The 57,671-nt window shown below is 44.7% G+C and carries 45 protein-coding genes (1 of these 45 running past the window's edge); 32 read left to right on the top strand and 13 right to left on the bottom strand.

Annotated elements, in window-relative coordinates:
• Nucleotides 1-2,476, top strand: partial view of a pullulanase gene (locus MHH50_RS08760; RefSeq protein WP_340034200.1) — the final stretch only. The gene continues 5,303 nt to the left of window position 1, outside the view; the window shows 2,476 of its 7,779 coding nt (coding positions 5,304-7,779); its start codon lies off the left edge, out of view; it ends in the stop codon at nucleotides 2,474-2,476.
• Nucleotides 2,477-2,639: 163 nt separating this feature from the next.
• Here the strand turns inward: MHH50_RS08760 and MHH50_RS08765 are convergent, their stop codons facing one another.
• Complete coding sequence (locus MHH50_RS08765) at nucleotides 2,640-4,385, bottom strand: alpha-glycosidase (RefSeq protein WP_340012170.1); 1,746 nt, start codon at nucleotides 4,383-4,385, stop codon at nucleotides 2,640-2,642.
• A gap of 879 nt (nucleotides 4,386-5,264) precedes the next feature.
• On the opposite strand from MHH50_RS08765, the gene MHH50_RS08770 reads away from it, so the two are divergent.
• The 6 genes from MHH50_RS08770 (at nucleotide 5,265) to MHH50_RS08795 (ending at nucleotide 13,717) form a co-directional block, all read left to right on the top strand.
• Complete coding sequence (locus MHH50_RS08770) at nucleotides 5,265-6,596, top strand: maltose ABC transporter substrate-binding protein (protein ID WP_076126469.1); 1,332 nt, start codon at nucleotides 5,265-5,267, stop codon at nucleotides 6,594-6,596.
• Between the two features lie 107 nt (nucleotides 6,597-6,703).
• Nucleotides 6,704-8,017, top strand: coding sequence for a sugar ABC transporter permease (locus tag MHH50_RS08775; protein ID WP_036684375.1), 1,314 nt, complete (start codon nucleotides 6,704-6,706; stop codon nucleotides 8,015-8,017).
• Nucleotides 8,014-8,856, top strand: coding sequence for a sugar ABC transporter permease (locus MHH50_RS08780; RefSeq protein WP_036684372.1), 843 nt, complete (start codon nucleotides 8,014-8,016; stop codon nucleotides 8,854-8,856). The genes MHH50_RS08775 and MHH50_RS08780 overlap by 4 nt, the downstream gene beginning before the upstream one ends.
• A gap of 97 nt (nucleotides 8,857-8,953) precedes the next feature.
• The gene (locus tag MHH50_RS08785) at nucleotides 8,954-11,008 is read left to right on the top strand and encodes a methyl-accepting chemotaxis protein (protein WP_340034201.1); all 2,055 of its coding nucleotides are present in this window, start codon (nucleotides 8,954-8,956) and stop codon (nucleotides 11,006-11,008) included.
• A gap of 167 nt (nucleotides 11,009-11,175) precedes the next feature.
• Nucleotides 11,176-12,093, top strand: a complete 918-nt coding sequence (locus MHH50_RS08790) for an AraC family transcriptional regulator (RefSeq protein WP_076279416.1) — start codon at nucleotides 11,176-11,178, stop codon at nucleotides 12,091-12,093.
• Between the two features lie 118 nt (nucleotides 12,094-12,211).
• Nucleotides 12,212-13,717, top strand: a complete 1,506-nt coding sequence (locus MHH50_RS08795; RefSeq protein WP_076309167.1) for an alpha-glucosidase/alpha-galactosidase — start codon at nucleotides 12,212-12,214, stop codon at nucleotides 13,715-13,717.
• 1,604 nt (nucleotides 13,718-15,321) lie between these two features.
• Here the strand turns inward: MHH50_RS08795 and yhbH are convergent.
• The 4 genes from yhbH to MHH50_RS08815 form a co-directional block, all read right to left on the bottom strand.
• The gene (gene yhbH / locus MHH50_RS08800; protein WP_036684553.1) at nucleotides 15,322-16,485 is read right to left on the bottom strand and encodes a sporulation protein YhbH; all 1,164 of its coding nucleotides are present in this window, start codon (nucleotides 16,483-16,485) and stop codon (nucleotides 15,322-15,324) included.
• Nucleotides 16,486-16,659: 174 nt separating this feature from the next.
• Entirely contained in the window at nucleotides 16,660-18,345 is a 1,686-nt protein-coding gene (locus MHH50_RS08805) for a DUF11 domain-containing protein (protein ID WP_076279391.1), read from the bottom strand.
• Nucleotides 18,342-25,079 (bottom strand): hypothetical protein, encoded by a 6,738-nt coding sequence (locus MHH50_RS08810; protein ID WP_340034202.1) that lies wholly within the window; start codon nucleotides 25,077-25,079, stop codon nucleotides 18,342-18,344. The genes MHH50_RS08805 and MHH50_RS08810 overlap by 4 nt, the downstream gene beginning before the upstream one ends.
• A 118-nt stretch (nucleotides 25,080-25,197) precedes the next feature.
• On the bottom strand, nucleotides 25,198-25,842 hold the full coding sequence (locus tag MHH50_RS08815; RefSeq protein WP_076126477.1) for a methyltransferase domain-containing protein: 645 nt from the start codon (nucleotides 25,840-25,842) through the stop codon (nucleotides 25,198-25,200).
• Between the two features lie 200 nt (nucleotides 25,843-26,042).
• Between MHH50_RS08815 and MHH50_RS08820 the strand changes: the two genes are divergently transcribed.
• Nucleotides 26,043-26,531, top strand: a complete 489-nt coding sequence (locus MHH50_RS08820; RefSeq protein WP_036684361.1) for a hypothetical protein — start codon at nucleotides 26,043-26,045, stop codon at nucleotides 26,529-26,531.
• Between the two features lie 1,085 nt (nucleotides 26,532-27,616).
• Here MHH50_RS08820 and MHH50_RS08825 read toward each other — a convergent pair.
• A complete protein-coding gene (locus MHH50_RS08825; RefSeq protein ID WP_076301339.1) occupies nucleotides 27,617-28,078 on the bottom strand; it encodes a hypothetical protein in 462 nt (153 codons plus the stop codon).
• Nucleotides 28,079-28,248: 170 nt separating this feature from the next.
• Here MHH50_RS08825 and MHH50_RS08830 point away from each other — a divergent pair, with 170 nt between their 5' ends.
• Nucleotides 28,249-28,632 (top strand): DUF423 domain-containing protein, encoded by a 384-nt coding sequence (locus tag MHH50_RS08830; RefSeq protein WP_076305977.1) that lies wholly within the window; start codon nucleotides 28,249-28,251, stop codon nucleotides 28,630-28,632.
• Nucleotides 28,633-28,709: 77 nt separating this feature from the next.
• Here the strand turns inward: MHH50_RS08830 and MHH50_RS08835 are convergent, their stop codons facing one another.
• Nucleotides 28,710-29,237 (bottom strand): hypothetical protein, encoded by a 528-nt coding sequence (locus MHH50_RS08835; protein ID WP_036684355.1) that lies wholly within the window; start codon nucleotides 29,235-29,237, stop codon nucleotides 28,710-28,712.
• Nucleotides 29,238-29,451: 214 nt separating this feature from the next.
• Here MHH50_RS08835 and MHH50_RS08840 point away from each other — a divergent pair, with 214 nt between their 5' ends.
• The 7 genes from MHH50_RS08840 to sufB all read left to right on the top strand — a co-directional run bounded on the left by MHH50_RS08840 (nucleotide 29,452) and on the right by sufB (nucleotide 35,908).
• On the top strand, nucleotides 29,452-29,754 hold the full coding sequence (locus tag MHH50_RS08840; RefSeq protein ID WP_036684352.1) for a DUF1805 domain-containing protein: 303 nt from the start codon (nucleotides 29,452-29,454) through the stop codon (nucleotides 29,752-29,754).
• 239 nt (nucleotides 29,755-29,993) lie between these two features.
• Complete coding sequence (locus tag MHH50_RS08845; protein WP_036684350.1) at nucleotides 29,994-30,455, top strand: Dps family protein; 462 nt, start codon at nucleotides 29,994-29,996, stop codon at nucleotides 30,453-30,455.
• 279 nt (nucleotides 30,456-30,734) lie between these two features.
• Nucleotides 30,735-31,517, top strand: a complete 783-nt coding sequence (sufC, locus tag MHH50_RS08850) for a Fe-S cluster assembly ATPase SufC (protein ID WP_036684347.1) — start codon at nucleotides 30,735-30,737, stop codon at nucleotides 31,515-31,517.
• A 26-nt stretch (nucleotides 31,518-31,543) separates the two neighbouring features.
• Nucleotides 31,544-32,845 carry a Fe-S cluster assembly protein SufD gene (gene sufD / locus MHH50_RS08855; protein ID WP_036684344.1) on the top strand — a complete coding sequence of 434 codons (1,302 nt, stop codon included), beginning with the start codon at nucleotides 31,544-31,546 and terminating at the stop codon, nucleotides 32,843-32,845.
• Nucleotides 32,842-34,068 (top strand): cysteine desulfurase, encoded by a 1,227-nt coding sequence (locus tag MHH50_RS08860; RefSeq protein WP_076219340.1) that lies wholly within the window; start codon nucleotides 32,842-32,844, stop codon nucleotides 34,066-34,068. Before sufD ends, MHH50_RS08860 begins: the two co-directional genes overlap by 4 nt.
• Nucleotides 34,055-34,486, top strand: a complete 432-nt coding sequence (sufU, locus tag MHH50_RS08865) for a Fe-S cluster assembly sulfur transfer protein SufU (RefSeq protein ID WP_036684339.1) — start codon at nucleotides 34,055-34,057, stop codon at nucleotides 34,484-34,486. The genes MHH50_RS08860 and sufU overlap by 14 nt, the downstream gene beginning before the upstream one ends.
• A 24-nt stretch (nucleotides 34,487-34,510) precedes the next feature.
• On the top strand, nucleotides 34,511-35,908 hold the full coding sequence (sufB, locus tag MHH50_RS08870; protein WP_036684335.1) for a Fe-S cluster assembly protein SufB: 1,398 nt from the start codon (nucleotides 34,511-34,513) through the stop codon (nucleotides 35,906-35,908).
• 147 nt (nucleotides 35,909-36,055) lie between these two features.
• Here sufB and MHH50_RS08875 read toward each other — a convergent pair whose 3' ends face one another.
• Nucleotides 36,056-36,496: a hypothetical protein gene (locus MHH50_RS08875; protein WP_340034203.1), complete on the bottom strand. Its 441-nt coding sequence runs from the start codon at nucleotides 36,494-36,496 to the stop codon at nucleotides 36,056-36,058.
• A 98-nt stretch (nucleotides 36,497-36,594) separates the two neighbouring features.
• Nucleotides 36,595-37,140 (bottom strand): hypothetical protein, encoded by a 546-nt coding sequence (locus MHH50_RS08880; protein ID WP_340034204.1) that lies wholly within the window; start codon nucleotides 37,138-37,140, stop codon nucleotides 36,595-36,597.
• A 452-nt stretch (nucleotides 37,141-37,592) separates the two neighbouring features.
• Here MHH50_RS08880 and MHH50_RS08885 point away from each other — a divergent pair, with 452 nt between their 5' ends.
• The 3 genes from MHH50_RS08885 to MHH50_RS08895 all read left to right on the top strand — a co-directional run bounded on the left by MHH50_RS08885 (nucleotide 37,593) and on the right by MHH50_RS08895 (nucleotide 41,699).
• A complete protein-coding gene (locus tag MHH50_RS08885; RefSeq protein ID WP_036684103.1) occupies nucleotides 37,593-39,353 on the top strand; it encodes an ABC transporter ATP-binding protein in 1,761 nt (586 codons plus the stop codon).
• Nucleotides 39,354-39,379: 26 nt separating this feature from the next.
• Complete coding sequence (locus tag MHH50_RS08890) at nucleotides 39,380-41,218, top strand: ABC transporter ATP-binding protein (protein WP_172628886.1); 1,839 nt, start codon at nucleotides 39,380-39,382, stop codon at nucleotides 41,216-41,218.
• A gap of 178 nt (nucleotides 41,219-41,396) precedes the next feature.
• Nucleotides 41,397-41,699, top strand: a complete 303-nt coding sequence (locus tag MHH50_RS08895; RefSeq protein ID WP_340034205.1) for a hypothetical protein — start codon at nucleotides 41,397-41,399, stop codon at nucleotides 41,697-41,699.
• Nucleotides 41,700-41,728: 29 nt separating this feature from the next.
• Here MHH50_RS08895 and MHH50_RS08900 read toward each other — a convergent pair whose 3' ends face one another.
• From MHH50_RS08900 to MHH50_RS08910, 3 genes are all read right to left on the bottom strand, one after another.
• On the bottom strand, nucleotides 41,729-41,977 hold the full coding sequence (locus MHH50_RS08900; RefSeq protein ID WP_076124783.1) for a hypothetical protein: 249 nt from the start codon (nucleotides 41,975-41,977) through the stop codon (nucleotides 41,729-41,731).
• Nucleotides 41,978-42,617: 640 nt separating this feature from the next.
• Entirely contained in the window at nucleotides 42,618-43,658 is a 1,041-nt protein-coding gene (locus MHH50_RS08905) for an HD-GYP domain-containing protein (RefSeq protein WP_076219643.1), read from the bottom strand.
• A gap of 77 nt (nucleotides 43,659-43,735) precedes the next feature.
• The gene (locus MHH50_RS08910; protein WP_340034206.1) at nucleotides 43,736-44,449 is read right to left on the bottom strand and encodes a molybdenum cofactor biosynthesis protein MoaE; all 714 of its coding nucleotides are present in this window, start codon (nucleotides 44,447-44,449) and stop codon (nucleotides 43,736-43,738) included.
• A 137-nt stretch (nucleotides 44,450-44,586) separates the two neighbouring features.
• Between MHH50_RS08910 and MHH50_RS08915 the strand changes: the two genes are divergently transcribed.
• The 13 genes from MHH50_RS08915 (at nucleotide 44,587) to MHH50_RS08975 (ending at nucleotide 56,976) form a co-directional block, all read left to right on the top strand.
• Nucleotides 44,587-46,026 carry a bifunctional UDP-sugar hydrolase/5'-nucleotidase gene (locus tag MHH50_RS08915; RefSeq protein WP_340034207.1) on the top strand — a complete coding sequence of 480 codons (1,440 nt, stop codon included), beginning with the start codon at nucleotides 44,587-44,589 and terminating at the stop codon, nucleotides 46,024-46,026.
• Between the two features lie 73 nt (nucleotides 46,027-46,099).
• Nucleotides 46,100-46,927 carry an undecaprenyl-diphosphate phosphatase gene (locus MHH50_RS08920; protein WP_076124791.1) on the top strand — a complete coding sequence of 276 codons (828 nt, stop codon included), beginning with the start codon at nucleotides 46,100-46,102 and terminating at the stop codon, nucleotides 46,925-46,927.
• A 144-nt stretch (nucleotides 46,928-47,071) separates the two neighbouring features.
• A complete protein-coding gene (locus MHH50_RS08925) occupies nucleotides 47,072-48,184 on the top strand; it encodes an HD-GYP domain-containing protein (protein ID WP_076187093.1) in 1,113 nt (370 codons plus the stop codon).
• A gap of 221 nt (nucleotides 48,185-48,405) precedes the next feature.
• The gene (gene yfkAB / locus MHH50_RS08930; protein WP_036684078.1) at nucleotides 48,406-49,542 is read left to right on the top strand and encodes a radical SAM/CxCxxxxC motif protein YfkAB; all 1,137 of its coding nucleotides are present in this window, start codon (nucleotides 48,406-48,408) and stop codon (nucleotides 49,540-49,542) included.
• Between the two features lie 20 nt (nucleotides 49,543-49,562).
• On the top strand, nucleotides 49,563-50,921 hold the full coding sequence (locus MHH50_RS08935) for a hemolysin family protein (protein ID WP_076187132.1): 1,359 nt from the start codon (nucleotides 49,563-49,565) through the stop codon (nucleotides 50,919-50,921).
• A 164-nt stretch (nucleotides 50,922-51,085) separates the two neighbouring features.
• Entirely contained in the window at nucleotides 51,086-51,766 is a 681-nt protein-coding gene (locus MHH50_RS08940) for a response regulator transcription factor (RefSeq protein WP_076191082.1), read from the top strand.
• Entirely contained in the window at nucleotides 51,763-53,517 is a 1,755-nt protein-coding gene (locus MHH50_RS08945; RefSeq protein WP_076124801.1) for a HAMP domain-containing sensor histidine kinase, read from the top strand. Before MHH50_RS08940 ends, MHH50_RS08945 begins: the two co-directional genes overlap by 4 nt.
• 42 nt (nucleotides 53,518-53,559) lie before the next feature.
• A complete protein-coding gene (gene pssA / locus MHH50_RS08950) occupies nucleotides 53,560-54,084 on the top strand; it encodes a CDP-diacylglycerol--serine O-phosphatidyltransferase (protein WP_036684073.1) in 525 nt (174 codons plus the stop codon).
• A 7-nt stretch (nucleotides 54,085-54,091) separates the two neighbouring features.
• Complete coding sequence (locus tag MHH50_RS08955; protein WP_076100017.1) at nucleotides 54,092-54,586, top strand: DedA family protein; 495 nt, start codon at nucleotides 54,092-54,094, stop codon at nucleotides 54,584-54,586.
• A gap of 47 nt (nucleotides 54,587-54,633) precedes the next feature.
• On the top strand, nucleotides 54,634-55,659 hold the full coding sequence (locus MHH50_RS08960) for an AI-2E family transporter (RefSeq protein WP_340034208.1): 1,026 nt from the start codon (nucleotides 54,634-54,636) through the stop codon (nucleotides 55,657-55,659).
• Nucleotides 55,660-55,867: 208 nt separating this feature from the next.
• A complete protein-coding gene (locus tag MHH50_RS08965; RefSeq protein ID WP_036684070.1) occupies nucleotides 55,868-56,086 on the top strand; it encodes a spore coat associated protein CotJA in 219 nt (72 codons plus the stop codon).
• A gap of 3 nt (nucleotides 56,087-56,089) precedes the next feature.
• A complete protein-coding gene (locus MHH50_RS08970) occupies nucleotides 56,090-56,356 on the top strand; it encodes a spore coat protein CotJB (protein ID WP_036684069.1) in 267 nt (88 codons plus the stop codon).
• 50 nt (nucleotides 56,357-56,406) lie between these two features.
• Complete coding sequence (locus MHH50_RS08975) at nucleotides 56,407-56,976, top strand: manganese catalase family protein (protein ID WP_340034209.1); 570 nt, start codon at nucleotides 56,407-56,409, stop codon at nucleotides 56,974-56,976.
• A gap of 61 nt (nucleotides 56,977-57,037) precedes the next feature.
• On the opposite strand, the gene MHH50_RS08980 is transcribed toward MHH50_RS08975, so the two are convergent.
• Nucleotides 57,038-57,667 (bottom strand): LysE family transporter, encoded by a 630-nt coding sequence (locus tag MHH50_RS08980; protein ID WP_340034210.1) that lies wholly within the window; start codon nucleotides 57,665-57,667, stop codon nucleotides 57,038-57,040.
• Nucleotides 57,668-57,671 lie beyond the last annotated feature (4 nt).

The raw sequence follows: 57,671 nt of genomic DNA on the forward strand, positions 1-57,671 counted from the left end.
TACGGGTTACGGTCTGAAAGCTGAGGATACCTATCCGACAATTACAGCTGAGGATAAAGCACGTTTCGAAGGGATGCTGCGCACGGATGGTGTATCCGCAGATACAGATCCAATTAAGGGTGAGCTTGCTTTCCTGCCAGATTTCAAGACGGAAGATCCAGCCGTTCGTGAAAAAATTATCGCTTGGCAAACAGGCTGGTTAGACAACGCACGTACGGAACGTGGAGACACGATTGATTATTTCCGTGTGGATACAGTCAAGCACGTGGACGATACGACTTGGAAAGCCTTTAAAAATGCACTGACAGCGATTGATCCAAACTTCAAAATGACCGGCGAATACTTCGGTGGAACCATTGATAACAATGGTGGAATGCTCGAAACTAGCCAGATGGATGGTCTGCTTGATTTTGGATTTAAAGATGCAGCCAGAGATTTTGCAAATGGTAAGGTAAACAGTGTGGATGCTTATCTGCAGGAACGTGAATTAAAGATCGATAATACGAAGATGATGGCTCAATTCCTGAGCAGTCACGATGAGAATGGTTTCTTGTCTGATTATGTGGGAGGCGATAAAGGCAAGCTGAAGATTGCTGCAGCTCTGCAAATTACCGCCAAAGGACAGCCGGTAATATACTACGGAGAAGAACTGGGGAATTCCGGAAGCAATGCTGGAAATATGTCTGAAGGTCAATTCAGTGAGAACCGTAAGGATATGCCTTGGGATCAATTGACGGCAGAGAAGCCACTACATGACCATTATCAAAAGCTGTTGAATATCCGTGCGAAGTACTCCAAAGTGTATTCCAAAGGTGCGCGCACGAAGCTCGCAGGTTCAGATGATTCAGGTTATTTAGCTTTCAACAAATCTTATGAAGATGAGAACGTAGTGACGGTAATCAATACTAAAACTAGTGGGAATTCTGTAACGATTCCAGTACCGTTTGCTGCCAATTCATCGGTAACCGATGAATACAGCGGTAAAACATACATGGTTTCCGAAGATCAAAAGGTAAATATTGATCTGCCAGGCAGAGATGATGGAGGCACGGTTATTTTGGCGGAGGTATCGGATGTTATACCGACACCAACGCCGACGCCGACACCAACGCCGACGCCGACACCAACGCCGACGCCAACGCCGACGCCGACACCAACGCCGACGCCGACACCAACGCCGACGCCAACGCCGACGCCGACGCCGACACCAACGCCGACGCCAACACCAACATCGACGCCGACGCCGACACCAACATCGACGCCAACGCCGACACCAGAAGTGACACCGTCGCCTGAGGTGACACCAACGCCAGAAGCCACAGCGGCACCAACCTCTGGAGTTGTTGTTAACCCTAGCCCTACGCCGCCAGCGGATACTCAGGTTGTGAATGAGGATAGCTTGAAGAATGGTAAAGACGGCAAGGTGCAAATTGATGTTGCTGCCGGTAAGACAGCGGTACGCTTACCTTTACAAGCTGCACAAATACTAGGAACTAATGATCTTGTGTTTAAAATGGGAGATCTGTTAGTTACTATCCCTAGCCAGCTTTTAAGTACAATGCCAAGTTTAGCTTCAGGTATTGATGGGGTAGGTGCTCAAATCTTGCTTGAACTGAACCCACTGGCGCAGTCTGCTGCGAAAGCCATAGTAGACGGTATAAACAAAGATAGTGCTCATATTAGCTCTCTTTCCGATGTATTTGAATTCAGACTTAGCGTGCTGATGAAAGACGGTACTCGGATTGTAATTAAGCAGTTCGATGAGCCGATTACGATCTCATTCAAGATTAAAGGGCAATTCAACAAGGACTTAATCGGAATCTATTATTTAAGTGATAATGGCGGGTTAGAGTACGTGGGAGGACAGCTGAATGGAGAGGTGATCACGGCACAAGTCACACATTTCAGTAAGTATGCTGTGCTTGAAATCGATAAGTCGTTCAAAGATGTTCCTGCAACCTATTGGGCATTTAAGGCGATTCAATCACTTGCCGCCAAACAAATTGTGTCAGGGGTCACTACCTCTGAGTTTGATCCAAAAAGTAATGTTAGCCGTGCGGAATTTACAGCACTACTAGTACGTGCACTTGGCTTAAAAGCGGAAGGGCAGGTCCTGTTTACTGACATCAGGTCAGATGCATGGTATGCCTCATATGTAGCCACAGCTACTAAGCTGGGTATTGTTAGTGGACGGAGTAATAATAGTTTTGCGCCGAATGCATCAATTACCCGTGAGGAAATGGCTGTTATGGCGATCCGCGCACTTGAAGTGAAGTCTGGTAAGAAGCTTGAACCTGTACCAGCCTCTACGGCATTTACTGACGCTTCAAGTATTAGCAAGTGGGCGGAAGCCTATGTGAAGACTGCAGCAGACTTAGGACTCCTGCAAGGCCGAGAGAACAATCGATTCGCTCCAAAAGCATGGATGACCCGCGCAGAAAGCGCACAGGTTATTTATACGCTGCTGAGCAAGTAGGCTAAACTAAGGTGTGCTGAATTCTGGCACCCCTTAGTTTGAGCAGCGGTTAGCATTTTAGTATGCTCCAAAAGAAAACAGGGTATCCCGAAGCGATTATCGCTTGCGAGATACCCTGTTTTGTTATGCTGTATGGCTGGGCAGTGGGAAGAAAAGAAATCTTTTAGATGATTGCCTTTAGGATAGCGAATCCATAGGCTGGCATTTTCACGATCAGCTTGCTTCGTTCTGTGCGCATTGTTTCGCCTGTAAACAAGTTCTCCCAATCCCGCTCGTCTACGTCAATACGGAAGGTCTGAGCGGTCTCTTCACTGTTGATTAGTACCACAATCGTCTGTAGATCCAGCCGGCGCTCATAGGCTAGCTTGCTGCCTTGTTGTCCTGCCTCAAGGAAGGTAAATGTACCTGTGCGGAGAGCAGGGTGGTCATTGCGTATTTTAATAAGCTGACGATAGAACTCGAAGAGCTCTCGATCCTGCTTTTCAGGGTTCCACTCCATGCATTTGCGGCAACCAGGGTCACCTTCACCGTCCATGCCGATCTCGTCACCGTAATAGATGCAGGGAGTGCCCATAAAGGTGAATTGGAACAGTGCCGCTAATCGCATCTTGTTTTTGTCTCCAGCAGCCAGCGTAAGCAGTCGTGGAGTATCGTGGCTGTCCAGCAGATTAAAAGCAACTTCACTAGCCTGCAGCGGGTAGCGTGATAACTGTTTACCAATGGAATTGGCGAATCCTTCAGCATCAAGAGTGCCATTCACAAAGAAGTCAAGGACGGCGTCAGTGAAAGGATAGTTCATAACGGCATCAAATTTATCGCCTTCTAGCCAAGGTGCAGATTCATGCCAGATTTCCCCCAATATGTAGGCCTCAGGATTAGCACGTTTAACCACCTTGCGGAATTCCCGCCAGAAATCGTGATCCACTTCATTGGCAACGTCCAGACGCCAGCCATCGATCCCGACTTCTTTGATCCAGTATTCTGCGACTTTCAGTAAGTATTGTTTAACTTCAGGGTGTTCTGTGTTTAGCTTTGGCATTAGCGGTTCAAAAGCAAAGGTGTCATAAGTAGGGACACCGTTTTCAATCTGAAGCGGAAACTTACGAATATGGAACCAATCTTTAAAGGCGGAAGCCTCTCCTTTTTCTTGAACATCTACAAAAGGAGCAAAGGTTTTGCCAGAATGATTGAATACGGCATCTAGCAGGACACGAATCCCACGTTTATGGCAGCTATCGACGAGCTTTTTTAAAGTCTCAATATCTCCAAAATGCGGATCGACTTTCATATAGTCTTCTGTATCGTATTTGTGATTAGTAGTTGCATCAAAGATAGGTGTGAAATAAATAGCAGTGATCCCAAGCTCGTTAAGATGATCTAAATGATCAATAACCCCTTGCAGGTCGCCGCCAAAAAAATTGGTTGGTGTTGGTTCGGAGCCCCATGGCTGAACATTTTCCGGATCAAGGCTTGGGTCGCCATTTGCAAAGCGTTCTGGGAAGATCTGATAAAAAACAGCGTCCTTTACCCAGGCAGGCGGAGCAAATACATCAACGCGGTTAATGAAGGGGAATTCGAACAGCTTGTTTGGGTTTTCCGGCCGCACCGTTTGAAAGTCACTTTCGGTCATCCAAATTCGTTCGTTATCTTTTTGAAGTAAGAAGCCGTATTTCAAGCGGCGGTAGAGAGGTACTGAAGCACATTCCCAATAGTCAAACATAGCATCGGAGGTGAAGAGGGTCATGGGAATTAGCTCTTTTGTGGTATCCCAAGCATATTTATCTCCAGCAAAGGCGAACACTTCGGTTAAATCCCCTTTTTTAGCGCGTAGACGCAGGTGAATCGTACTTTCATTATAGGCATAAGACCAATTTAACCGCGGACGATGATACACTGCTTCCAGTAACATGATAAATCCTCCTAAAGTTTTGTTAGCGTTACTTCCTCGGATACTTCGGCAAAACCACATCGAAAGCATAGGCTAAGTTTTGTTAGCGTTACTTCCTCGAACACTTCGGCAAAACCACATCGAAAGCATAGGCTAAGTTTTGTTAGCGCTACTTTCTCGAAAGCATAAACTATTCCCGGACGATACTCCACAGAGCGCGTGGAATGTAGAATGTCGCTATTGTTATTGGTTGCACAGTTTTTTATGCAACATGCACTAAATCAGTAGCAGAGTAGCACATAACAAAGAGGCACAACCACCGCGAAGTAGCTTGCCCGAGGTTGTACCTTTGATAAGTAACATTGCCTTTTAATTATATAGAACAGGAGGCAGACAAGGGATGTTGTGCTTCATGCTGGACAGCCTCTTAACGTTTTGGATTATAGCATGGAATAAAAGGGCTTTCAATACTCTTGTTCAAACCATTGCACTAAATTTCACTAAAGTAAACGAGCATTGTGAAGGGCAATTTATGAGAAATCTCTTGAAATAGAGAAAATGTGGCATATTAGGGGCAAATAAAATAGATATTCCAATAATAAACACATGAATTATCGACTAATTAAAAGATATCATGTGAAAAATGGAGATATATGCCTATAATGTATATCAAATAATGGAAAATGACCCAATACAGTATATGCAAACGTTTTTAAAAACAATCGTTACTGTTGTATGATGTACTCATGAATGAAGCGCTTTCTTACCTGTGAAATGCAGATACAGAAGGAGCAAGCTAAAAGAAGAACTTTTTTTTTAGCCTTTCTGAAATCGTTTGCGCAGATTGCAGCACTACTATTTTCCATCTTACGTTTTTAAAAATTGGGAGGGGTTAAAGTAATGAAATTGAAAAAAATGATGGTTATCACCGCAGCTTTCTCAATGGCTCTGTCCGTTACAGCATGCGGTTCGAACAACAACAGTACGAATAACGGGGGCAACAACGCAGCAAAAGCAACTAATAATGCTACTACAGAGACTGCAGCGCCAGAGAGCACAGATGCAGCAGCAACAGATGAAATTGTACCTGAAGATGGCGCAACTCTAGTGGTATGGGAAAGTAAAGAAGAAAGACCTTTTGCAGATGAGATTGCTAAACAGTTCACAGCAAAATATAACGTTCCAGTCAAGGTTGAAGAATTGGCACCACCAGATCAAGTAACTAAACTTACTCAAGATGGTCCTTCAGGATTAGCGGCAGACGTTATTCTTATCCCTCACGATAACTTAGGTAAAGCGGCAAGCGCGAGCTTGGTTCTTCCTAACGATGTCTTCGGTGAAGAAACAAAAGCTAACAATACTGAAGCTTCGATTATCGGATCTTCGTACGAAGGCGAATTGTATGGTTACCCAAGAGCAGCAGAAACTTATGCATTGTTCTACAATAAATCGCTTGTTAAAGAAGCACCTAAATCATTTGATGATGTTCTTGCATTCAGCAAAACATTCACGGATAAATCGAAAAATAGATATGGGATTATGTGGGAAGTAGGAAACTTGTACTTCAACTACATGTTTATCGCTTCCGATGGCGGATACCTCTTCGGTAAGGATGGTACGGATAAAGATGATATCGGTCTTGCTAACGATGGCGCAATTGCAGGACTTAAAGAATTTGTGAAACTGAAGGAAGCATTGCCAATTAAGAGTGGTGATATCAACAGTGATATCAAACGCAGCTTGTTCAACTCTGGTGATGTAGCTATGGATATCACAGGTCCATGGGAGCTTGGAGGATACAAAGAAGCTCTTGGTGACAACCTTGGTATTGCTCCAATCCCTACAGTGAATGGCAAAACAGCAATTACATTCTCTGGTATTAAAATTTTCGCAGTTAACTCGTTTACTCAATATCCGAATGCTGCTAAATTGTATGCGAATTTTGCTTCAAGCAAAGACGCTCAGCTGTTACTGAACAAAACGATTGGTTCGGTTCCTACAAACAACGAGGCGCTTCTTGATCCACAGATCTCTAGCGATCCATATGTCTCTGTTTTTGCAGAACAAGCTAAGAACTCCCAACCGATGCCTTCTATTCCTGAAATGGGTAACGTATGGAGCCCAGTGAATGCTGCCCTTCCAGAAATTTGGGATAAAAATGGGGATCCAAAAGCAGCAATGGACAAAGCTGTACAACAAATCAAAGATTTGAATAACAGTGCATCCCAATAAGGATCATAATTCACTGTCTTAACAGCATACAGTGAATCAAGCTGCCCGCCGCATGTTTAGCGGCTGGCAGCTTCTTATTTTCACTCGGAGAGGAGAACGGAAGCGAAATGCAACGACATCGCACGAGGGCCGCAATACTGTCGACGATTTTTATGGGATTGGGACAAATATATAACCGCCAATTCGTTAAAGGAATATTATATTTAGCCGTAGAAGCTGTAGCCGTTTTTTATTTTATTGAGAACCTTGCCAACTCTTTATGGGGCATCGTAACACTAGGAGAGAATCCGAGTCGTCTGGTTAAAGTGAAGGGGATCGCCAAGATGGTTACCGGTGATCACTCGATTTATATCATGATCCAAAGCTTGATCACCATCCTTATTCTTATTCTATTGATTATCGCCTGGTATTTGAATATCAGAGATGCTTACAAGATTGGAGAAAAACGTGATAACGGTCTTCAGGCAAACACTTTTAAACAAAGTGTTCGTTATATCCTGGATTACAAGTTTGCTCAAGCGTTTCTAGTCTTGCCGGGCATTGGTGTTCTATTCTTTACGATTATGCCAATAATCTTCATGATCCTGTTGGCCTTTACGAACTATTCCGCACCTGATCATCTTCCACCCGCCAAATTGGTGGACTGGGTTGGATTTCAGACCTTTCGTAATTTATTGGTCCTTAAAACATGGAGCCACACTTTTTATGGTGTATTAACATGGACAATTATATGGGCAGTTCTTTCAACCATTACTACATACTTCGGAGGACTGTTGGTCGCTTTGCTGGTGAGTCAGAAGGGCATTCGCTTCAAAGGAATGTGGAGGGTAATTCTGATTGTGCCTTACGCGGTGCCACAGTTAATCTCGCTTCTGCTCATGCGCAACTTATTTAACGGTCAATTCGGGCCTATCAATCAATACATGGGGTATTTTGGATTGGATGGATTACCGTGGCTGACTGACCCATTCTGGGCTAAGGTTACCGTAATTATCGTTAATATGTGGGTAGGTATTCCTGTTTCTATGCTGCTTATCATGGGCGTTCTGACTACTATCCCACGGGATATGTATGAAGCTGCTGAGGTGGATGGAGCCTCGGGTTATCAGAAGTTCCGTATCGTAACGTTGCCGATGGTATTGTTCTCTACAGCACCAACCTTGATCACGCAGTTTGCAGGTAACATCAACAACTTTAACGCGATCTTCCTATTAACTGGTGGTAGTCCGGTAAATGGTGACTATCAATATGCCGGTTCTACGGACTTGCTAGTAACCTGGTTATACAAATTAACGCTAGATCAGAATAAAAACAACATGGCTTCGGCAATAGGGATTATTATCTTTATCATTGTCGCTTCATTCTCCCTGTACAATTACCGCCGGACAAAGTCATTTAAAGAGGAGGATATGATCCAATGAGCAGAAAAGTCGCGAACATTATTCGCTTAGCAGGTAGTTATATTATCTTGATTGCTTTGTCGATAGCTGCACTCTATCCTGCCCTTTGGATTCTTTTAGCTTCTTTCCGACCTGGTAAATCATTGTACAGCAAAACGTTTATTCCCGAGCAATTCACTTTATCACATTACAGAGAATTGTTCACATCACCCAGCTATATGTTTGGGACTTGGTATGCCAATACCTTGAAAATAGCTGTGTTCTCGATGCTTATCGGGGTAGTTCTTACTTTGTTAACCAGTTATGCCGTATCCAGATTCCGGTTTAAAGCGCGTAAAACAGCGTTATCCACCGTATTGATTCTTGGTATGTTCCCTGGTTTTATGAGTATGATCGCTATTTATATGCTGCTTAAAGAGTTTAATTTGCTGGATACACATATTGCGTTAATTATCGTTTATGCGGCCGGGGCGCCGCTGGGGGGAACCTTTATCGCCAAAGGGTTCCTCGATACGATTCCTCGTTCCTTGGATGAGGCCGCTCGTATTGACGGGGCGAGCAATTTCGGAATATTTATGCGAATCATCTTACCTTTGTCACGTCCTATGATCACATATATGGCGCTGACTCAATTTGTTGGACCATGGGTGGACTTCATTTTTGCGAGACTCATTCTGCGGACTAAGGAGAACTGGACAGTCGCAGTGGGGATGTGGGATATGGTTAACACCAATCAAAACACTAACTTTACCTTGTTCTCTGCGGGTGCGGTTTTGATCTCCATTCCAATTATGATTTTGTTTGTATTCTTGCAACGTCTGCTAGTAGATGGCTTGACAGCAGGAGCTAGTAAGGGGTAAACCCATTCGCTCGCTTCATGCTAATAAATGATCAGGGTACAGCCTTTATACAGAAATGGAGGGCTGTACCCTTATTTCGTCATGGGGAGTGAACTTAATGAAAAAGTCCTGGACTCTATATTTTAAATCTGTTGGAGTTAAACTGTTCGTTATTTTATTTAGTTCTATAGTTCTCTTATCCTCCGTGCTAGGATTGACTTCCTATTTTGCCGCTAAAAATATCATTACGAATGAGGTTGCTGCAGCCTCCACACAATCTGTAGTTCAGGCAGCGGACAAGCTGGATTTTGTGCTGTCAGAGTATGAGGCACTATCAAGGCAGTTTGCACTCGACTCTGTGTTAAAGGGTGATTTAGAAAAAATAAATAGTGGCGAGCTTACAACTGTGGCCAAAGCGGGGGCTGAAGATCGGATTCGCAGAAAGCTGGACTTGGTAAAAGGGTCTGATGAGCGGATGTATGGCGTCAGGCTGGTATCCAAGAGCTTGGTAGACTCAGAATCTTATAAGTCTGCTGGTATAAGTGGGATTCGTAGTGATGAAGGCATTTCCGCAAGATTAGAGCAAATTGCCGCAGCTAAAGGAGAGCCAGTCTGGTTTCCCGTTCGTGAGAAAGGCTTTTTTGATGCTTATACTGAGCCCTCCTTAACTATGGGGAGATTGCTACGTAATCTTTTAAATCCCGAAGCGGAGTATTACATGCTAATCGAAGTGAAAGGGAAGGCCATGACTGAAATGCTGTCTAACCTTCAGATTGGGATGACCGGTGAAATTCGTATCTTGAGTGCGGATGGCAGCATTGTGTATGGTGCAGATCATGCCAAGCTGGGTCAACCCTCTTACATAAAAGTTTCAGAAGAACAAGGGAAAGAGCAAAATCATTCATTTACAGCGGAGGATGAGAACGGAAGTTCTCAGCTTGTTGTATACCAGCCCCTGGCGACTGCCAAGTGGATGCTTATGGGGTATGCTCCTGTCAGTGATTTTACTAAGTCTGCGGACAAGCTTTTATATATCACATTTTCTGTGGTGCTGGCGGCAGCCTTAATAGCACTACTAATTGGTTATATTCTTGTTCGATTGGTAGGGCGCCCGCTGGGTAAGCTGGCAATCTTGATGGAGGAAGGAGAGCGTGGGAACCTGCAGGTACGAACCAATTTCAAGGGCAAAGATGAGATTGGCCGCTTGGGTCAAAGCTTCAACAAAATGATGGAGCAGATCTCCTTACTTGCAAGGCAGAGCGGGAATTCGGCAGATGAGGTCCTCCTTACTTCGGAACAATTAGTACAAGCATCAAGTACAATCTCCCTCCATGCCAGAGAGGTTGCGACCGCTACCGGTGAGATTGCAGCGGGGTCAGCCAGCCTCGCTGTTGAAGCCGAACGCAGTTATCACAATGTTGAGATTATCGGCAACAAAATGAGTGAAGTGACGGAAATAAATACAGTGATGGACCATTCAGCAGAACGGGTCATTGAGGTTAGCAATCAAGGTACAGAGCTGATGAAACTGCTGGTAGAGCAGAGTGAGTCTACGGTAGAGATGATCAATCGAATTCAAGATAATTCTACTAAGCTCAGAGAAAGCACTCATTTAATTCGCAGTATACTCAGCCCTATGATTGCTGTGAATAAGCAGACCAATATTTTGGCACTAAATGCTACCATAGAAGCAGTTAGAGCAGGTGCGGCAGGTAGAGGGTTCATAGTGATTGCTGATGAAATCAGGCAGCTCGCTAACCAGTCGAATGAATCGATTCAATCGGTCTCCAAGATCACGGAAGAGATTGGTCTACATATCGAGAACACCGTTAAGGATATCAATGAAGCCGCTCCTAAGTTCCGTGAACAAATCTCTTCTGTAAGAGAGTCGTCAACGATATTCGCGAGTGTCAAAGAGGAAATGGAACATTTCATGAGACATATTAGTGAATCTTCTGCTTCTGTCCTCGAACTGATTGAGTTCCAGCGTCAACTCGGTGAATCCATGGCCAGCGTAAGCTCCATCGTCCAGCAAACCACTGCTTCGACGGAGGAGGTGGCTTCTATGTCATCTCAGCAATTCACGGTTAGTGAGGAATTGGTTGCCCTATCGGAAAAGCTGGAGGGCTTGGCAGCCGATCTTAAGCACTCTTTGGTTTCTTTTCAAGTATGACAATATTATTCTAATAGAGACGGGCAATTTTCCAATATAATGGAGAGTTGCTCGTTTTTGTTGATTTGATTGCTATCGGACGTTATCTTGTCTTCGAAGTGGCTAAAGAGATACACTTATATTAAGTAATAAATGAAGAAAGTAGTGATCCATTGACGAACTTAAATCTGAGCCCCAGCGGGAGTCTTTTTCAGCAGGTTTTAATCGAGGGAGATTATAGTCCTCATTTTTTTGCTTACTATTATAAACAGTGGAATAACTACAATATGTCTTACCATCAGCATAATTCAACGGAAATCATGTATTTGATCTCAGGAAGTTGTATCGTGGATGTCCGTCCAAGCTCAGGAGGAGAAGAGAGAGTTCGGCTGAAGCGGGGAGAATTGATCATCCTAGACGCGAATGTTCCGCATAGGCTGATTGTTGAAGAGGGGGCACCTTGTCGGATGCTAAATGTGGAATTTGGCTTCATGGAATATAGAGGAGTTGCACCCTCTGTCGGCAAGCTAGCCCGTGAAGAAACGGCGCTCGCAGAAATGCTGCAGCTTCCTTTTTCCAGTTTAGTAATGCCTGATCCGGAGGAAATCTATCATGTTCTAAAGGGACTTGTGTTAGAGCTTGATCAGAGCGGCGGAAAGGGTGGAAGTATGGTTGATTTATTATTTTGTGAGCTTCTGTTGCGGTTATCCAGACTTCGGCAAGAGCAGCTTCATACCAGCCAACAGCCCTCGCAGCTTTATGTGCGCCGGAGCATTGAATTCCTGCATCAGAACTATGACCAGAACATTCAGGTTAAGGACATCGCTGCCGCAGTTAATCTGCATCCCGGATATTTGCATCGAATTTTTAAGAGCCATACGGGTCGGACGCTCAGCGATTACTTGAATATGCTGCGAATGGAGAAAGCGAAGATGCTGCTTGGGCAGAGCGACATCCCGATTGCTGAAATTGCAGATTACGTAGGAATTAGCAGCAGGCAATATTTTCACCTTCTTTTTAAAAAATACGCCGATTGCACGCCTGTAGAATTCCGCAATTCCATTGAGCGTCACGCCTGGAGTTATGAAGAGCATGATTTTCAGTAGATAGGTTAGGATTTTTGACACCTTCTTTCAAAAGAGGTCATGATATTGGTTACGCTTTCCTAAGGTCCCTTGCTACAATGGACAGGAACAACCAATTCATTACCGGAGGATGATAACCATGTCATTTAAAGTGTCTTTTATAGGGGCAGGCAGCATTGGATTTACCCGTGGATTGTTGCGGGACTTACTAACTGTACCGGAATTTAAAAATATCGAAGTCTCATTTATGGATATTAACAGCCACAATCTGGAGATGGTCACGGAGCTATGCCAGCGTGATATTAAGGAGAATGGTTTAAATATACAAATTCAGGCGACAACGGATCGCAGAGAAGCACTGAAGGATGCCAAGTACGTATTTTGTACTATTCGGATGGGTGGGCTTGAAGCCTTTGCTACGGATGTGGACATTCCCTTAAAATACGGAGTGGATCAGTGTGTGGGAGATACTCTGTGTGCGGGTGGCATCATGTACGGGCAACGCGGAATTGCGGAGATGCTGAATATTTGCCGTGATATTAGGGAGATGGCAGCACCGGATGTACTTTTGCTTAACTATTCGAATCCGATGGCTATGCTGACCTGGGCCTGCAATAAATATGGTGGTGTTCGGACCATCGGTCTATGTCATGGTGTACAGCATGGGCACCAACAAATTGCGGATGTGTATGGTCTTAAGAAATCCGAAGTTGATATTATCTGTGCGGGCATCAATCACCAGACCTGGTATATTTCAGCAAGTCATGAGGGGAAGGATCTGACCGAAGGTCTTTTAGAGGCTTTTGAGAAACATCCGGAATTCAGCCGTACGGAAAAAGTGCGCATCGATATGCTTCGTCGCTTTGGCTACTATAGTACAGAATCCAATGGACACTTAAGTGAGTACGTGCCATGGTACCGTAAACGCAGTGATGAAATTATGGATTGGATCGATCTGGGGAGCTGGATTAACGGAGAAACAGGCGGTTATCTGCGTGTCTGCACGGAAGGTCGGAATTGGTTCGAGACCGATTTTCCAAACTGGATGAAAGACCCGGCATTGGAGTATACGAAGGAGAATCGCGGGGAAGAGCACGGCTCTTATATTATAGAAGGATTGGAAACGGGACGAGTGTACCGGGGGCACTTTAATACAGTGAACAATGGCGTAATCTCTAATTTACCAGAGGACGCCATTATCGAAGCACCGGGATATGTAGACCGGAACGGGATCTCCATGCCATTGGTAGGTGAATTGCCGCTTGGGCCTGCCGCCGTATGTAACGTGAGCATTTCAGTGCAACGTCTGGCGGTTGAAGCAGCTGTACACGGCGATGATAAGCTGTTACGTCAGGCATTTATGATGGATCCACTCGTTGGTGCTGTATGTAATCCAAAAGAAATCTGGCAGATGGTCGATGAGATGCTCGTCGCAGGGGAACAGTGGTTGCCTCAATACAGCGAAGCTATTGCTAGGGCCAAGGAACGTTTGGCTTCAGGAGAGCTTATCCCAACGAATGCTAACAACGAAGGCGCTGCTCGCCTGAAGGTGAAGTCGGTGGATGAGATGATGCAGGACCGGGAAGCAGCGAACAAAAATGCTGGTGAGTCTGATAAAGGCAAGGATAGAGAGAAGGTTCAATAAGGTGTAGCATTGAAAGCTTTTTAACTATAAATAACCTCCACATTCCAGAGTTTGGGATTGGAGGTTTTTTTAGGATGTAAATCTAAGCGGGGGATAAACAAAACAGCAGTCATAGCTTACGAAAATAAGCTGACATGGGTGGGGAGTACAAGTTTATCGGTACCGATCCAAATTGTGAAATTAGGTTTATAATAGGAGTTATTATGTAACTGAAAAAAGAAAGTTAGTTTAATTTCACTGGCTTATTTTTTAATCTATACCGTAGCGCCAAGCGCTACAGTAATCCCAAAGTTGCCCTACATACTATTCTGACGCATCCCCTGATCTTACGGACCCAGATGACCCTATTCGTCCATCCCTCGATCTTACGGACCCAGATGACGCTATTCGTCTATTCCACGATACTTGCGGACCCAGATGACGCTATTTGCCCATCCCCCGATACTTGCGGACCCTGATGACGCTATTTAGCAATTTATCACCTTTGGAGCGTATTATCGGACTCCAGTGCAGCTATTGCTCAGAATGAGGATCGTTTTTGGTGTTTTTCATGCCTATAGCGGCTATGGGGTCCGATAGCAAGCCAAATATACGCTAAAGCTACTTATAAGGTCATCTGTGTCCGAAAGCGCCGATCCCCCAGTTGCCCTACATACTATTCTGACGCATCCCCGATACTTACGGACCCAGATGATGCTATTCGCCCATCCCTCGATCTTACGGACCCAGATGACCCTATTTGCAAATTTATCGCCATTGGAGCATATTATCGGACTCCAGTGCAGCTATTGCTCAGAATGAGGCTCGTTTTTGGTGTTTTTCATGCCTATAGCGGCTATGGGGTCCGATAGCAAGTCAAATATGCGATAAAGCTACGTATAAGGTCATCTGTGTCCGAAAGCGCCGAACCCCCAGTAATCCCAAAGTTGCCCTAGATACTATTCTGACGCATCCCCTGATCTTCCGGTCCCAGATGACCCTATTCGCCCATCCCCCGATACTTACGGACCCAGATGACCCTATTTAGCAATTTATCGCCTTTGGAGCATATTATCGGATTCCAGTGCAGCTATTGCTCAGAATGAGGGTCGTTTTTGGTGTTTTTTATGCCTATAGCGGCTATGGGGTCCGATAGCAAGCCAAATATGCGATAAAGCTACGTATAAGGTCATCTGTGTCCGAAAGCGCCTAACCCCAGAATCCCACAGTTGCCCTACATACTATTCTGACGCATCCCCGATACTTACGGACCCAGGTGACGCTATTTGCCCATCCCCCGATACTTGCGGACCCAGATGACGCACTTTGTCCATCCCTTCATCTTACGTACCTAGATGACGCTATTCGCCCATCCCTCGATCTTACGGACCCAGATGACGCACTTTGTCCATTCCCTGATCTTACGGATCCAGATGACGCTATTCGTCCATCCCTCGATCTTATGGACCCAGATGAAGCGATTCGCCCATCCCCTGATACTTGCGAACTTAGATGACGCAATTTACGAAGTTTGTTGTTTTGTTCAAGAAGGAGCAACGCCAAAAACGCGGATGTCCCATCAGCCATTTTTGGCTTTTGGGATACCCGCGTTTTGGAGTGGGGGATTAAGAATTAACCGTACCCTTTGGACTAAAGAAGGTCTTCAGCGCCTGATACACTTCTTTTTTGTCTTTAATGACGTAATGCATGAATTGTTCATGTTTCAGATGGCGATAAGCTGACATCAAGGTACTGCTTCGATTGTATTGGTTCACCTCACCGTAGCCGAACATATTGCTTCGTTTCAGCAGTTCTCCGATCAGCTTCACGCAACGTTCGTTGTCGGAGGTGAGATTATCACCATCGGAGAAGTGAAATGGATAAATATTGTACTGCGCAGGCGGGTAGCGGCTATCGATAATTTCAATCGCTCGTTGATATGCCGAGGAACAAATCGTTCCCCCGCTTTCGCCACGGGTGAAGAAATCATGCTCACTGACTTCCTTAGCCTCCGTATGGTGGGCGAGAAAAACAATCTCTACCTTCTCATACTGGCGGCGCAGAAAACGGGTCATCCAGAAGAAGAAGCTGCGGGCGCAGTATTTTTCAAATGAACCCATCGAACCTGACGTATCCATCATCGCAATAATGACCGCATTGGAATGAGGTGTTCTAATATCATCCCATGTTTTGTAGCGCAGATCATCTGGGCTGATACTGTGAATGCCGGGATTTCCGCTGCTTGCATTGCGTCGAAGATTTTCCAGCAGCGTACGTTTTTTATCGATGTTGGACATCATCCCTTTTTTACGAATATCGTTAAAAATTATGGATTTGACCTCGATCTCTTCTTTATTCTTAGGCTTCAGATGAGGCAATTCCATATCCTGAAACAGAATGTCCTCCAGATCTTCCAGATTGACCTCTGCTTCCACGGTATCTTGGCCCGGCTGATCACCTGCTTTTTCTCCTTTGCCGGGCTGTGCCGATTGTGAATCGCGCCCAAGCACATCGCCGACCTGACTTTCCCCGTCCCCCTGTCCTACATGCTTCTGTTTACGGAAGTTATAAATAATCCGGTATTCATCCAGACTGCGAATCGGAACCTTCACAATCTGCTTACCGCCTGACAAAATAATATTTTCTTCGGTAACGAGGTCAGGCAAATTATCCTTGATGGCTTCTCTGACCTTTTGCTGATGGCGTTCCTGATCCTGATGACCTTTACGATGAAGGGACCAGTCTTCTTTTGAGACTACGAAGGAAAAGGGACCGGATGATTGCGACAGGATGACCACCTCCCATGGAATATGAAATGTTGATTGAGGGAATTTTTTGCAAAGTATATATTTGGATCCCCCGCAAAGTACCTGAGTACGCATAGAAAGCAAAGCCTCACTTTGTGGGGATGTTTTGGGGTTGTAACTAAAGTATATTCATGGGGATGAGGGATATGTGATTTCTTATTCACTGATCTCATCTACGGTCAGCACATAGCTGTTAGATTGGCTTTCGCCAGAGTAGTTACGTCCATCCATATTGAAAGAGAATTGAGCATTTACGGATCCCTTAAGGAAACGACCCATTACCTGTTCACTCACCTGGACAAAATAATGAATGTTAACCATTGATGCAGCATTAACTATCCCCAGCGGCAAGGTGCCGGCAAATGAAGATTGTGGATTCGGAACTCCATCAATCACAATGCTGTTGGGATCAAGAAAACATTTTTCCGGGGTTAGACGATTCAGAGATATTTCCGCTGGCCAATTTCCGCTATTGGTTAGTGAGATCCAACATTGGACTCGCTCTCCTGCTTCTACAATAGTTGGTTTTGCATGGACTACGAGTGAAATGACAGGTGTGACTACTAAGGTGGTAACTGTATTGGAACGAGAGGTTTGTCGTACGGTCCGTCCGTCTGGAAGCACAAAGGTATACTGAACACTACCATGGTTTTGTACGGCTGCGATTTCATGAATGTTAATGGCTGCAGGTATACTCACTTGAAAAACTACAACTGCTGTAGTTCCGCCTCTTAAAGTACCTAACTGGATGCCTTCCGCTGGTCGTGCACTTTTTTGCAACACTCCATTTAAGAGAACACTATCCCATACGAAAAGAGTACCTGAAGGTATAGCATCTGTTAGGACTGCATTTACAGCCAGATTCCCGTTGTTCGTTACCGTAAGCTCATATCTCAAATTATCGCCCGGAGCTGCTGTAACATGATCCACTTTTTTACTAATGTTGACCCCCGCTTGGACAAGTGAGACAACCGCAGTGTTACTTTCGGTCGTAATTGTATGCTCATCGACTGCATAGGTGACAACCGCGCTGTTGGTTAAGGCCAACGAGGGAGAAAACTCTGTTACTCGGACACGAAAAGTAATATCAACGCTTAGGTCTGTGTCCAGCGAACCGAGTAATATCCCCTGTGCCGGGTCTGATTCTGGGTAATAAATCCCACCTGCAATGACACTCCCCGGTATAAACACCGCCCCGTCCGGAATAGAAATTATTGCGTTGATTTGAGTTAAAAGGCTGTTGCCTTCATTTGTAAGCCGCAAGGTGTAAGTGACTACATCCCCTATAAAAGAAGTCGGAGTACTTGCAGACAAGGAGGTCGAGAGCTGGTAGGAGCGTAAAGAAACCTGTACGGAATTTGAAAATAGATCACCTTTAACGATTCTTCCCTCCGGTGTGGAAAAAGAAAAACGGCCTAGCGCTTTATTTTGCAGCACTAGGGAAGACGGCAGGGAAATGATGACGACTTGAAAGGCGATGCTCACTTGATTCTGCGGTGCAATAGAACCAAGGGGGATGCCTGAAGACGGTGTAGCCCCCGGAAGAGGCACACCGTCTCTGAGCACACTGTTGGAAATAAAGGATACACCTTCTGGAAGAATGTCAAACACCGTCAAAAAAGCATCTGTATTTCCATTATTACTGGCTGTAATGGTATACACCAAAGTGTCGCCTAAAGAGGCGTGGAGTTTATCTGTACTCTTCAGCAATGAAAGCACGGGGCCCACGACCGGGGTGTTAACGGTATTGGAATAGACAATTCCGTCAACACCCGCTGCCGAGTTGAAGAGTACCATGGACTGATTGGTTACGACAGGTTGGGTACGTGAGCCGGGAATCATAACGCTACTACCTGAACCTGGAAGGTAATGGTTGAAGAAGCACCTGCAGCAATTGTACCAATTGCGATTCCCGAAGCCGGACTGCCACTAGGACGTGGGGCTCCATCTACGGTAATGCTTCCCGTTACGAACTGGCTGCCAGCTGGAATAGGGTCAACCATGATGACATTATTAACTGGTGCAATCCCTAAATTGGTGACAACAATCGTATAGGTGATGATATCGCCAACAACCGCATCAATAGAAGTAGTGCTCTTAACCACACTTACGTCAGGTGAAGATACAGGGATAATTAGGACATTTGAGACAGAGGATCCCGTGAGTGAACGTCCATCTGGTGGTGTGAATGTGAAATTTGCTGTAGCTTGATTGACCAATTGCTGCGGTGAAGGCAGGGACGCAATAGTAACCTGTAAGGTAATCGTTACTGTTACTGTACTTCCCGGAGCTACCGACCCAATACTTAAGCCAGTAGCCGGATCTGATCCTGGTTGTGGTACCCCATTCACGAGCACGCTGTTTGGAACAAAGACAGCTCCGTTCGGAATGGTATCGGTAATAACTACATTTGCTATGAGGTTACCAGTATTCGTCACATTTAAGGAGTAAGTAATCGTATCTCCGACAGTTGCGGCGGTTCTGTCCGCCCCTTTGACAACTACAATGATAGGTTGATATACCGGAATAACAAGTGTATTTGAGAATGAAGATCCTGAGAATGCGCCGGAGGTGAAACTGACGGAAGCTTGATTACTAAGCGTTGCAGGATTAGGCAGCACATTGACAATCGTGTTGAACGAGACTTGGAAAGATGCTCCCGGTGCAAGTGTACCGAGCGAGATCCCGTTCGCTGGGTTGGCGCTAGGGCGTGGAGTGCCATCTACGGTCACACTGCCAGCGACAAAGCTAGAGCCTGCAGGTATTGGATCACTGAGGTTAACGTTACTGATATTTGCTATTCCACTATTGGTAACAGTGAGGTTATAAGTGATGGTATCGCCAACAACGGCATCGGTAGCTGTCGAAGATTTAGTGACGATAACGTTCGGTGAGGATACTGAGATTGTTGTTGTATTGGAATTGATCGAATTGTTAAATGTCCGTCCATCTGGAAGTGTGTATGCAAACGCGACGGAAGCTTGATTGAGCAGCTGTTGGCTTGCCGGCAATGTTGTGATAAGCACTGAGAACATTACAGACAGGCTTCCATTCGCGGAGATTACCCCCAGTGGGATCCCGGCAGCTGGGTCTGCTCCTGGAGCAGGAGCGCCTTGAATGAGTACACTATTTGGAATAAACGTTGTACCCGCTGGAATGGTGTCACTCAGGGTTGCTAAAGCTCCGTAGTTACCTGTGTTGGTCACATTTATAGTATAAGTAATCGTATCCCCAACGGTAGCATTGACTGAATTGGAGCTTTTTGCTGCTGCAAGGATAGGCAGATAGACAGGCGTCGTGACGATATTTGAGAAGGCTACATTTGAGACAACACCTGAGGTGAAGCTGACTGTTGACTGATTATTTAACAATCCAGTAGGCGGCAGTGAAACTACATTTACGGTAAAAGCAACAGTTACGGTTACACCGGGTGCTATGCTGCCTAGGGTCACTCCAGTAGCTGGGCTAACTCCTGTGCGAGGCACACCGTCCACAAGCACGCTGCCTGTCACAAAGGTGGTGCCGGCAGGAAGGGCGTCTGTGAAGACCACATTATTTACAGTGGCAATCCCGTTATTAGTTAAAGCTATGGAATAAGTAATAGTGTCACCGACTGTAGTTGATGTTGTGGTTGTAGTTTTAACTACAGCAATATTAGGTGAGGAGACCGGAATAGTGACGGTGTTAGAGAGTGCAGACCCATTAAGTGTACGTCCGTCGGGTAAGGTGAAGCTGTATGCTGCGGTTCCTTGATTGACCAGTTGCTGAGGACTAGGCAATGAAGTGATGTCAACCGTGAAAATGACTACGGTCGTTCCTCCAGGCTGTATTATTCCAGCTGCAATTCCGGTGGAAGGATCCGCTTGCGCTAAAGGGAGTCCATTGATGAGCACACTATTCGGAACAAAAGCCGTACCTGCGGGAATATTATCCGTCAATGTTAAATTAGCAGCATAGTTTCCTGTGTTACTCACTGTCAGTGTGTAGCTAACGGCATCGCCAACCGTGGCATTGGCTGTACTAGCACTCTTGACTACGGCAATGTTCGGCTGGAACACAGGGACAGTAACGGTATTAGAAAAAGTGGAGCTTGAAATAACACCTGAAGTGAAGGTAACAGATGCCTGATTGATGAGTGAAGCTGTAGGAGGGACGGAGGTAACAGTAACACTGTAAGTAACCAGCGCTGATGCACCGGCTGCTAGAGTGCCGATAGATATCCCCGAAGCAGGATTCAAGTTCGGGAATGGAACTCCGTTGACAGACACGCTGCCTGTTACAAAAGTACTCCCTACCGGTGTAGGATCATTGAGTAAGACGCTAGTAACAGATTCTATACCATTATTAGTTATATTGACGTTGTAAGTGACCGTTTCACCAACAGCAACTGATGTTGAAGTAGTGCTCTTGGTAACGACAATGTTAGGAGCAGAGACTTGTAAAGTTACAGTGTTAGACACAGCAGTCCCAGATAACGGTCTACCGTCAGGCGGAGTAAAGGTAAAGCTTGCAGAAGCCTGATTACTAATCTGCTGAGGTGTTGGCAGGGAGATGATATCAACGGTGAAGCTGACTGCAATACTGGCATCAGGAGCGACATTTCCTACAGCTATCCCTGTATCAGGGGCTGATCCGGGTTGAGGCATACCACCTACAATGACACTATTAGGAACAAAAACTGTACCTGCTGGAATGTTATCAGTTAGCGTAAGATTTGCAGCCAGATTACCTGTGTTGCTAACAATCACTGTGTAGATGACAGAATCACCGACAACTAAAGCATCGAAATCGCCGTCTCCATCAGCGGCACTTTTTACTAAGGAGATTTGGGGCTGAATAACTGGTGTAGTTGTGATATTAGATGAAGAAGAACCGGAGAATACACCGGATGTAAAACTGACAGACGACTGATTGTTAATCTGTGATGGTATCGGCATCGTTATCCTCACCTCGAATGTTACGGTAGCTGTGGCGCCAGGGCTCAAACTACCGATTGGAATGCCGGCGGACGGAACTGCTAGCGGCAGGGTAGTGCCACTTACAATTACGGTTCCGGGAATAAAAGCGACATTCTCAGGCAGAGGATCGCTGAGAATGATATTGCTTACTGTTGCAATACTGTTATTGGTCAATACAGAGGTAAAGGTAAGGATATCACCAGTAACAGCAGTAGCAGCGTTTACGCTTTTTACAACACTGACGTTAGGGGCGGACACTGGGACAGAGAGCGTATTGGACACTACATTTCCACCGAGCTGACGCCCGTCTGGAAGGGTGAAATTATATGTCGCTGAAGCAGAGTTCAGCAATACTTGTGATGGAGGCAGGGCTGTGATTGTGACCAGAAAACTTACGGTGACACTATCACCAGGAGCGAGCGGTCCAACTGGAATGCCAGTTGCCGGATTATATCCGGGCAAAGGTGTTCCTCCAATAATGACACTATTCGTGTCAAACACGGCTTGGGGTGGCAGGATATCAGTTACTAATAGAGTAGCTGCAATATTCCCGGTGTTGCTGATCAGGATGGAGTATGAGAGAGATCCCCCTACAGATGCCTGGGCTGCATTGGCGCTTTTGACCATACTAAGGATGGGCTGAAATACAGGTGTTACTATCGTGTTTGAGAGCGAAGAACCGGTGAACGCCCCAGAGGTGAAGGAGGCGCTGGCTCTGTTTGTAAACTGTGCTGGACTTGGCAAGGAAGCAACATTCACTCTAAAAGACACCGTGACAGAGCTGCCCGCGGCGATACTTCCGATTGCTATACCTGTACTTGGGTTAGCCGCTGCAACCGTCGAACCGTTGACAGTCACACTGCCTGCTACAAAAGCTCCCCCCGTAGGAATAGGGTCAGAGACAACAACGTTAGTAACAGTGACGCTGCTTGGGTTGGACACTATGACTGAATAAGTAAGATTTTCTCCAACCGCTACATTAGTTAGATTTGCAGTTTTGGTTAGTGTAATGTTTGGAGCGGAGACCGGAATGGTTAGGGTATTGGATAGACTGGTCCCGGAGAATGATCTTCCACTTGGCAGTTGGTAGGTGTAATTGCTATTGCCTTGATTATTCAGAACAGGTGGAGCAGGCAGAGATTGTACAGAGACAAGAAAGGTCACAGGAACAGCTGCCCCTGAAGCTAAAGTGCCTAAGTTAATTCCTGTAAGTGGAGAGTCAGCAGGTCTAGCAACACCGTTAACAGTTACACTTCCCGAGACAAAGGTGCTTCCTGAAGGAATATTGTCGCTCAGAGTTACAGCCGCCCCGATATTCCCTGAATTCTGAACATTTAACGTATAAAGAATATTGCCACCTACAGTTGCACTGGAAACGTTCGAGCTTTTTGCAATTTGGATTACAGGCTGATACACGGGAGTTGTAGTCGTGTTTGAGACTGAAATGCCAGTAAAAGCACCCGAGCTAAAAGAGGCACTAGATTTATTCAATAGCTGAGCGGGACTTGGTAATGAGATAACGTTGACTTGAAAAGTGACGGCGACGGAGCTTCCTGGAGCGATGGTACCGACAGCAATCCCTGTTCCAGGATTAGCTGAGGGTTGTGATACACCGGCGACGGTGACACTTCCGGGAACCAGCGATGTACCCGCAGGTATGGTATCTGAGAGTGAAACGTTGGTAACTGCTGCAATTCCGTTGTTACTGATTACTGAGGTGTAGAGCAGTATATCTCCGACAGTTACGTCGGTGAATCCAGCGCTTTTGACTACGGTAACATTGGGTGTTGTAACGGGAATAGACAAAGTGTTGGACGAGGCAGAACCAGTTACCGTTCGCCCATCTGGAACTTGAAACGTATAAGCGGCGCTTGCTTGGTCAACCAACTGCGGCGGTGAGGGAAGACTATTCACGATGACCCGAAATTGAACAGTAGAACTGCCACCGGCGGCAACCGTACCGATAGCAATCCCCGTGGCAGGGTTACCAGCGACAGGATTTCCATTGACGGTGAAGCTGCCTGCGACGTAAGAGCTGCCTGAGGGAATGTTATCCGTAAGTGTTGTTACCGCGCTGATATTTCCTGTGTTCGTGATTTGAAGGGTATAGGTGATCTGATCTCCAACCGTAGCATTGGTGGTATTGGCTGATTTCACAATGTTAAGGACGGGTGAATATACAGGTAAGGTTACTGTATTAGATGGAATGACCCCCGTCATGATAGGGCCTCCGGCTACACTTTGAAACGTAAAGGCAGCGTTGGCAGTATTTGCGATATTTTGTGGACTTGGCGGCAATGAAGTGACTTTGGCTTGATATGTAACCGTTATTGAACTGCTTAAAGCTAATGAGCCTAATGGGATTCCTGCTGTAATATCAAAAGTAGGCCTTACGACGCCAGCAACGACTACGCTTCCAGTTACAAAAGTGGATCCTGCCGGCAGCGCATCTGATAAAACGACACTTGCTGCTCCTGCTGTTCCTGTATTACTGACAGTCACCGTATAAGTTACCGTATCACCGACTATGGGGCCGGCTACATTAGCGCTTTTAGTGAGGTTTATTTTAGGAGCATTGATATCAACCTGTATGGCATTACCGTTGAGTACATAAGCATCGCCTGAGGTGGTTAATTGTAATACGGCTGAAGATTGATTGTTTATCAGCCGGGCGGAGACGTCAACATTGGTAATATCCCAGCCTTGACGGCCGCCGATAATGTTGGTCCCTGGGTTTCCGTTGGTTTGATTGCGGTTTCCAAAGGTACCTGTTGTGTTTAGATTACCTGCATCATTGTTAATCTGTGACGCAAAAAAGTTGTTGGCAAAGTTGTTTGGTCCCGATAAAGCAACAAGTGTAGCCGAGGTTGGACCAAATAACGCTTGATCCCCCGAACGGTTGGCATCCCCCTCCTGTGCGCTGAATAACGCTCTGCCGCCAAGCGCACCTGTAATTGGTGTTGCGAAGCCTGTGATCGTAGTTGAAACTGGGGCTGAGGTTGCTTGTACAAGTATTGCACCTGCCCGTAGGGACATATTGCGAAAAGGTAAGGCTGTATTTTGGTAGATTACGCCTAATGTCCAGCCAGCATGGTTGGCCGTGGAATCACTAGGGATAACAATCGTACCCACTACACCGCCAGTGGTGTAGGTGCCGGCGCCGCCTTGTTGGATAATGCTGGTCACGTTGGCGGAACGAACATATGCTGATGCACCACCTCCCAAATCGACTACGTTGCTCGTTGCTGAATCGGGAGTAACGCTGAATGTAGTGCCAGCAGGAGTTATTAGGGAGACAGGATTGTTAATGGCCGAACTGAGGTTAACGGTTCCGTTAATATAGGTACCGCCCCATATCAGTTCTGCATACAGCACTGTGCTGCCAGATGGTAGGACCAGTATGGCTGCTGAACTGTTGCTTGTATAAAGACTAGTAGTTCCGCTAGGATAGGAACCAAATGTCGATGAAGTATTAACAGTAGTAAAGCCACCGATGCTGTCTAGTGTCCCTGGCACTCCGATCGTATCGGAGCGGCTAAGTCCAAGCGTGTTGCCGGTAAATGTGATAGCACCGGTCGCATTGATCGTTGCCCGTACGACTAGTGGAATGATTCTCACCTCCTTCGAGGTTGATTTTGGCCAAAAGTGAACCGTCCTATAGTTAGGACGGCACAGTTAATACCTGTATGTTAGCCTATGATACAAAATGGGTATTAGTGTATGTCCCATCTTAAAATTATAGAAAAAAATGTCTGTTTTGTGATTTAAGTCTTCGTTCGACAAGAACATGAGGTTCAGGATAATGACTTCTGCTCATCAGCTCCAGCTCCTGATCAGTGATATTGTGCTTGACTACGACAAAATGGTACATGATTTCATGCACTACATTTGCTTGAAGGGTCTTTAGTATTTCTAGTTCTTCAGTTTCGTAAAGCGGATCTTCATAAGGGTGTTGATAGAATAACTCCATCCGCAGCAACCGATAATCGAAGGGTGGTGCGGGTACAGGGTAGTCTGGAATAGCTGGGCATACTGGACCGGATGGGGGTTGGAAGAAGGATCCTGTAAAATGCCGGGGGGTATATTCGTCAAACTTCTGCTTAAAGGAAGGATTGGACATATGGGCAAAGCTGTGGGCATAGGGTGCTAGAATGCAAACAACTGCTTTATGGATGCTAATTCTGTGAATTTCCGCCATGGCTGCGAATAAATTGTCCACATAAGGCAGTACACGGCTAGCCATAACAAACTCAGCGCTATTGTCAGGGAGAGGAATCTCTTGGCAAATATCACAGACAATATCTACAACAGGACCCGCGATCCGATCGATCCCGAGATAACCTGCTTCCTTATTAGATCCACAGCCGATATCGATTTTCAAGGGGCTCACTCCTTTGGGATAAATCAGGCTCACACTATTGTATTAATACCGCTGTAGCCTGCATCCGACGGATGCCTAATAGAGGCTGGAAGTTATCTAAAATTACTTCATATGAAACTTTCATAGAGTGGTTAACGTTATAAGAGTATACTTATGAAGATGACTTTGAAAATAATCGCCACATAGAGGAGGCACTCAACATGAAAAAACAACGTTCATTACCCGCCATAGCAGCGATTGCTGCCTTAACATTTGCCTTAACCGCTTGCGGTGGGAATAATTCGGCACAGACTTCAGGAGAACCGACTGCAACACCTTCTCCAACTCCAACCGAGAGCGCAAGCACAGCTGAGCCTACAGAAGCTCCAAGCACTCCCGTACCTACTGAGAACCCAAGTACAGCCACACCAACCGAAAATCCGAGCACAGCTAAACCTAGTTCTACTCCAAAAGCTGAAGGTAAAACAATAAAAATGACGGCCGTTTATATCGGACAAATAGATAGTCATTCCGTTGAGATTGCGACAAAAGAAGGTCCAACCGCTTTTGAGATTTCAGCTGGAATGGAGAGTATACTTGATACTTTGAATTCAGATGATTCCGTAGTTATTGAATACGTGGAAAAAGCAGTGGAGGGCGATCCGTCTGTTAAGCAACGTGTGCTGACAAAGCTGGCTCTAGCAAAATAATTGAATGTATTGATTTGCAAGTAGAGGGTGTCTCAGCAATCATATAGTGGTTGCTGGGACACCTCGTATTTTTTAAGCATAGTTCTTGCTCAAAACACTAGACTTTGTTTGATCAATCACAGTCCGCATACCTAGCTGCATCATTATGGATTAGGAGCCACACTATTGGATCTAGCTGCACCACTATGGATATAGCAACCCCACTAACGGAACTAGTAGCACCACTATGGATATAGCAGCCCCACTATTGGATATAGCAGCACCACTATGGATCTAGCTGCCCCACTAACGGAACTAGTAGCCCCACTATGGATCTAGCAGCACACTAACGGAACTAGTAGCCCCACTATGGATCTAGCAGCACACTAACGGAACTAGTAGCCCCACTATGGATCTAGCAGCACCACTAACGGATCTAGTAGCCCCACTAACGGATCTAGTAACCCCTATATTGGACTCAGCATTATCGGACCCAGCAGCCCTAAAACGCAGCTTTTCCCTACATTTAATTCGCTATCGGACCCAGCAGCCCTAAAACGCAGCTTTTCCCCACATTTGGTTCGCTATCGGACCCCATCGCAGCTATTGCCATAAAAAACGCCCAATAGGATCCTTTTTCGATGCAATAGCGTCACTGGGGTCCGAAACTGTGCTCCAAAGGGCGAAAATCCGTAAATAACGTCATCTGAGTCCGTGAGCCGCGGATGACGGGGAAAACTCAGCATCATCGGACCCAGCAGCCCTAAAAAGCAGCTTTATCCGACATTTGAATTGCTATCGGACCCAGCAGCTCTTAAACGCAGCTTTTCCCCACATTTGATTCGCTATCGGACCCCATAGCAGCTATTGCCATGAAAATCGCCCAATAGGATCCTATTTCGATGCAATAGCGACACTGGGGTCCGAAACTATGCTCCAAAGGCGAAAAAAACGTAAATAACGTCATTTGAGTCCGTGAGCCGCGGATGAAGATGAGGACTCCCCAATGCAGATTTTGGATTCAAACATAAATAAAGGTATCCTCACAACCCGCTCAAAGTTGTTGGGATACCCTTTTTAATGAAGTTAGCATGTTTAAAAGAAGCTTAAAGCGTTCCAGCATTGACTAGGAAGGTTGTAATAAGCAGCATAAAGAGTAAGATAATAACACCATTGACTATCGTGCCAATAATGCCAAACACCTTGCGACGTTTCCGAATGGAAAGCCCAATGATGCCGATGACTACACCGATTACATTAAGAGCAGCCAGAATAATAACCGTTAATCCTAGAAGCATTATGAATTGCGAGGACTGGCTTAATAGTTCGGAATTCTCATTAACCAATGAAGAAGACTTCATTATAATAGAGATAAAGATGGCTGCATAGCCGATGATCGACACGAGACAGATAATGAACGAAGCAATACCAGGTCCAGAATGTTGAAGATCATGTTCTACTTTTTGATGCGTAGATGATAAATCAGCGCTTGGGTAAACCGGATGAGGGTTGGGATTTCCCACCTCTGCCGCAGGTACGTCTGATTTTGACAGAGAATTTAAGTCCATGGTTTGCACTCCTTGAGAGATTAGAATGAAAATGTTGTTAATATCCACTTTTTCATATTGATGCTAAAAAAGCAACCCCTGAATGAGGCAAAATAAAAAATGACTGCTGGAAATAGGAACTGGCATTACGTTATGATAGAATGAGTCTAAAATTAAGGGGGTGTAATCATTTGCAACGGAAATTTATGGCCTGGGGGGCTGTGCTAGCAATGCTGGCAGTAGGAATTGGTGCTTTCGGTGCCCATCTACTAAAACCAGTGATCAGTGAAGACTATATGAAGGTATATGAGACTGGTGTGCAGTATCACTTGGTACATGCGCTGGGGGTAATTCTCATCGCACTGGCTGTGGGCCAATGGGGCGAAAGTGCCCGATTACGTTGGGCGGGCCGATTGTTAATTGCAGGTACCATTTTGTTCTCTGGCAGTTTGTATGTTCTGAGTATCTCCGGAATTAAGGTGCTAGGAGCGATTACACCTATCGGTGGGGTATGCTTTATAATTGGCTGGTTATGCCTTGCGATAGAGGGATTTTCACGTAAAAAGTCGTCTTAGTTGTTAAAAAAAAGAAAGACCAATAAGCACCGGTTCCCCAAAGAGGGAGGGTGCTTATTGGCTTGTAACGCATGCGCTTACAGAAACTCGTCGATTTCATTTAGATTAAAGCTGTACACCTGCTTCTCATCCACATGGTAGACACTTATAGAGTTGGCTGCTTCATCAAAGTTTAAAATACGACAGGGCATGGACACTTGTTTCCCGTACCGGTTCGCTCGTAAACGTACCAATTGATTATTCTGAATATACTGACGAATCTTCCCGTATGCATCAGCTGGCGTCTCAATGGCCGTTTGCTGTGCAGGCGTTTCTGCCTGTTTTTTTATCGGTGTATCCAGCTGCTTCTTCGTAGATTTTGGAGGCAGCTTTAATGAAATGGGAGGAGCAGAGTTTTGATTCAAAGCTAGTTTAGCGGAGCGTAGCAAGCTGTCAATGGTTCTCCCTAATTCAAGACCGGAGTTAATGTTGAAATCTGTGATATGGTCATTATTGTTCAACATTTCGAGCAGAAATTGCAGTGCAAGCGGGTTGGTACGGGCATTAATCAGGATGTCGACGTTAAATAAATAATTGCCGTCTGTGCGTTGTAGTTTCTCGTCCATAAATCCCCCAGCTTTTCGTTTAGAACATCTCTGAATGGTTACAGGAATGTAATTAACTATAACATTAAACATGCAATATTCATATACCCAGGACTACTGGAATAGGGACTATTATACTGCATTTTATACTAGGCATAGGACTACCGTCAGCACACCCACAGGAAAATTAGCATACATATACAACGTGGATAGTGAAAAAAAGGAGGTGCTGCTATTGGTTACTATGGAGCCTATTACAGTAGGTGAACATACGCTGATCGGGGTAGAGGTTAAGCTTCCCAAAACTACACTGCTCTCCATCAGCACGAACCGAGGTTATATTATGTGCGGTGCACTGGATGTCGGTCTCCTCAATGAAACACTTAGTGATCGGCATATCATCGCAGCTCGTGCGGTGGGTGTACGGACGCTTGCCCAGCTTTTAGCTGCCCCGTTGGAGTCTGTAACGATAGAAGCAGAGAGTCTTGGCATCGTACCAGGTATGACGGGTGCGGAAGCGTTACTTCTTATGGTCTGACCGGAAAATTTAACAATTCCAAACAAACGGGGCTTAGGCCCTTTTTGTTTGTGTGCAAGTATTCACATTTAAGCATAATCGGGTGTGTCTTTGCTAATGCTAGAACAAATAAAGATGTTATGGAAGGCTTCTCCTTGTTTCGTATTACAGGTAAAAGGGTAAATTAAGAATAGACAAGTTACTACCGGACGAAGGAAATAGTAACCGGTAAATATAATGGATAAGGTAGGGATCATCTCATGGCTAAAGCATCGAATAAAGTAAATACAACTTCACTGGAACAGATCATGAATCGTCAGGTTGCTAACTTAAATGTCCTGTACGTAAAAATTCATAACTTTCATTGGTATGTCAAAGGAGAACAGTTCTTCTCCCTTCATGTGAAATTTGAGGAATTATATAATGAAGTAACCCTTCACATGGATGAAGTAGCAGAACGCTTGCTAACCATCAAAGGCAGTCCGGCAGCAACATTGAAAGAATATTTGGAATTAGCTACAATTCAAGAAGCTACAGGTAAGGAAGATACACGGGGAATGGTTCAGTCTCTGATTGAAGACTTCGCCACCATCTCTGAAGAGCTGACAGAAGGCATCGAGCTTGCCGAAGAAACCAAGGATCAGCCAACCTCAGATATGTTCATTAAAATCCGTAGTGATCTGGAGAAACACCAATGGATGCTACGTTCGTTTCTTAGCTAATCATTAAGCAGTTTGAATAAGGCTTCCTGCGGGAAGTCTTATTTTTGCGTAGTCTTATGTTTAATGAAAATCTTCTCTGAGTCACAAGTGATTAGCTAAAGAGAAATTTGTAAAAAAACAAGGTTTGATATAAAATTAGTGAGAATCATTGATAATCATTGTGATTCAATTTATAATAATTATAATGTGATAGAAAATCTAATTGTGCTGGGAATCAGGATTATCCTGTTTCAATACAACTTTTGATTTCGCAAATCGATCAATGGAGGGAATAATATTATGGCAGCAGAATTTGTCATTGAGGGTCTTAAAGCGACGATTGAGGGAAAAGAAATTTTGAAGGGGATTAACCTTCAAATGAAAGGTGGCGAAATTCACGCCATCATGGGACCAAACGGTACAGGTAAAAGTACTTTGGCTTCGGCGCTAATGGGTCATCCTAAATACGAAGTAACTGATGGAACTGCAACTCTTGATGGTGAAGATCTTCTGGAGATGGCTGTTGATGAACGCGCACGTGCAGGTCTTTTCCTTGCAATGCAATATCCAAGCGAAATCTCTGGAGTAACTAACTCCGACTTCTTGCGTTCTGCCATTAATTCCCGTCGTGAAGAGGGAAGCGAAATCTCGTTGATTCGTTTTATTCGCCAAATGGAAGCAAAGATGAAAGAACTAGATATGAACCCTGAGTTTTTACACCGTTACTTGAACGAAGGCTTCTCCGGTGGTGAGAAGAAACGTAATGAAATTCTACAAATGATGATGCTGGATCCAAAAATCGTGATCTTGGACGAAATTGACTCCGGTCTTGATATTGATGCTTTGAAAATTGTAGCTGAAGGCGTAAACTCCATGCGGAGCGAAGAACGCGGCTTCTTAGTTATTACCCACTATCAACGTCTTTTGAACTACATCAAACCTGATTATGTTCACGTTATGATGCAAGGTAGAATCGTGAAATCCGGTGGTCCAGAGCTTGCACAGCGTCTGGAAGCAGAGGGTTATGAATGGATTAAAGAAGAACTCGGAATTGAAGATGAAACTGTAGGGCAAGAAGCGTAAGAAACGCCAGGAAGGAGGAGACCACTATGACGACACAGACCATTCTTCCGGTGGATGCCGAACGCTTGAGCGAATTATCGCACAGCAGCGGCGAACCGGGTTGGCTGAAAGAAAGCCGCTTGAAGGCACTAGAATTGGCAGCTACTCTGACACTGCCTAAATTAGAGAAGACACGGATTGATCGTTGGAATGTCAATAATTATGGTAGCTATAAAGCAAGTGAACCTTTTGCTTCGCTAAGTGATGCACCTGCATCTATTTCTTCCTTGATCAAGGATCAGGAGGAAGGCAGCCTGATTATTCAACGCAACTCCGGTGCAGTATATACACGTATCGCTCCTGAGCTTGCAGAACAGGGTGTTATTTTTACAGATCTACAGACAGCTGTTAAAGAACACGGAGATTTGGTTCAACGTTACTTGCATAAAGCCATTCAGCCAGACGAACATTCTATCGCAGCGCTTCATGCTGCATTGTGGAATGGTGGAGTATTCCTCTATGTTCCTAAGAATGTTGTTATTGAAACTCCGCTTCAAGCAGTGCTGTTAACGGATGATGCGGAAGCTACTTTTGTTCCACACATTCTGGTCGTAGCTGATACTAACAGTTCCGTAACCTATGTAGACAACTACGTATCGGATAAAGAAGAAGCTGGACTACACAATGGTGCGGTAGAGGTATTCGTGGGCGCTGGCGCTAAAGTTCGTTATGCTACAGTGCATCAGCTTGGTGTAGATACTACAGATGTAACTTATCGCCGGGCTGTTGTTGAGAATGACGGAGTCATCGAATGGATCGTTGGTGAGATGAACTACGGAGATACTGCGAGTGATACCAAGTCTGTGCTTAAAGGCAACGGTTCTAGCTCCGATGCTAAAGTAATTGCAGTAGGTACGGGATCACAGAAACTGAATTACACCACTCAAGCTCAGCATTTTGGCAAAAGCACACCAAGTGACATGATCACTCGTGCAGTTATGCGTGATTCTGCTACTTCTATCATCAACGGAATCACCAAGATTGAGAAAGGTGCTACTAGAGCGGACGGCCAGCAAACGGAAAAAGTATTGATGCTGAGTCCAAAAGCCCGTGGTGACGCCAATCCGATCCTGCTTATTGATGAAGATGATGTTACAGCCGGCCATGCCGCTTCCGTAGGACAGGTCAATCACGAGCAAGTCTTTTACCTAATGTCCCGCGGAATTACACGGCATGATGCAGAGACTCTGATCATCTACGGCTTCTTGGCTCCTGTTGTGTCACAAATTCCACTGGAGGGACTGCGCAATCAGCTCCAATCTCTTGTGGAAAGGAAGTTAGTGCAATGATTAGCAACGCCATCCGGGAGCAATTCCCCATACTGAACCAAAATGTGAACGGACATCCACTGGTCTATCTGGACAGTGCTGCTACTTCACAGAAGCCTCGGAAAGTAATTGAGGCGGTCAAATCGTATTATGAGTGGGATAACGCCAACGTACACCGTGGCGTCCATACTTTAGGCAGCCGAGCAACCGATGCCTACGAGGGAGCCCGGGAGAAGCTAGCTAAGTTTATTAACGCCCGCAGCACTAAAGAAATTATCTTTACGCGCGGAACAACTACAGCCTTAAATCTTGTGGCCTCTTCTTACGGACCCTCTGCTGTGGGTGAAGGCGACGAAATCGTCATCACCTTAATGGAGCATCATAGTAATCTGATTCCATGGCAGCAGCTCGCTAAGAAGACCGGTGCTACATTAAAATATATACCGTTGCAACCTGATGGAACGGTTACGTTGGAAGCTGCCGAGCAGACGATTACGGATAAAACCAAAATCGTTGCTATCGCTTATGTATCCAACGTTATGGGAGTAACTCATCCTATTAAAGAGCTTGCGGCTATTGCTCATCGTCATGGTGCAGTAATTGTCGTAGATGGTGCACAAAGCACACCACATATGAAGGTCGATGTGCAGGATCTGGATTGTGATTTCTATGCACTATCTGGTCATAAAATGCTCGCACCCACCGGAATTGGCGCTTTGTATGGCAAGAGAGCACTTCTCGAAGCCATGGAGCCCGTCGAATTCGGTGGCGAGATGATCGATGATGTGGGTCTTTATGAATCCACATGGAAAGAATTGCCTTGGAAGTTTGAAGGCGGTACGCCGATCATAGCTGGTGCTGTTGGTCTAGGTGCAGCCATTGATTTCTTACAAGAAATCGGTTTGGATGAGATACACCGCCATGAGAAAGCTCTTGCAGCGTATGCAGAGCAACGTCTGTCAGAGATCGAGGGTCTGAACATTTATGGCCCTCGAAATCGAGAAGTCGGCGTTGTCACCTTTAATCTGGGTGACGTTCACCCGCATGATGTCGCTACAGTGCTAGATGCGGAAGGCATTGCCATCCGCGCCGGGCATCACTGCTGTCAGCCGCTGATGCGCTGGCTGGAAGCCAGCTCTACAGCACGTGCAAGCTTTTATCTGTATAATAACGAGCAGGATGTAGATCGACTGGTGGACGCTTTAATCAAGACAAAGGAGTACTTCAGCTATGAACTTGGATGACTTATACAGACGCGTAATTATGGATCATTATAAAAGTCCTCGAAATCGCGGTTCATTTGAAGATGATGCTCTAAAAATTGAACTGAATAACCCAACCTGTGGTGACCGGATTACTCTTCAGCTTAAGGTAGAGGATGGAATCGTAAAGGATGCCCGTTATAATGGTGAAGGCTGTTCGATCAGTATGTCATCGGCTTCGATGATGACTGAGGCGATCAAAGGACAAACGGTTGAACGTGCGCTTGAACTGGCCGATAACTTTTCCTTACTGATGAAGGGTGAAGACGTGGATTTTGGAGATTACGAAGACATTGAAGCCCTTTCGGGTGTGAATAAATTCCCTGCGCGGATCAAATGCGCAACACTGGCTTGGAACGCACTTCGTAAAGGAATTGACGAAGAAGAGCAACATAAATAACAGTAGAACAAGGAGGCTGACACCATGGCTAAGAAAGCGCCTGATATGGAAGAATACCAGTACGGGTTCCGTGATGAGCATAAATCGATATTCCAGTCTGGTAAAGGTTTGACGGCCGAAATTGTTAAAGAAATTTCAGCAATCAAAAATGAACCACAGTGGATGCTTGACTTCCGCTTGAAATCTTTGGAGCAGTTCCGTAAAATGCCAATGCCTACATGGGGCGGCAATATGGATGATTTGGACTTCGAGGATATTCAATACTATGTAAGACCTTCAGAGAAGCAAGGGAAGACTTGGGAAGAAGTTCCTTCCGAAATCAAAGAAACCTTTGATAAGCTGGGGATTCCGGAAGCGGAACAGAAGTTCCTCGCCGGCGTATCGGCACAATATGAATCTGAGGTAGTCTATCACAGCATGCAGAAGAGCCTTGAAGATCAAGGGGTTATTTTTACAGATACCGACACTGCATTGCGTGAGCACCCAGAGCTTCTGAAAAAATATTTCGGGACGATCATCCCTCCAACCGATAATAAGTTTGCCGCACTTAACAGTGCAGTTTGGTCAGGCGGCAGCTTCATCTATGTTCCTAAAGGTGTGAAATGTGAAGTTCCTTTGCAGGCTTACTTCCGTATTAACTCTGAGAACATGGGACAATTCGAACGTACTTTGATCCTTGCTGATGAAGACAGCTTCGTGCACTACGTAGAAGGATGTACTGCTCCAATCTATAGCACGAACTCTCTGCACAGTGCGGTTGTTGAAATCTTGTGTATGAAGAACGCCCGCGTTCGTTATACCACAATCCAGAACTGGGCTCCAAACATCTACAACCTCGTTACGAAACGTGCGGTTGCAGAAGAGAATGCTACTATGGAATGGGTCGATGGTAACATCGGTTCCAAGCTGACCATGAAATACCCTGCGGTTGTTCTTAAAGGCCGTGGTGCTAAAGGTTCAGTACTATCCATCGCGGTAGCAGGTAAAGACCAGCATCAGGATGCGGGTGCCAAGATGATCCATTTGGCTCCAGATACAACATCCACCATTGTATCGAAATCCATCAGTAAACATGGCGGTAAAGTAACTTACCGTGGTCTAGCTTCCTTCGGCCGTCAAGCAGAAGGTGCGAAATCGAACATTAAATGTGATACGCTGATTTTGGATAATGAGTCCACTTCGGATACTATTCCTTACAATGAAATCATGAACGATAACATCGTTCTTGAGCATGAAGCAACCGTGTCTAAAGTTTCTGAGGAGCAACTGTTCTACCTGATGAGCCGTGGCCTCACAGAAGCAGAAGCGACTCAAATGATCATCATGGGCTTCATCGAGCCGTTCACAAAAGAACTGCCGATGGAATATGCGGTCGAAATGAACCGTCTGATCAAGTTCGAAATGGAAGGTTCAATCGGTTAATAAGAGCGCTTATGAATGGAGGCCCGTCCTCCTAACACTTATATATTTCTTCAAAGCATCCGTAGATATTTTTCTGCGGATGCTTTTTTATTGGCACAATTGAAAAAATCCCCGAATGCTCCGGGGACACACCTTTAATATTTTTAATTATCCATTTCCGGCAACGGCAATTCCACTGAAGGATCTGGCTCCCAGAGATGCCGTTCTAATCGCTGATGCTATAATGGTGTATTGGATCTGGCCGGTAAGCACATCGGTCGAAGGCGGATAGTCGACAGCGGTTATTCCAACCATTTCAAATTGGGTCGTTGTATTATTAATGTTTCCAGGGTAGGTTGTACTAAAAATTAATATATTATTGCGGTAAATACTAAAAGTAACATCATTCTGAACTATAATGCTGACATCAACACTAAGTCTGGCAAAAGCATTCAATGTGACTCTCACTAAACCTGCATTGGCCGGGGTAACATTTACTGTCTGAAGTCCAATGTCACCGAAAATTGCACTTGAACGAACTAAATTAAGACTTTGTGCATCCATAGTGCTGCCCTGTGAAATTCGCATATCAAGAAACTGTATACTCATCCTATTCACCTAACCTCTCATTGTAGATTTAATATTTTATGAGAGAAAGAATAGAATGGCGCCAAATCATTGGCGGTTTTTTTTATATATAGTAAAGGTTACTGTTTTGCCAGATCATTCACTTCTTTACTAAAAGCCTCTGAATATTGATTAAATTTACCTGCATCAAGTTTTAAGCTGTTATCGTTTGCTTTTGGAGGTGTCTCCTGGATCTGTTTATATAAAAGATCAATTTCTGGGGAAAGCTTGGCCCATATTTTTTTTATAGAATCATACTTAATATCTAACTCGTTCATATATGTATCGTATTCTTTTTTCTCTTCCATGGCTTTGCCAAGCTGTTCGATCGTAAAGTCAATGTCCATGCTCGCTCCTGTACTGCTTGTACCACTTCTAGTGTATGAGATAACATCTACAAACCCCACATTCCAAATGTCAGCAATAACAAAATTGCTTATTTCTCTTAGCATTTTTTCAGGTGAGGGTGCTGTATCAGTTTTTGAGGAGATTTCCCCGAAATTAAACAAGTTTTTAGATTCGTTGATCGCAGTGTTTGCGTCCGTAGGGTTAATGTTATTTGTATTGCTACACCCTGAAAGAAGGATAATGGCGATAATACAAGATAAAACAAGCTGCTTTTTCAATATAGTTCCCCTCCATAATATAAGTAAAAAGTGTTGTATTACTATATTACGGTAAATTGTGGTAAAAGTTTTACATCTGAGGCAAATTTAAGACGGCGAAAAAGTGAACTCTTCGTATCCCGGAATAAATTCCAATAATTATGCAAAAAACCGAATAAAGGTCCTCCTAATATTACACGATGATTACAATAATCATGTAGATTCTTAATTCATCAGGATTAAGGAGGAAACACGAGCATTTTAAGATAACGAGGGTCCTTTATATCATGTAGATGCTGCTTTTTTCCGAAATAACCGCAAAAACGCGCAATTCTCCCCTTTGCCGCATTAAATTATGGATGATACACTGCTTAAAGTCACTAAATTGTAAGCGCTAAAAAAAGCTAGCTTACGATGTAACATTTGTTTTATACAAAAAATTGCTTACTAAGTAAGCCTTAAGGAGGAGAGATATGGATGTTCTCAGGCAACTGCGCGGTTATTATCGGGAGAAGCTGCATTTTCTGATTCTTTCGATTATATGTTTGGCCGCTGCAACTGCAGTGGGGCTGATTACCCCCAATTTGTTAAGAAAGCTGATCGATGATGTTATTGTGCCACTTAAGTTTACAGAGGTGCCAGTGCTCGCATTGAGCGTGTTAGCTGTAGTAATAGTAAAAGCATGCCTGCAGTTTGCACATGGATTTTTTGGAGGACGGCTAGGTAACTTTCTTGCATACCGGCTGCGTAATGCTTGTTATGAGAAGCTGCAATTCCTATCTTTCCGTTATTATGATACCGCGAAAACGGGAGATTTGATGTCCCGGCTAACCGGAGATTTGGAAGCGATTCGTAACTTTATCGGTTTCGGTTTTGCTCAGTTGCTGAATGTCTTTTTTATGGTCATTTTTGGTTCGATTATGATGTTCTCACTCAATTGGCAGCTTACTCTAGTAACTTTGATTACGATGCCAATCCTGGCGTTTATTGCGCTAAAATTCGAGTCTAAGATTCACCCGGCCTTTCAAGAGATGCGTCTTGCACTCAGTTCTCTGACAACGGCTGTACAGGAGAATATCACGGGTGTGCGCACCGTCAAATCATTTGCGAGAGAGGCTCATGAAGTAGAGAAATTCTCACACCGCAACGAACGTTATAAGAATAACCAGATTTTTGCCGCTGAGCTCTGGAGTAAGTTTTTTCCGGCGATGGAGTTTTTAGCATCGATCAGTGCAGCTATTCTGCTTGGAGTAGGTGGAACGTTAGTTATTAAGGGGAAAATGTCACTAGGCGAACTGGTTGCTTTTTTCAGCTTAATTTGGTACATCATTGGACCGATTTGGGGTCTTGGATTCCATATTAATAACTATACACAGTCCAAAGCATCGGGAGAACGTGTATTGGAAGTACTTAATCAGAATATTGATGTGAAGGATAAAGAGAACGCCCGTGAACTGGTACCTTCTGAGGTTAAGGGAGATGTAGCGTTTAATCACGTCACATTTGCTTATGGGAACAAAATGCCTGCGGTTACAGACATTGATTTTGAGGCCAAATCTGGTGCGGTTATAGGGTTCCTTGGAGGTACGGGCTCTGGTAAATCGACCATTACACAGCTGATGATGCGTGCTTATGACGTTAATGAAGGCAGCATCACACTGGATGGGATGGACATCAGAGAATACAATGTTCGCAGCTTGCGTTCACAGATCGCGACAGTCTTTCAGGAGACCTTCCTGTTCTCCTCCTCAATTCGCAACAACATCTCCTATGGGTTGAAAAATGTAAGCATGGAAGAAATTATCCGAGCTGCACAACTTGCCAAAGCCCATGATTTCATCATGGAGATGGAAGACGGTTATGACACTGTGGTGGGTGAGCGCGGAATGGGTCTTTCCGGTGGACAAAAGCAACGGATTGCCATCGCTAGAGCCCTGCTTAAGAATCCGCGGATTCTTATCCTCGATGATGCGACCAGCGCTGTCGATATGGAGACGGAGCACGAGATTCAAGCCGGATTCCAAGAGGTCATGAAGGGGCGCACTACACTTATTATTGCCCATCGGATCTCCTCCTTGCGCCATGCGGATCAAATTATCGTCATGAACGAAGGTCATGTACAGCAGCGTGGTACCCATAAAGAGCTAATTGAAGTGCCGGGTCCTTATCAGGATGTATACCGGATACAGTATGCTGATTATCTGGCCAGAGCGACCGGAAGAGGGGAGGAGTGAGGCACATGAAACTTGAAGCCAAACCAATGACCGCTACGGGAGCAAAAAATAAAGCAGCCGAGCAGCAAGAGCTGGATGAACGTTTTGTATACAAAGATGATGATGTCATCGATAAGGCTTTTGACTGGAAGCAATTCACCAGACTGTTCGGGTACATGAAGCCTTATGCAAAGCAGATGCTTCCATTGGTGTCCATCATGATGATTCTAGGAACCATTACGAAGTTGACCGTCCCGTTCCTAACAAGTTTAGCGATTGACCGTGCGATTGCGCCAAAGGTGGGAAATCCCAGCTTATCACTGCTTTATTCGCTTACAGCAGGGGTAATCGTTTTATATCTGATTCAATGGATTGCGGGAGTGTACCGGATTAAATATACGAACATCATAGGCCAAAGAGTGATTTATGATTTGCGCTCAGATTTGTTCAAGCATATTCAGAAGCTCTCCTTTAACTTCTTTGATAAACGACCGGCAGGTTCGGTATTAGTACGGGTAACCAATGATATCAACTCTCTGCAGGATCTGTTCACAAACGGGGTTGTCAATCTGATGATTGACTGCGTGCAGCTTATGGGGATTACCATTATTCTGCTAGTGATCAACTGGAAGCTAGGTCTTGCAGTAATGGTCACGGTTCCGATTATGTTCTTTGTTTCAACTAAGCTGCGCCAAAAGATTCGGATCGCTTGGCAGGACGTGCGGATGAAGAACTCCAGAATTAATTCTCATTTAAATGAATCGATTCAAGGAATCAGAGTCACACAAGCCTACACCCAAGAACAAGAAAACATGAATTATTTTGATGTTATGAATACCGACAGCAAAAAATCCTGGAACAAAGCCTCTGCGATGAACCAGGCGTTCGGTCCGATTATTGAGGTCACAGGTGGTTTTGGAACAATGATCCTCTTTTGGCTGGGGGCTTATCTGATCCAATCTGGAGAACTCACAGTAGGTATGCTGGTAGCATTCAGTTCTTATGTCAGCAATTTCTGGGACCCGATTAATCGCCTTGGGCAGATGTACAATCAGCTGCTTGTGGCAATGGCTTCCTCGGAACGGATCTTTGAATATTTGGATGAGCAACCGGCGGTGCAAGATAATCCTGGTGCTAAGCCAATGGGAACGATTCGTGGGGATATTAACTTTGAAAAGGTCATTTTTGAATATGAAAAAGGCCGGGCTGCACTAAAAGGTATTGATCTGGATGTTCAAGCAGGACAGTCGATCGCGCTCGTAGGTCATACAGGTTCTGGTAAAAGTACGATCATTAACCTGATTGGCCGGTTCTATGATATTAAGAGCGGCCGAATCACGATAGACGGTGAAGATATCCGCGGGGTTACGTTAGACAGCCTGCGAAGGCAGATCGGAATCGTGCTGCAAGATACCTTTATTTTCTCGGGAACGATTCGGGATAATATCCGTTTTGGCCGTCTGGAGGCTACAGATGAAGAAGTGGAAAATGCCGCAAAAGCCGTGGATGCCCATGACTTTATTATGAAGCTGCCCGGAGGGTATGAGACTGAGGTGGAAGAGCGCGGTAGCGCATTGTCGATGGGACAACGTCAGCTGCTCTCCTTCGCCCGGGCGCTTTTGGCAAATCCGCGGATACTAATCCTGGATGAGGCAACTGCCAGCATTGATACGGAGACGGAGCTGAAGATCCAGGAGGCACTCAAAATCCTGCTTCAAGGCCGAACCTCCTTTATCGTAGCGCACAGACTCTCTACCATCCGTCATGCGGATAAAATAGTCGTCCTCGATCACGGAGAGATTAAAGAAGAAGGAAACCATCATGAGTTGACTTCCCGTGATGGGGTATACAACGGTCTGATCGAAGCGCAATTCCGCTTCCTATAGACCGACAGAACGGAATAGAACAGAACAAAACAAAACAGAACAGAACAGTACAGTACAGAACAGAACAGTACAGAACAGAACAGAACAGTACAGAACAACAGCTCATTCCCGTTGCTTAGGCAACTGCGGGGTGGGCTGTTTTTTATAGGGATATAGTGATTAAGGTGGTCGGGGCTTGGTGGATCAGAGTAGAGTGGAATATGGCAGAGGTATTACGGAACAAGGCAACCGAAGAACGGAAGAACGGAAGAACGGAAGAACGGAAGAACGGAAGAACGGAAGAACAGCAGGACGGCAGAACGGAAGAATGAAAGAACGGAAGCACGGAAGAACGGCAGAACAGCAGAACAGCAGGACGGCAGAACGGAAGAACGGCAGAACGGCAGAACGGAAGAACATCAGAACGGAAGAACAGCAGAATGGAAGAACAGCAGAACGGAAGCACGGAAGCACGGAAGCACGGCAGAACGGAAGAACATAATGCAGCAGGGTAAGATTTCTATGATTCAGTTACTTGGGGCGTTTGGATACCCTGCCCGTCACACGCAGCTCAAACATTTGTGCACAAATATCTTGATGCCATTGTAGATCAGCTGTCTGTTCCGCTAATAGGATTTCATTTTGTAATCGGGCCATCTCATAGCAGTAGGTAGCGTTAATTTGCAGGCACTGCTGTTGCTCCGTTTCCTCAGCAGCAGTAAGCTGCCGTCTACGGCTCAGGGTGAACAACTCGGCAAGGCGTTCATGGACAGGAAGCATGCTTTTTTCCTCCTATAGCAATTTAAAACCACATATTAGTCTCGCCATTAGAAGAGGAATTCAAACGTTACGTTAGATAATTAAATTGAGGGGCCTTACTATGTTGAGGGTAAGAGGAACTATCTTCGAAGTCGGAAGGAAACAATAGAGGTGAGAGAGGTGAGAGAGGTGAAAATCGAGGAATGTTTAGGAGTAATCTGGAAACCAATCTTTAGTTGCAGTTTGTACAATAGAAACCATCATTCTCGTTATAAAAATACTGTTAATTGCACTTTGTGCAGCTATTTTCGAGAAATGTGCTTATAAAGAGCATTTTCCTTAATTCTAGTTGCACAAAGTACAACTAAATCACCATTCAGCTCGCAAGACGTGGATACTGTTGCACAAAGTACAACTAAATCACCATTGAGCTCGCAAGACGTGGATTCTGTTGCACAAAGTACAACTAAATCACCATTCAGCTCGCTAGACATGGATTCTGTTGCACAAAGTACAACTAAATCAGAATTCAGCCTGGTAGACGTGGGTTCTGTTGCACAAAGTACAACTAAAAAATCCCCCGTAGTCAAACCGGGGGATTTAGTGTACAAACAGCAGCTCTGAACCTTCTGCTAAGCAACGCAGGACCTCAAGAAACGCCCTAGTCCATGTAGATTTCCACAATCGTAACATTACGTTCGCGGGCTAGATCGACAAATAATCCATCGATCTTTACCAGCGGACGGAAAATATCAACTGGATTGTTCATGATAATCACACCTGTATCCCCCGTGTTCAGTAATACTCGCTTGCCGATAAAGTTGGGCATTAAATGCTGTATAAAGGCTTGAACCGTTCTGCCGTTCAGCTTACCAAAGCTGAGGTCATTTAGTTCACGTAGGACAGAAATAAGCTCTTGCTTGGACTGATAGACGCGTTTGGAAGTCATCGCACTATAGATGTCAGCTACAGCAGCAATTTGCGCATAAGGATGAATCTCGGATTTGGTTAGCTTATTAGGATAGCCAGAGCCGTCCTCACGTTCATGATGCTGTAGGGCTGCCAAAGCTGTATGTGAGTCATCCATCGAATTGCGGATAATTTCGTAGCCGTACTTAGTATGTAGTTTAACTTCTTCGAATTCTTCCGCGGTTAATTTTCCAGGCTTATTTAATAGAGCAGGTGAGATTCTACATTTTCCAATATCAATTAAATATCCAGCTCGTCCAATCTCATAGCATTCTTGTTTGGAATACCCAAGCCAGATTGCAATATAATAAGAGAGCATACCTACCTGCAAAGAGTGGTTGTAGGTATAATTATCTTCGCGATCGAGCAGAAGCAGCAGGGAGACTACATCCTTTTGCTTGTCCAACGATTGAAGCGAAGGCTGAAGAATGTCGTTAACCACGGATTGGTTAAAGCTTCCTTTTAATAGTGCTTCCATATAAAGATTCTCAAAGCCGTCAATCATGGTATCAAAACTAGTGGTCACCGTCTGAATAATTGAAGGTCTGCTTAATGGGGCAGGTTCTTCCACTAACGTCTGGATATCAACATAATCAACTCCATGCTGCATCAGCTTGGCGATATCATCTATCTGGAGCAGCGATCCCTTTGGTAATACATGCAGACCTCTTGAACTATAAGCGTCTGAGTTGAGGTGATTACCAGGTTTTAGATCCGAGACGTGTACTCTCAATGCCTATGCCACCTTTTATCCGATTTTATCCAGAATATCAACAAAGTGCAGATTTTTCAATGAAAAAGGAGTGAAGATTAATTGTGGAGGGAATCGGCAGCCTTTTGTTCAGAGTCTACCCAGTGCTGGCCTGATTCATTGATGTCTTTTTTCCAGATAGGGACGGTCTGTTTCAGCAGTTCAATGGCCAGACGACTAGCCTCGTAACAGGTATCGCGATGAGGGGTAGAGACAGCAATGAGAACGCTTGCTTCCTTAAGACCAACAAGCCCAATGCGGTGGGAAATCGCGCAGCGTGCATTCCAGCGATTCTGTACCTCGTCACCAATTTCTTTCAGCTTATTTAAGGCCATAGGAATATAGGCTTCATAGTCTAATGCTGTTGTGCGTTGTTCTCCGGTCATTTCGCGTGTAGTTCCTACAAATAATAGGGATGCTCCATGATTGGCATCGAGGACGGCATCCAGAAGCTTCTCAGCATTTAATGGCAGATCCGTTATGCTATAGAGGCCGTCAGGAGTGCTCTCATATAAAGAACCATTCTCTCCCCCGGAAACGGGAGGGATTAATGCAACTTCGGCAGACTCGGTGATGAGGGCTTCATCAGGTGCATATTCCCGGTCAATAGCGACCAAAGAAGTTCCAATTAGGGATGCTGCATCCGGATAAGAGGTTGAAAGGAGTTCTTTTAACTTCCCAGCGGTTAAGGGATTCTCCGTCGCATGAAAGGTCAGAGAAGATGAACCGATAATCTCAGCCAAACCCGCGAACAGGCGGATTGTGATATGCATACTTATTCACCTCTGAAATATGTTGTAATGTCTACAATATACCATAATGAGCCTGAAAATGTTATGCTAGGCTCTATAAGATCATGCATCGGCTGCTTCATTAAAGAGCGGCTCAACAGGTAGGAGGAATGTTGCTAATGGGGCATGTGCCGCAAAGACTGACCATACTTCATACCAATGATATACATAGCCATTTCGAAATGGTGAGTCCATTGGCAGCAGAAATCGAGAGACAAAGAGCTGCAGCGGGAGAAGAGCCTGTGCTGCTGTTGGATATTGGCGATCATATGGATCGTGCAGCCGTCGAGACAGAAGGAACTATGGGTCAGGCTAACATTGATGTACTTAATTTAACAGGATATGATGCTGTAACTATCGGTAATAATGAGGGGTTAACATTCTCACAGGAGATGTTATCCTCTATTTTCTCCGGGTTACAGTGTCCAGTGGTATGCTGTAATTTTGTGGAGACTGCAACAGGGGAACCTCCCCACTGGATGAAGCGTCATGCCATCTTGGAGAAGGACGGAATCAGAATAGGAGTGACTGGAGCGACAGCGGCATTTACTTCGTTTTATTCCTTGCTGGGCTGGGATGCTCTGGATCCCGAGACAACCCTTCGGGAACAATGCCTTCTTCTAGCTCCTCAGGTGGACATTCTAATCATCCTTTCTCATTTGGGGCTTCCCGCAGATCGAATTCTGGCAGAGCGGCTGGAAGGTGTGCATGCTATTCTAGGTGGACATACACATCATATGCTGGAAGAACCGCTCATGATTAACGGAACAGCTGTATGTGGAGCCGGGAAATTGGGGCGTTACCTCGGGCGGCTTCAATTTGAGCGGAGAGAGGGACAACCTGGATTTAGCCTGGTGGCGGGTGAATGTATTCCGACTGACCCAGGACTGAAGGAAGAGATTGTAGGTCCTGCCGCTACTATTCATTTGGAGCGTGGTCGTGAGGCTCTTCAGCAGACCGTTGCGATCACAGATCGTGAGCTTCCTTTGAATTTGCAGGGAGAATCCCCTTTTGGCAATCTTTTAGCCCAAGCTGTACGTAGATTTACAGGCACTAGTTTGTCGATAGTTAACACAGGCCAGCTTCTAGGACCTTTGCCTGAAGGGGAGGTTACAGCGGGAATGCTGCACGCCCTATGTCCTTCTCCCATTAACACCTGCGTAATCAAGCTGAAAGGCCTAGATATTCGCATAGCTTTGGAGCAGAGTCTTACTGAAGAATTTTATAATAAGGTGATTTTTGGGTATGGCTTTCGCGGGAATTATCTGGGCAGCTTAGCAGTAGATGGGATAAAAATCTTGTACGATCCGCAGAAGATACCGTATGATAACAATATTGCAGTTTTTGTCGAAGGAAACCCGCTGGAGGATGATAAAGAGTATAATGTTGGTACGCTGGACATGTTTACTTTCCGTGCAGGCTATGAGACGATCGCCAATGGGAAGGATCCTGTATTTTTGCTGCCTCATTTTTTACGCGACCTGCTTGGGATGGAATTGCAGCGTCCGGACAGTCTTGATGAATGTATGCTCACTCGGTGGGAGATCAAGTCTGAGTAAACCTGCAGCTCACAAGATATACTTTTTGATTCCATTTAAACAGTGCTAGATTCCCGAAAAATAGGAGGAGATTATGGACACGATTACAGCTATTATTTTAGCAATTGTCGAAGGGATCACTGAATTTATTCCTGTTTCTTCTACAGGACACATGATCTTGACCTCGAAGCTTCTGGGCTTTGATGAGCAGGATTCGATTATGAAGACTTATGAAATCGTTATTCAGCTAGGGGCAATATTGGCGATTGCGCTTGTTTACCGCGAGCGTGTGCTTAATTTGCTGGGCATTGGGCGTAAGAACTCAGGAAGAGGCGGTGTGATGCCGGCGTCTCGTTTGAACTTAATCCATGTAATACTTGGGATTGCCCCAGCACTAGCTGTGGCATTTTTTGCCCGCGATTTTATAAAAAGTCTCTTTGGAGCCACGACTGTTCTTTGGGCGCTTGTCGCCGGCGGGATTCTAATGATTATCGCAGAATGGGTAAACAGACGCAAAATTAGAATTACAGCGCATGAGCTGGACGATCTTTCTTACGGACAGGCGCTGGCTATCGGGATGTATCAGATTATTTCAGTGCTGTGGCCAGGATTTTCCCGTTCGGGATCTACGATCTCCGGAGGGATGTTAAGTGGGGTTAGTTATAAAGCGTCTGCGGATTTCTCCTTCCTTATAGCCATTCCTATTATGTGTGCGGCTTCCGGATATGAAATGTTGGATTCTTATAAGAACTTCACTAGTGAGACGATTGGCTATTTTGTAATTGGATTTCTGATTTCCTTTGTAGTGGCTTATGTAGTGGTTATTTTGTTTATGAAATTGATTCAAAAGATTAGATTGACGCATTTCGCGATCTACAGATTTATTCTTGCTGCTATATTCTGGTTGTTTATTATGCGTTAATGCCCATAGGCAAAGACCTAGACACACCCGATGTTCTTCATGGTGCACCTGTCTGATCTCTACATAAACGGTATAGACAAAGCGTGTGACCCAAGGATTTCAAAACAGAATAGCATTTTACCGTTAAAGGCAGGAGTGAGCTAAGTGCGTTTAGTATCCGTGAATCAGCTTCAAGCAGGCATGAAATTAGGTAAAAAAATATATAATGATGAAGGTCTAACTCTCCTCGCGGATGGGGTGGAGCTTACTGATGCATTGATCAAGAGGCTTTCAAGAATTGACATCGGTTATATTTACATAGAGGACTCTGTCACGGACGATGTTGAAATTATAGGTATGCTTCAAGATGAGACACGTAATCAGGCACTGAAGGTGATTCGTAATCAGTTTCAGCAAATGACAGGCGCTTCAGGAATAAGCAAGGGATTCTACCATCTGGATAAAAAATTCTCAAAGATCATGGATAGCATCCTGGATGATTTGTCTTTACAAGAAGATCCGATGATCATGCTGCTTGATATGCACACCGCTGATAACTACTTGTACGTCCATTCCCTGAATGTCTGCTTGTACACTTTGGTGCTTGGCATTGCGCATGGGTACAGCAAAGAGGAGCTTCGAGTGATTGGTCTGGGTGCGCTGCTGCATGATATTGGCAAGACCCAAGTCCCGATAAAAATCATTCAAAAACCTGGTAAGCTCAGTGAAGATGAATTTCGCCATATGCAGGCACACACCGAGATCGGGTATCAGATTCTCAAGGAAGAACCGAATATTCCGCTGCTCGCGGCTCATTGTGCGCTTCAGCATCATGAACGCATTGACGGATCCGGATATCCGCGGGGATTAAAAGGACCTCAAATTCATGAATATGCCAAATGGTTGGGCGTGGCTGATTCCTACGATGCCATGACCTCCAACCGGGTCTACAAAAAGGCTATGCTGCCACATCAAGCCGTTGAGGCGCTTTATGTAGGTTCTGGTACATTGTATGAGCAGAAGCAGCTAGAGTTATTTAGAGATCGTGTGGCTATCTATCCTCTTGGTCTTACGGTGAAGCTCAGTACGGGTGAAAGTGGAGTTGTTGTCAAAATAGACCCAAGTACGCCTCACAGACCGATTGTACGTGTGCTTACAGGGCCTGAAGGAGAGAAAGTCGTACCGTTCGAAAGGGATCTAGGAAAAGCCCTCTCCGTTGTTATCGTTGACGTCGCAGATCAAGGCGATTCTGTGGGAACGCCAAAATATTTATCATAGCAGCGAAGAGAGAAGATTAGGCTTGTCCGCATAACTCGCGGAAGCCTATTTTTCGTCTCGCTGCTATTATTTTTTACAGTGAAAAAGCTTGTAAGGACAGTCTGAAAGACATCCGAAGTGCAGTTTTTCTGACTAACGTGGTATGATATAGGATAAGACACCGTTCAATCTTCATGATTATGGGTTAATAATAGGAATAAGATTTAAAGGAGCTAGTACAAATGAATGTTTTAAGACCATTAACATCTTCACCGAAGGAGCTGTCGCCAAGCTACGATCCGTGGGATCCCATTACTTCTTTACGTAAGCATGGACGCCATGTGCTAACGAGTGTGGAATTCACAGTAACCAATTTATGTAATATGCGGTGTGAACACTGTGCGGTAGGTGATAGTTTAACCTCTAGAGAAGGGGATATGCTGCCGCTTAAAAATATGTTGGACCGTTTAGATGAAGTAGAGCATCTGGAGACGATTAGTATTACCGGCGGAGAGCCTATGTTCTTGGCTGGAACGGTGGATAATATCATAGTGCCGCTCTTAAAGTATGCCAAAGAGCGGGGGATTAGATCGCAAATTAATTCTAATCTGACGATGCCGTATGCTCGATATGAAAAGCTGCTTCCGTATTTGGACGTTATGCATATTTCTTTTAATTATGTGAACGGAGACGATTTTCATGAAGTTGGTTTTGCCAACAGCGGGCATGCAGTTTCAAAAGAAAGTGCATATCGGTTATATAATGCAATGATTGAGAATTCTCGACGGCTAAGTGAGGATGGTATGCTAATTTCTGCGGAAACTATGATTAATTACCGTACACATACTAAGCTGCCTGAAATTCATAAGTTGATTCTCGATATGGGCGCCAAACGGCATGAGGTACATCCTATGTACAACTCCAGTTTTGCTTCGGCTTTGCCAGTGTTGTCCTTGAATGAAATGCGGACGGCAATCCATAAACTACTGGATACCCGTGATCCGGAGATTTGGATGCTGTTTGGGACCCTTCCGTTTTTTGCTTGCAGCTTCCTGGAAGAAGATCAGAAGCTGATAAGCAGAATGCGCGCCGAGAAGAATGTTACCCTTCGCAATGATCCGGATGGCCGGAACCGAGTGAACGTAAACATGTTTACTGGCGATGTTTTTGTTACAGATTTCGCTGATATCGCAGCCTTTGGCAACATCGAGAACCAAAAACTGGATGATATATTTATCGATTGGCAGACTAAACACCCGCTGAACCAAAAGGTGAACTGCCACTGCGATGCAGCAGGCTGCTGCGGACCTAATCTGTTAGTGGCTGATATGTATTATCCGGAAGTTGACTTCAAAACTAGAAAAGCGATCAATCTGTAGAAATGAGGCGTTGTTAAGTGGTGCATACGGAATTTGAAGTAGGGAGATTATTGCTTAATCTTTTGCTGGTTCTGGTGCTCGTATTATTGAACGGTATTTTTGTAGCAGCGGAATTTTCATTAGTTAAGGTCAGGCAGTCCCGCCTGACCCAACTTGTCAGTGAAGGTAATAAAATGGCTGGATATGCTCTGAAAGTAAATAAGAGACTGGATTCCTATTTATCCGCCACTCAGTTTGGGATAACACTTGCGTCGCTGGGCTTAGGTTGGGTTGGAGAGCCCGCGATTTCTGAGCTGTTGGTCGAACCTTTAATGTACCAGATGGGGATCACCGATCATACCCTGATTTCTACCGTATCTGTGATTATTGGATTTTCGATCATTACATTTTTACATATTGTACTTGGGGAGCTTGCTCCTAAATCGCTCGCGATTCAAAGAACAGAAGGTTCGGCACTGTTGTTATCTGCACCCCTGATGTTCTTCTATAATGTGTTCATGCCTTTTATCTGGGTGCTGAACGCTTCAGCCAACGCGTTGCTTCGGTTGGTCGGTGTGGAGCCTGCAAATGAAAGTGAAGCAGCACACTCGGAAGAGGAAATACGTATTCTGATGAATCAGAGCGCCAAGAGTGGTGTCATTGACAAAGATGAAATGAAACTAATGGATAATATCTTTGAATTCTCAGATCTGCTTGCACGTGAAGTCATGCTGCCTCGTACAGATATGGATGTGCTTTACAGCAATCTTTCGTTAGAAGAAAATATGAAGATTATTACCGAAACGAGACATTCGCGTTATCCGGTTGCTCTGGAAGATAAGGACCGTATTATCGGTTTTATTCATATTACCGACCTGTTGTTTGCTCCACCGGAGCAACAGAATGATCTTACAACTCTGGTTCGGCCTATCCTTAACGTTCCGGAATCGATGGAAATCAGCCATACTCTTCGTTTTATGCAGAAGAATAAGGCTCAGCTGACGTTAGTTGTCGATGAATATGGCGGCACGGCAGGTTTGCTGACAGCAGAAGAGATTCTGGAAGAAATCGTAGGCGATCTGCATGACGAGTTCGAAGATGAGCGTCCAAGTGTGGAACATAACGGGGAGTACATCTCTGTTGAGGGCCGGATGCTGATTGAGGATGTCAACGATCTTACGGGTGTCGTGATTGAAGACGATGAGGTGGATTCTATCGGCGGCTGGTTGTTTAAGGAGCTGGAGGGTAATCCAACCAAAGGAAAACGTGTCAAAGTAGAAGATGTTATTTTTGAAGTCGAGGAATCGACAAGATTGCGTATCACTAGAATTAATATCCACCGGGAACCACGTGTGGAGGACGAAGAAACCTCATCAGAACCCAATGAGGATAAAGAATAACCTATTAAAAATTATAACGTATTGTTCCGGTTGATCAGGGATATAATGAACTCCTCCTGCAAGAGCTGTATGGCTCATGAAAGGGGGAGTTTTTTGTGGACACATAAAGGACATAACGCTCGTCTATGCTAATGTTTATTAATTGTTTGAAAGCGGGGTCTAGATTGAAAAAGAAACTTCTTCTCGTTGAGGATGAAATTCGTATTCGTGAACTGGTATCTGATTATTTCTTACAGAATGATTGGGAGGTACTTGAAGCGGATAATGGAAAAGATGCATTGGTTTGGTTTGATTCACTGCTGCCGGATCTGCTGATTCTGGATATCATGATGCCTGCTATGAATGGCTTCGAAGTGTGCCGTGAAGTTCGTGAGAAATCAGCGGTACCCATCATTTTGTTAACGGCCAAGTCTACAGATGACGACAAAATCTACGGTTTTGAATTAGGAGCCGATGATTATGTTACAAAACCATTTAGTCCAAAGGTGCTAGTAGCCCGGGCAAATGCACTTATGAAACGGGTTGAAGGCACCCATCAGCCTGAGTCTAGCATAATAAAATTTGGTTCCGCGATGTTCAATCCCTTGGCTCATCGGTTGGAGGTAGAAGATGCGGAAGTGGAGCTTACCCCTAAGGAATATGATCTTTTATGGCTTTTAATACGAAATAAAGGGATTGTTATTTCAAGGGATACGATCCTCAGTCGGATCTGGGGAATTGAATTTGAAGGAGATTCCAGAGTTGTGGACAGTCATATCAAAAAGCTGCGAAGTAAATTGGGTTATGAATCACGTTTTATTCGTACGGTAATTGGCACAGGATACATGTTCGAGGAAGAGGCATGAGAAGACGGGGAATTACTTTTAAACTGTTTGTGATGACCGTTATCTTTTTCCTTTGCTTCTATGGCATGGTGATTCTAAGCCAATTGCTGTTGTTTGACAATTTCTATCAGAAGCAAAAAGAGCACCGTGTGGAGAAACACCTTAAGAGTTTTGCGGCAAGATATATTAGCGAACCATGGGGAAGCACTAGAACCTCTCAGGAGCTTGTCCGGTTTATGCTGCGGAATAAAACACAAATGGTTATTTTGAAGCTGGATGGAAGGATGAATTCAGAAGATCCATTTCATATAAAGCTAATCGATGATGACGGGAAGAGTATGGTTGTTTCTTTATCCCTATTCATGAATCAGTACGGAGATTCACTGAGAGCAGCTAACATTAAAGTAGATGATCAGTTGAGCGTGGAAGGCGAACTTCTGGATGAAGACAGTGCTTCACCCGTTATACTCTACCCCATAAGCATTACAAAAAAAGGGGGCGGAACCATAGGGGAGACGGGAGAGACTGGGACGATTCATGCATCTGGTACTGTTGCAGAAGTTGTACTGCCTGATTTAAAAATATGGAATCCCCGCCAGGGAATATTGTTTGAGGCTCTTGAGGAATGGTTTCCTTTGACACCAGCGCAGATAGAAGACTTTAAAAATTTGAAAATACAGAAGCAAGACTGGGTTGCTCCCTGGAGTGGGAGTCGCAATTCTGTGGTTATTCTGCCCCTGAAGCAAAGTAACGGAGAAATTGAATTACTATTCACAGTCACTTCATTACAGGAAGTTAAGGATTCGAACGATGCCTTACGTTGGTTCTTTTTATATCTGGGAATGGGTGGCTTTGTCCTGATTCTGGTGCTTTCTCTCTTTTTCTCGAAAATGGTAACGCGTCCGCTAATTAAGTTAAACAAGATAGCAAAACGGATGGTTTCTCTGGACTTTACAGGGGACACATCGATTCGGCAGAAGGATGAGCTAGGCAGCCTTTCTAACAGCATGTTCACCTTATCACTAAGTCTGGACTCTGCTTTAGGGGAGTTAAGAGAGGCCAATCAGCAGCTAGTTGAGGATATGGAACAGAAGCAAAGAATGGAGATCATGCAGCAGGACTTTTTTGCCAACGCCTCCCATGAATTGAAGACACCCCTCAGTATTATCAAAGGTTTTGCTGAAGGTTTGGAAGACGGCGTTAGTGCCGGCAAGCAGGATCACTACATTAAGGTGATTATTGAGGAAGCCGATAAAATGGAGTTTCTTGTTAAAAATATGCTAGATCTAGCGCGGTTGGAGTCGGGCACGATTAAACTACGGAAATCTTCCTTTATGTTAAGTGAACTGACGGAAAAGGTGACAGACAAGCTGGTCCACTTGCTGAGTGAAAAACATTTGGAGGTCATCATTATTCCTGCGAATGAATTACCGGTCTATGCGGATGTGAACTGGATCGAACAAGTTATGCTAAATTTTATGACCAATGCTATCAGGCATGCGGAAGAAAGAAGTTCTATCACTGTCAATATTGAGAGTCATGCCCAGACTATTGTATTCACTATTCAAAATATAGGAGAATCAATCCCTGAAGATCAGCTGGAGCAGATCTGGGAACGGTTCTATCGGTCGGAGCCATCCCGCAGTCGAATGACAGGCGGTACGGGTCTGGGGCTTTCCATTGCAAAGCGAATACTAGATATGCACGCTTGTCTTTATACAGTGAAAAATACGGAGAACGGTGTCAGCTTTACTGTGACCTTTGAAGGTTAAACCGAATTAACAGAAATACTGCTATGAAAGGGGTGAAATTGTATGAAATTGAACTGGTTGCCTTCAACGTGCACACTCGGAAACTTGGGACTAGGATCACTATCCTTGTATTTTACGATTCAAGAACGATATAGCCTAGCTTTATTAATGATATTGCTCGCGGCAATATGCGATGTACTGGATGGATTACTGGCAAGAATATTGCAATGTACTAGTGAATTCGGTAAACAATTGGACTCATTGGCGGATATTATATCATTTGGTTTAGCGCCTACCTTCCTTATCTTGTTGTATAGGTTAGAAGATGCCCACTGGATTGGACCTGCAGCTGCAGTTTTCTTTTTGATCTGTGGCGCACTTCGTTTGGCCAGATTTAATCTGTCGGCGCCTTCCAAAGGGTTCGTGGGGATGCCCATTACTGCTGCTGGAGTCATTCTTTCGATGATTTCTTTACTAGATGAACGGATGAAACCAGGACTGGTCATCGGATTAATGGCATTGCTGTCCGTAATGATGATCAGCCGTATCCCATTTCCGTCCCTTAAAAAATCCTTCAACAGGAAGTGATACACCCATGCCTTGGATTATAGAGTTCATTTCACAATACGGATATTTAGCCATATTTGGCCTTATGGCACTTGGGATTATCGGACTTCCTGTGCCTGATGAGGTGTTAATGCTGTTTGTAGGCTATTTATCCTCCGTTATGGTTTTGGATTTTTCACTTTCCGTATTGGTTTGTTTTATGGGATCCATCACAGGAATGCTTATCAGCTATACCATTGGTTTAAGGCTAGGACAACCTGTGGTAGCAAAATTCGGCAAGTGGGTTGGCCTTACACCCAAGCGTTTTGCCAGTATGAAAAGATGGTTTTTGCGGTTCGGAAACTGGGCGATTTTCATTGCTTATTTTATTCCAGGTCTGAGGCATGTATCGAGCTATATCTCTGGAATCAGTGCTATGTCTTTCAAAAAATATATACTCATAACGACTGCAGGAGCGCTAACCTGGTCACTCCTTTTTGTTTCCATCGGCTTTTTTGTGGGGGCTAAGTTTTCCTTTTTATAGCCATTGAAGTTTAACATTATTAATCGCAATTGAATGGAGCAAGATCAATGAATGTATTCAAGCGATTCTACGTGAATAGTACTACCAGACGCTTTTTTATTCTCGCACTTATCGGGTTGCTGCTGTACATGGTTCGAGGGATGCTTAATCTGGTACTGCTGACGTTTCTGATTGCTTTTGTCATGAACAGCTTTCAGATTGTGCTCAGTAAACGAATTGGTAAATTCATGAAGGTCAACAGTAAGGTGATTATTGTCATTTTATACCTTGCTTTAATCGCATTGATTGTACTGGCCCTTGCAAAATATCTCCCTAAAGTATTGGAGCAGATTAAGCAATTAGCCATCTTCCTCACCAATCTCAAGTCAGAGGACCTTCCGCAGAACAAGATTACATTATATTTGTATGATATGCTCAGGGACCTTAACTATCAGTCCTATATCAAAAGAGGCATCGATTATGTGCTGCAGGTTAGCAACTGGGGTGCAACTTTCGTTCTATCAACCATTTTAAGCTTTGTGTTTATTCTGGAGAAGAACCGGGTCGTCAGTTTCACTTCTAGGATGAGAGAGAGCAGGATTGCCTGGTTTTATATAGATCTGGAGTATTTCAGCCGAAAATTCATCGTTTCCTTTGGGAAAGTAATTGAAGCGCAAATTCTCATTGCCATGTTCAATACCTGTCTTACTGTTATTGGCTTGTGGCTGCTTAACTTCCCGTATTTATTTGCCCTAGCGATTTTGATTTTTCTGCTCAGTCTCATTCCGGTGGTTGGTTTTTTGATTTCGCTCATTCCGCTTTTAATTATTGGTTACAACATCGGCGGTCTGATAACAGTTACATATGTGCTGGCGATTATTGCGGTGTTGCATTTTATCGAAGGCTATTTCTTGAATCCTAAGTTGATGTCCACAAAAATGAATTTGCCGATGTTTTTCACCTTTAGCGTGTTGTTGTTCTCTGAGCATTATATGGGTGTCTGGGGACTTATTCTTGGTATTCCTATCTTTGTATTTATGTTGGATATCCTTGAGATTACCCACGAAGATTCGTTCAAAAGAGCGAAGCCCTAAGCTGAATACTAAAAAACCCAAGTTATAAGCTGTTTTCGGTACTTTTCCGGAGACAGCTTATTTGTCATGCACATTGCACAAAAAAAATTGCTAATGGGCTTTTTTTGTGAATAACGTTTTATATTGTGTCCTGCTGTCATAAGTTAGCTAAGGGAGTAATGTTCAGAGTCTTTAAAGAAGGAACAGGAACAAAGGAGGTACAAAAAAGATGGAATCACAGCTGCGGAGGTATACCCCCTTTAGGGGCCCGTTTGATCCTTGCCCACCGGTGCCGTTCAAGACGTATGTAGTTCCACCCAATCAATTTATCACCTTTCAGCCGCCCGATTTGCCACAGTTTAGTTTGCAGGAGGCTCTGAAGTATGGAACGCTCTGGCCAGCACTATTTAGTCCGTATGAATCCAAGTGCAAAGGAGGAGGGAAATAGACTATGGAGGCAAATCCTTGCGACCAACGTTATTATGAATTGCTTGAACAGTTGCAGACCCTTGATTTTGCCTTAGTGGAGTTGAACTTATACCTAAATACGCATCCTGACGATCTGAGAAGTATTGAACAATTTAATCAGCTTACGCTGGAACGAACTAAGCTAGCGAATCATTTTCAGGAGTTATATGGTCCGCTGCAGAATTTTGGCCGCGCTTATTCTAAATGTCCATGGGAATGGAATCAACCCCCTTGGCCTTGGCAGGTGTAAGAGGAGTATAACCGTAAGGAACTATTTTTCTAGAGGAGGGAAGTTCCCGAATGTGGATATACGAAAAAAAACTGCAATATCCGGTACGGGTGGGTAAATGTGATGTCCGGATGGCGCGTTATTTGTGTGAGCAATACGGAGGCGCAGATGGCGAGCTCGCCGCTGCACTACGCTATATGAATCAAAGATACACGATTCCAGATAAAGTTATTGGCGTGTTGAACGATATTTCTACTGAGGAATTCGCTCACCTTGAGATGATTGCCACGATGATCTACAAGCTGACGAAGGATGCTTCGGTATGTGAATTAGAGGAAGCGGGATTAGGGCCACATTTTGTAGCGCATGATCATGCCCTGTTCTACACGGATGCTAGCGGAGTTCCATTCACCGCAGCCTATATTCAAGCTAAGGGAGACCCTTTGGCAGACCTTTATGAAGACATTGCGGCTGAGGAAAAAGCCCGGGCTACATATCAGTGGCTGATTGACATGACGGATGACGTGGATCTGCAGGATAGCCTTAAGTTCCTGCGGGAGCGGGAGATTGTGCATGCATTACGGTTTAAGGAAGCGGTGCAGATTATTATTGATGATCGGAATCAGAAGCGGGTGTTCTAAGGATTTCTGTGAAAAAGACATTTAAAGCCGTTCTCTTTTAAAAGAGAACGGCTTTTTTACGTTAAAAAATATGGAGGCTCCGCAGGAATTGATAGAAGAAATACCCGCCAAAGCCGATTAATACAACACCTGCGCTGATAGTCACCCATTTAATAGCCGTCCGGTTCATTGCTTTTCGTGTGGTGGATACAATCGTCATCAGGCCAATATCATGGAGCAGGATACCAATCAGGATACCTAATCCCACTAGCAAAAAGCTGCCCGTATTAGTACGGTCAAAGGAGTCGGACAATACGGTACCAAAGACACTAACCCAAAATACCAGGTTTCCTGGTGAGATCGCCACTAGCAAACCATTTTTGTAAGAAGAGAACAGCGATTTGGACGTCTTCTCTCCTCCAAGGGAAATATCATGATCTGCATTCTTGATGCTGTCATATCCAACGTAGCATAGGAAGAAAGCTCCAACTAACCACAAGATTACTTGTATGATAGGCATGGAAAGAATAGAGGCTAGACCCAGGTATAAGCCTAGAATTAGGAAGAGGTCGATAGTCATTCCCCCGAGGCCAACAATCCAACCATGCATAAAGCCATTTTTTAAGCCTTGTTTGGTCATTTCAATGGTAATGGTACCTACAGGTAGAGCGATGGAAAAGCCGAGCAAAACGTATGTAAGAAATAAAGTCATTAAA

Origin of the sequence: Paenibacillus sp. FSL H3-0302 (genome assembly GCF_037982245.1) — a bacterium.
GTDB lineage: Bacteria > Bacillota > Bacilli > Paenibacillales > Paenibacillaceae > Paenibacillus_AQ > Paenibacillus_AQ odorifer.

Bases quoted from the DNA above. Each gene is read 5' to 3' on its own strand.
- MHH50_RS08765 (WP_340012170.1), bottom strand. From the start codon at position 4,385: ATGTTACTGGAAGCAGTGTATCATCGTCCGCGGTTAAATTGGTCTTAT.
- MHH50_RS08770 (WP_076126469.1), top strand. From the start codon at position 5,265: ATGAAATTGAAAAAAATGATGGTTATCACCGCAGCTTTCTCAATGGCT.
- MHH50_RS08775 (WP_036684375.1), top strand. From the start codon at position 6,704: ATGCAACGACATCGCACGAGGGCCGCAATACTGTCGACGATTTTTATG.
- MHH50_RS08780 (WP_036684372.1), top strand. From the start codon at position 8,014: ATGAGCAGAAAAGTCGCGAACATTATTCGCTTAGCAGGTAGTTATATT.
- MHH50_RS08785 (WP_340034201.1), top strand. From the start codon at position 8,954: ATGAAAAAGTCCTGGACTCTATATTTTAAATCTGTTGGAGTTAAACTG.
- MHH50_RS08795 (WP_076309167.1), top strand. From the start codon at position 12,212: ATGTCATTTAAAGTGTCTTTTATAGGGGCAGGCAGCATTGGATTTACC.
- MHH50_RS08805 (WP_076279391.1), bottom strand. From the start codon at position 18,345: ATGATTCCCGGCTCACGTACCCAACCTGTCGTAACCAATCAGTCCATG.
- MHH50_RS08820 (WP_036684361.1), top strand. From the start codon at position 26,043: ATGAAAAAACAACGTTCATTACCCGCCATAGCAGCGATTGCTGCCTTA.
- MHH50_RS08825 (WP_076301339.1), bottom strand. From the start codon at position 28,078: ATGGACTTAAATTCTCTGTCAAAATCAGACGTACCTGCGGCAGAGGTG.
- MHH50_RS08835 (WP_036684355.1), bottom strand. From the start codon at position 29,237: ATGGACGAGAAACTACAACGCACAGACGGCAATTATTTATTTAACGTC.
- MHH50_RS08845 (WP_036684350.1), top strand. From the start codon at position 29,994: ATGGCTAAAGCATCGAATAAAGTAAATACAACTTCACTGGAACAGATC.
- sufC (WP_036684347.1), top strand. From the start codon at position 30,735: ATGGCAGCAGAATTTGTCATTGAGGGTCTTAAAGCGACGATTGAGGGA.
- sufD (WP_036684344.1), top strand. From the start codon at position 31,544: ATGACGACACAGACCATTCTTCCGGTGGATGCCGAACGCTTGAGCGAA.
- MHH50_RS08860 (WP_076219340.1), top strand. From the start codon at position 32,842: ATGATTAGCAACGCCATCCGGGAGCAATTCCCCATACTGAACCAAAAT.
- sufU (WP_036684339.1), top strand. From the start codon at position 34,055: ATGAACTTGGATGACTTATACAGACGCGTAATTATGGATCATTATAAA.
- sufB (WP_036684335.1), top strand. From the start codon at position 34,511: ATGGCTAAGAAAGCGCCTGATATGGAAGAATACCAGTACGGGTTCCGT.
- MHH50_RS08875 (WP_340034203.1), bottom strand. From the start codon at position 36,496: ATGAGTATACAGTTTCTTGATATGCGAATTTCACAGGGCAGCACTATG.
- MHH50_RS08885 (WP_036684103.1), top strand. From the start codon at position 37,593: ATGGATGTTCTCAGGCAACTGCGCGGTTATTATCGGGAGAAGCTGCAT.
- MHH50_RS08890 (WP_172628886.1), top strand. From the start codon at position 39,380: ATGACCGCTACGGGAGCAAAAAATAAAGCAGCCGAGCAGCAAGAGCTG.
- MHH50_RS08900 (WP_076124783.1), bottom strand. From the start codon at position 41,977: ATGCTTCCTGTCCATGAACGCCTTGCCGAGTTGTTCACCCTGAGCCGT.
- MHH50_RS08910 (WP_340034206.1), bottom strand. From the start codon at position 44,449: ATGCATATCACAATCCGCCTGTTCGCGGGTTTGGCTGAGATTATCGGT.
- MHH50_RS08915 (WP_340034207.1), top strand. From the start codon at position 44,587: ATGGGGCATGTGCCGCAAAGACTGACCATACTTCATACCAATGATATA.
- MHH50_RS08920 (WP_076124791.1), top strand. From the start codon at position 46,100: ATGGACACGATTACAGCTATTATTTTAGCAATTGTCGAAGGGATCACT.
- yfkAB (WP_036684078.1), top strand. From the start codon at position 48,406: ATGAATGTTTTAAGACCATTAACATCTTCACCGAAGGAGCTGTCGCCA.
- MHH50_RS08945 (WP_076124801.1), top strand. From the start codon at position 51,763: ATGAGAAGACGGGGAATTACTTTTAAACTGTTTGTGATGACCGTTATC.
- pssA (WP_036684073.1), top strand. From the start codon at position 53,560: ATGAAATTGAACTGGTTGCCTTCAACGTGCACACTCGGAAACTTGGGA.
- MHH50_RS08955 (WP_076100017.1), top strand. From the start codon at position 54,092: ATGCCTTGGATTATAGAGTTCATTTCACAATACGGATATTTAGCCATA.
- MHH50_RS08960 (WP_340034208.1), top strand. From the start codon at position 54,634: ATGAATGTATTCAAGCGATTCTACGTGAATAGTACTACCAGACGCTTT.
- MHH50_RS08965 (WP_036684070.1), top strand. From the start codon at position 55,868: ATGGAATCACAGCTGCGGAGGTATACCCCCTTTAGGGGCCCGTTTGAT.
- MHH50_RS08970 (WP_036684069.1), top strand. From the start codon at position 56,090: ATGGAGGCAAATCCTTGCGACCAACGTTATTATGAATTGCTTGAACAG.
- MHH50_RS08975 (WP_340034209.1), top strand. From the start codon at position 56,407: ATGTGGATATACGAAAAAAAACTGCAATATCCGGTACGGGTGGGTAAA.
- MHH50_RS08980 (WP_340034210.1), bottom strand. From the start codon at position 57,667: ATGACTTTATTTCTTACATACGTTTTGCTCGGCTTTTCCATCGCTCTA.